Origin of the sequence: Psychromonas sp. MME2 (genome assembly GCF_040566515.1) — a bacterium.
Lineage (GTDB): Bacteria > Pseudomonadota > Gammaproteobacteria > Enterobacterales > Psychromonadaceae > Psychromonas.
Map to the genome: position 1 here is coordinate 115343 of NZ_JBEWXI010000011.1, position 46443 is coordinate 161785.

34 protein-coding genes and 4 pseudogenes (1 of these 38 running past the window's edge) are annotated in these 46443 nt (G+C 41.0%); 5 read left to right on the top strand and 33 right to left on the bottom strand.

What is annotated here, in order from left to right; genetic code table 11:
• The 6 genes and pseudogenes from serS to fadR all read right to left on the bottom strand — a co-directional run.
• Positions 1 to 162 carry the start of a serine--tRNA ligase gene (gene serS, locus AB1A03_RS10045; protein ID WP_354624529.1) on the bottom strand. 1125 nt of this gene lie to the left of the window's left edge, so only the first 162 of its 1287 coding nucleotides appear in the window; it begins with the start codon at positions 160 to 162; the stop codon falls past the left edge of the window.
• Between the two features lie 8 nt (positions 163 to 170).
• Positions 171 to 557, bottom strand: coding sequence for a fluoride efflux transporter CrcB (crcB, locus tag AB1A03_RS10050; RefSeq protein WP_354624530.1), 387 nt, complete (start codon positions 555 to 557; stop codon positions 171 to 173).
• Positions 550 to 1881 (bottom strand): replication-associated recombination protein A, encoded by a 1332-nt coding sequence (locus AB1A03_RS10055; RefSeq protein WP_354624531.1) that lies wholly within the window; start codon positions 1879 to 1881, stop codon positions 550 to 552. The genes crcB and AB1A03_RS10055 overlap by 8 nt, the downstream gene beginning before the upstream one ends.
• On the bottom strand, positions 1881 to 2498 hold the full coding sequence (gene lolA / locus AB1A03_RS10060; protein WP_354624532.1) for an outer membrane lipoprotein periplasmic chaperone LolA: 618 nt from the start codon (positions 2496 to 2498) through the stop codon (positions 1881 to 1883). Before lolA ends, AB1A03_RS10055 begins: the two co-directional genes overlap by 1 nt.
• A gap of 5 nt (positions 2499 to 2503) precedes the next feature.
• Positions 2504 to 4944: pseudogene (locus AB1A03_RS10065) on the bottom strand (DNA translocase FtsK).
• A 96-nt stretch (positions 4945 to 5040) separates the two neighbouring features.
• Positions 5041 to 5751, bottom strand: a complete 711-nt coding sequence (gene fadR / locus AB1A03_RS10070; protein ID WP_354624533.1) for a fatty acid metabolism transcriptional regulator FadR — start codon at positions 5749 to 5751, stop codon at positions 5041 to 5043.
• 362 nt (positions 5752 to 6113) lie between these two features.
• Here fadR and dsbB point away from each other — a divergent pair, with 362 nt between their 5' ends.
• Positions 6114 to 6626, top strand: coding sequence for a disulfide bond formation protein DsbB (gene dsbB, locus AB1A03_RS10075; RefSeq protein ID WP_354624534.1), 513 nt, complete (start codon positions 6114 to 6116; stop codon positions 6624 to 6626).
• An 86-nt stretch (positions 6627 to 6712) separates the two neighbouring features.
• On the opposite strand, the gene AB1A03_RS10080 is transcribed toward dsbB, so the two are convergent.
• The 10 genes from AB1A03_RS10080 to AB1A03_RS10125 all read right to left on the bottom strand — a co-directional run bounded on the left by AB1A03_RS10080 (position 6713) and on the right by AB1A03_RS10125 (position 26446).
• Positions 6713 to 7003, bottom strand: coding sequence for a hypothetical protein (locus AB1A03_RS10080; RefSeq protein ID WP_354624535.1), 291 nt, complete (start codon positions 7001 to 7003; stop codon positions 6713 to 6715).
• Positions 7004 to 7023: 20 nt separating this feature from the next.
• On the bottom strand, positions 7024 to 7575 hold the full coding sequence (locus AB1A03_RS10085; RefSeq protein ID WP_354624536.1) for a heme-binding beta-barrel domain-containing protein: 552 nt from the start codon (positions 7573 to 7575) through the stop codon (positions 7024 to 7026).
• Positions 7576 to 7646: 71 nt separating this feature from the next.
• A complete protein-coding gene (locus AB1A03_RS10090; RefSeq protein ID WP_354624537.1) occupies positions 7647 to 9581 on the bottom strand; it encodes a bifunctional diguanylate cyclase/phosphodiesterase in 1935 nt (644 codons plus the stop codon).
• Positions 9582 to 9588: 7 nt separating this feature from the next.
• The gene (locus tag AB1A03_RS10095) at positions 9589 to 10278 is read right to left on the bottom strand and encodes a transglutaminase-like cysteine peptidase (protein WP_354624538.1); all 690 of its coding nucleotides are present in this window, start codon (positions 10276 to 10278) and stop codon (positions 9589 to 9591) included.
• An 11-nt stretch (positions 10279 to 10289) separates the two neighbouring features.
• On the bottom strand, positions 10290 to 10895 hold the full coding sequence (locus tag AB1A03_RS10100; RefSeq protein WP_354624539.1) for an OmpA family protein: 606 nt from the start codon (positions 10893 to 10895) through the stop codon (positions 10290 to 10292).
• Positions 10892 to 12286, bottom strand: coding sequence for a TolC family outer membrane protein (locus AB1A03_RS10105; RefSeq protein WP_354624540.1), 1395 nt, complete (start codon positions 12284 to 12286; stop codon positions 10892 to 10894). Before AB1A03_RS10105 ends, AB1A03_RS10100 begins: the two co-directional genes overlap by 4 nt.
• Before the next feature lie 32 nt (positions 12287 to 12318).
• Positions 12319 to 13692: an HlyD family type I secretion periplasmic adaptor subunit gene (locus AB1A03_RS10110; RefSeq protein ID WP_354624541.1), complete on the bottom strand. Its 1374-nt coding sequence runs from the start codon at positions 13690 to 13692 to the stop codon at positions 12319 to 12321.
• Entirely contained in the window at positions 13679 to 15859 is a 2181-nt protein-coding gene (locus tag AB1A03_RS10115; RefSeq protein ID WP_354624542.1) for a type I secretion system permease/ATPase, read from the bottom strand. The genes AB1A03_RS10110 and AB1A03_RS10115 overlap by 14 nt, the downstream gene beginning before the upstream one ends.
• A gap of 298 nt (positions 15860 to 16157) precedes the next feature.
• Entirely contained in the window at positions 16158 to 21239 is a 5082-nt protein-coding gene (locus tag AB1A03_RS10120) for a beta strand repeat-containing protein (RefSeq protein ID WP_354624565.1), read from the bottom strand.
• Positions 21155 to 26446 (bottom strand): beta strand repeat-containing protein, encoded by a 5292-nt coding sequence (locus tag AB1A03_RS10125; RefSeq protein ID WP_354624543.1) that lies wholly within the window; start codon positions 26444 to 26446, stop codon positions 21155 to 21157. Before AB1A03_RS10125 ends, AB1A03_RS10120 begins: the two co-directional genes overlap by 85 nt.
• A gap of 602 nt (positions 26447 to 27048) precedes the next feature.
• Here AB1A03_RS10125 and msrA point away from each other — a divergent pair.
• Entirely contained in the window at positions 27049 to 27585 is a 537-nt protein-coding gene (gene msrA, locus AB1A03_RS10130; protein ID WP_354624544.1) for a peptide-methionine (S)-S-oxide reductase MsrA, read from the top strand.
• 210 nt (positions 27586 to 27795) lie between these two features.
• On the opposite strand, the gene AB1A03_RS10135 is transcribed toward msrA, so the two are convergent.
• From AB1A03_RS10135 to AB1A03_RS10190, 12 genes are all read right to left on the bottom strand, one after another.
• Positions 27796 to 28515: a DUF445 domain-containing protein gene (locus tag AB1A03_RS10135; RefSeq protein ID WP_354624545.1), complete on the bottom strand. Its 720-nt coding sequence runs from the start codon at positions 28513 to 28515 to the stop codon at positions 27796 to 27798.
• 72 nt (positions 28516 to 28587) lie between these two features.
• Positions 28588 to 29019: a transcription antitermination factor NusB gene (gene nusB / locus AB1A03_RS10140; protein WP_354624566.1), complete on the bottom strand. Its 432-nt coding sequence runs from the start codon at positions 29017 to 29019 to the stop codon at positions 28588 to 28590.
• Positions 29020 to 29024: 5 nt separating this feature from the next.
• Entirely contained in the window at positions 29025 to 29492 is a 468-nt protein-coding gene (ribH, locus tag AB1A03_RS10145) for a 6,7-dimethyl-8-ribityllumazine synthase (protein ID WP_354624546.1), read from the bottom strand.
• Positions 29493 to 29550: 58 nt separating this feature from the next.
• On the bottom strand, positions 29551 to 30657 hold the full coding sequence (ribBA, locus tag AB1A03_RS10150) for a bifunctional 3,4-dihydroxy-2-butanone-4-phosphate synthase/GTP cyclohydrolase II (RefSeq protein WP_354624547.1): 1107 nt from the start codon (positions 30655 to 30657) through the stop codon (positions 29551 to 29553).
• Positions 30658 to 30732: 75 nt separating this feature from the next.
• Entirely contained in the window at positions 30733 to 31395 is a 663-nt protein-coding gene (locus AB1A03_RS10155; RefSeq protein ID WP_354624548.1) for a riboflavin synthase, read from the bottom strand.
• 1 nt (position 31396) lies between these two features.
• On the bottom strand, positions 31397 to 32545 hold the full coding sequence (ribD, locus tag AB1A03_RS10160) for a bifunctional diaminohydroxyphosphoribosylaminopyrimidine deaminase/5-amino-6-(5-phosphoribosylamino)uracil reductase RibD (RefSeq protein ID WP_502945946.1): 1149 nt from the start codon (positions 32543 to 32545) through the stop codon (positions 31397 to 31399).
• A 248-nt stretch (positions 32546 to 32793) separates the two neighbouring features.
• Complete coding sequence (gene nrdR / locus AB1A03_RS10165) at positions 32794 to 33243, bottom strand: transcriptional regulator NrdR (RefSeq protein WP_354624550.1); 450 nt, start codon at positions 33241 to 33243, stop codon at positions 32794 to 32796.
• A 462-nt stretch (positions 33244 to 33705) separates the two neighbouring features.
• The gene (locus AB1A03_RS10170; RefSeq protein WP_354624551.1) at positions 33706 to 34014 is read right to left on the bottom strand and encodes an integration host factor subunit alpha; all 309 of its coding nucleotides are present in this window, start codon (positions 34012 to 34014) and stop codon (positions 33706 to 33708) included.
• 4 nt (positions 34015 to 34018) lie between these two features.
• Positions 34019 to 36406: a phenylalanine--tRNA ligase subunit beta gene (pheT, locus tag AB1A03_RS10175; RefSeq protein ID WP_354624552.1), complete on the bottom strand. Its 2388-nt coding sequence runs from the start codon at positions 36404 to 36406 to the stop codon at positions 34019 to 34021.
• Positions 36407 to 36417: 11 nt separating this feature from the next.
• The gene (gene pheS / locus AB1A03_RS10180; protein WP_354624553.1) at positions 36418 to 37398 is read right to left on the bottom strand and encodes a phenylalanine--tRNA ligase subunit alpha; all 981 of its coding nucleotides are present in this window, start codon (positions 37396 to 37398) and stop codon (positions 36418 to 36420) included.
• A 176-nt stretch (positions 37399 to 37574) separates the two neighbouring features.
• Entirely contained in the window at positions 37575 to 38186 is a 612-nt protein-coding gene (locus AB1A03_RS10185; protein ID WP_354624554.1) for a fumarylacetoacetate hydrolase family protein, read from the bottom strand.
• Between the two features lie 14 nt (positions 38187 to 38200).
• Positions 38201 to 39226: a GGDEF domain-containing protein gene (locus AB1A03_RS10190; RefSeq protein WP_354624555.1), complete on the bottom strand. Its 1026-nt coding sequence runs from the start codon at positions 39224 to 39226 to the stop codon at positions 38201 to 38203.
• 174 nt (positions 39227 to 39400) lie between these two features.
• Here AB1A03_RS10190 and AB1A03_RS10195 point away from each other — a divergent pair, with 174 nt between their 5' ends.
• The 3 genes and pseudogenes from AB1A03_RS10195 (at position 39401) to glpD (ending at position 43930) form a co-directional block, all read left to right on the top strand.
• Complete coding sequence (locus AB1A03_RS10195; protein WP_354624556.1) at positions 39401 to 40744, top strand: SLC13 family permease; 1344 nt, start codon at positions 39401 to 39403, stop codon at positions 40742 to 40744.
• Between the two features lie 48 nt (positions 40745 to 40792).
• Positions 40793 to 42319, top strand: a complete 1527-nt coding sequence (gene glpK / locus AB1A03_RS10200; RefSeq protein ID WP_354624557.1) for a glycerol kinase GlpK — start codon at positions 40793 to 40795, stop codon at positions 42317 to 42319.
• 71 nt (positions 42320 to 42390) lie between these two features.
• Positions 42391 to 43930 (top strand): annotated as a pseudogene (gene glpD / locus AB1A03_RS10205) (glycerol-3-phosphate dehydrogenase).
• On the opposite strand, the gene AB1A03_RS10210 reads toward glpD, so the two are convergent.
• The 5 genes and pseudogenes from AB1A03_RS10210 to AB1A03_RS10230 all read right to left on the bottom strand — a co-directional run.
• A complete protein-coding gene (locus AB1A03_RS10210; RefSeq protein WP_354624559.1) occupies positions 43911 to 44330 on the bottom strand; it encodes a methyltransferase family protein in 420 nt (139 codons plus the stop codon). The pseudogene glpD and the gene AB1A03_RS10210 overlap by 20 nt on opposite strands.
• Before the next feature lie 3 nt (positions 44331 to 44333).
• Positions 44334 to 45017 carry a DNA/RNA nuclease SfsA gene (sfsA, locus tag AB1A03_RS10215; RefSeq protein ID WP_354624560.1) on the bottom strand — a complete coding sequence of 228 codons (684 nt, stop codon included), beginning with the start codon at positions 45015 to 45017 and terminating at the stop codon, positions 44334 to 44336.
• 241 nt (positions 45018 to 45258) lie between these two features.
• A pseudogene (locus tag AB1A03_RS10220) lies at positions 45259 to 45572 on the bottom strand (helix-turn-helix domain-containing protein).
• Positions 45565 to 45753 (bottom strand): type II toxin-antitoxin system RelE/ParE family toxin, encoded by a 189-nt coding sequence (locus AB1A03_RS10225; protein ID WP_354624561.1) that lies wholly within the window; start codon positions 45751 to 45753, stop codon positions 45565 to 45567. The pseudogene AB1A03_RS10220 and the gene AB1A03_RS10225 overlap by 8 nt, the downstream one beginning before the upstream one ends.
• Positions 45754 to 45920: 167 nt before the next feature.
• Positions 45921 to 46443, bottom strand: a pseudogene (locus AB1A03_RS10230) (hypothetical protein); the annotation flags it as partial.

Below are 46443 nucleotides of genomic sequence, written 5' to 3' on the forward strand. Positions count from 1 at the left end.
TCGACTATTACGCTCCGCTTGTAATGTTTCTGTCTTAATTTGCAGCGTTTTTCTTTTTTCTTCGAGTTGATTAATTAAATCAACATCTAAATTAAAACCACGTGAAGCTAATCTTGTAGCGGTTTCATCTATTTCATTACGTAAAAATTTGGGATCTAACATGCTTTTTCCTAACTCTTTAAGACTAATAATGTACCAACATAAGTGGCTAATAAACAAACCACAACATTCAATAAGACATTTAAGCTGGCCTTGATCCACTCCCCTTGCTGTAAGAGCATCAAGTTATCCATCGAAAATGTTGAAAATGTGGTTAATGCACCTAAAAATCCAATACCGATCAACGGCCACCAAGGTGATGATGTAATTGTTTCTTGTTGAACAAGCTGAAAAATATACCCCATAATCAGCGAACCCAAAATATTAACCGTCAGTGTAGCAAATGGAAAACCTTTTCCAAAGAGGCTTACCATGCCAATTGAAATTAAATAACGTAATGTTGCGCCAAAGGCACCACCGCAAGCGACTAATGCTATATTTGCAACCATATTATTCATAACGTTTATCCATACTTTGTAAATTTAAGTGGCGTAGGTAATTTAATTTTTCAGATATCTGCTTCTCAAAGCCACGATCCGTTGGCTGATAAAAATGTATACCTTGCAATTCCACAGGGAGATAAACTTCCCCGGCAGCAAAAGCACCATCTTCATCGTGAGCATAACGATAGCTTGCACCATGATTGAGTTCAGCCATTAGCTTCGTAGGTGCGTTACGCAAATGCAGTGGCACATCATACTCTGGTAACTCTTTTACGGCTTGTTTAGCCTTAGCAAAAGCGGTATATACCGCATTACTTTTGGGGGCTGCGGCACAATAAACAATAGCCTGTGCGATAGCGCGCTCACCTTCATAGGGACCAACACGACTAAAGCAATCCCATGCATTAATTGCCATTTGCATTGCTCGTGGATCTGCATTACCAATATCTTCAGAGGCAATCGCTAAAAGACGCCGAGCAACATAAAGCGGATCACAGCCACCTGCTAACATTCGAGCGAACCAATACAGCGCGGCATCGGGATCTGAGCCGCGGACAGATTTATGAAAAGCTGAAATGAGATCATAAAAGAGATCCCCCTGCTTATCAAAACTAACCCCTTCTCGGCCTGCAATTTCCATCAGCAATTCGATGGTTATCACTAGCTCCCCGCTATTTTCATCAGCCATATCCGCCAACAATTCTAGATAGTTAAGCGCTTTACGTGCATCACCTTGTACTAATTGTGCTAATTTTTGTTGCACACCATCAATGAAACGAATATTTTTATTCCCTAAACCGTGTGGTGCGAGGCAAGCTTGCTCTATAACAGCAACAATCTCATCATCCGTTAGCTTTTTTAACAGATAAACTCGAGCCCGAGATAATAATGCATTATTAAGCTCAAAGGAGGGATTTTCAGTGGTAGCGCCAACAAACAAGATAGTGCCATTTTCAATATAGGGTAAAAATGCATCCTGCTGACTTTTATTAAAACGATGTACTTCATCGACAAACAGTAACGTTCTAATGCCTGCTGTTTGATTTTGTTGAGCAATTGCAATGGCCGCACGTATCTCTTTTATACCCGAGGTGACTGCCGATAGGCGTTGTACATCGGCACGACAATAATGTGCAATAAGCTCAGCTAGGGTTGTTTTACCGGTACCGGGAGGCCCCCATAAAATCATAGAGTGTGCAGCACCATTTTCGACTGCTTTACGCAATGGTTTATGTTCACTAATAATATGGGTCTGGCCAATATAGTCAGCAAAAACCTTTGGCCGCATGCGAGCTGCCAAAGGTTGAAAATCATTATCAATGGTAAAAAGATCTTTCATTAACGTTGGTCGTCTATCTCAACACCCGCTGGTATTTTAAATTCAAAAAAGTCTGGCGCAATTTTTGTTAATGGTTGTTTATAGGTCAAGGTAAATGTGCTGCGCTGCCCCTGTGCTTCAACAACGATAAATTTACTTATGCTATCATTTGCTGAGAATTCAAAAATAAAAGTATGACCTTGCGCTTTAGTATCCAGACTAGTAACGGTAAATATATCCCCTTCTTTAACAACTTTATAGTCTGCCCATTGCTGTTCATTGGCACCAGATAGTAAAATAAAGGGCGTACCTTCCATTGCATCTCGTAAATTTATTAATGTGACTTGTTCAATAAAGGGGCTATAAATCCACATCGTTTGCCCATTCGCGACGATTAATTCTTCCTCTGGCGTAGCCACGTGCCAACGAAATTTACCCGGACGCAATATCACTAATTCACCAGCACTTTTGTTTAGTACCTTGCCTTCGTCGCTGCTAACAAGTTGGGTAAAATCAGCCTCTAACTGAGTGAATCTCTCTAACTTTTGCTTAAGTAACATCGCATCAGTTAATTCTGTAGCAAGTACAAAATTGGGTAATATTAATAAACCACATAAAATAGCCATGACTTTTTTCATTTATCTTAATCCTTAACGGGTGGTGGGGCGAGTACATCTCGATTACTATTCGCACCAGAGGGTGCACTAATAACCCCCTGAGCTTGTAACTGGTCAACTAAACGTGCAGAACGGTTGTAACCGATTCTAAACTTGCGCTGAATACTGGAAATGGATACTTTTCGAGTTTCTGTTATAAATTCAACAACTTCATCAAATAATGGATCAATATCATCTTCCCCTTCTATCTCTTCTCCAGGCAATAAGCTATCTAAGGTCATATCACCAGCCAATATGTCAGCAATATAGTTTGGCTCTCCTCTTTTTTTCCAATCGGCGACAACTCGATGCACTTCGTGGTCATCAACAAAAGCACCATGGACACGTGTCGGTACCCCGACCCAGGGGGCATAAATAACATATCACCATGACCCAATAGTGTTTCAGCCCCCTGCTGACCTAGAATAGTACGTGAATCGATTTTACTGGAAACCTGAAATGCAATACGGGTAGGAATATTTGCTTTAATTAAGCCAGTAATAACATCCACTGAGGGGCGTTGAGTGGCTAAGATTAAGTGGATACCTGCCGCTCGTGCTTTCTGTGCAATACGAGTAATTAACTCTTCACATTTTTTACCGACAATCATCATCATATCAGCAAATTCATCGACAACGACCACAATACTCGGTAATTTATGTAACTCTGGAGCGCTGACATCCATACTATCACCGGGTTTCCAAAGAGGATCCGTTAACGGCGTGCCTGCTTCTAGTGCCTCTTTCACTTTGCTGTTGTAACCTGCTAATGTTCGCACGCCAATTTCAGAGAGCAATTTATAGCGGCGCTCCATTTCGCCGACACACCAACGCAGTGCATTTGCGGCATCTTTCATATCAGTAACCACTTCAGTCAAAAGGTGTGGTATACCTTCGTAGACACTTAACTCCAACATTTTTGGATCTATCAGAATCATGCGAACATCTTCTGGCGCAGATTTATAGAGTAAGCTAACCAACATGCAGTTCACACCCACAGACTTACCCGAACCGGTCGTACCTGCGACCAACAAGTGCGGCATTTTACCTAAATCTACGACAACGGGATCACCTGAAATGTCAGCACCAAGCACCATGCTCAAGGGGGATTTTGCCTGTTGAAACGCTTCACTGCCTAATACTTCAGATGCATAAACGATGGCTCGATGTTTATTCGGTAATTCCAATGCGATAACCGCTTTTCCCGGTATTTGATCAACAACACGAACACTCATCGCGGAAAGTGCACGGGCTAAATCTTTTTCTAAACTTGAAATAGCGCTCACTTTCATCCCTGGGGCTAAGGCCAACTCGAAACGAGTAATAACAGGGCCGGGTAATACATCAACCACATCAGCTTTAATTTTAAACTCTAATAATTTACTTTCTACTAAGCGAGCCGCCGTATCGAGTTCTTCCTGTGATATCGGATTGACTTCTTTATTTGGTCTGTCTAAAAGATCAATACTTGGAAAAGGGGCTAATCCATGTTCGATTTTGCGCTGTATCACTGGTTTTGCATGATCGGGTAGATGGCTAAAATCAATTTTTACAGGTTTTATCTCCTCTTTTTCTTCATACGGAAGCGTAAGCTCATTATCGAAAATATCATCATAATCCGTATCAATTTGTAATGGAACTTCCTCTTGTTGAGCGGCAATCTCTGTCGGAGAAAAAGAAAATTCTTCATTGTAAGTCGATTTATAGTGAATACTTTGATCGTTGATTTCGACAATAGGATCTGCCTGTGCCTTTTTTTGAGGTGATAATTTTTTTGTAATAGGAAGCTCTGCTGCTTGCTCTATTTTCCTTTGTTGTCTTGCTGTTCGCCAAGCTTGTAGCTTGGCAGGAAAATTGAATAACCCCACGAAAAAGCTAATGGTCAGCGCGCCGATAGAATCAATTAATCGTAGCCAGGAAAACCCGAGTAATAATGTACTTCCAGAAATAAAAAGCGTTAATAAAATTAAATTTACAGCGAGTAAGCTAAAAAAAACTAACATACTTTGTGCAATCACATCACCAATCAACCCACCTGAGGGGTAGTAATGAAAATCGTTAAAATTCAATGATGCTAATGCAGATAAACTAAATATAGTAAAAATAAAGCCAATTATACGCAGACCTAAATTTAAAAAATCGATATCTAAACTAAATTGTGGTTTCCACAACATTGCCCAGGCCAGAAAAGTGATGATTATCGGCACAAGATAAGCTAATAAGCCAAAGGTATAAAATAAAATATCAGCACTCCACGCACCGACTCGTCCACCTGCGTTTTCTATTTCTGCAACCCACTGCTGTTGAGACCAACTTGGATCGACAGGTGAAAATGTAAAAAGTGAAATTGCAATGAAAATAGCGACAAATACGGTAATAATGATGCCAACTTCAAATAATTTTTGCACACCTGAGAGGTGATTGATCATATTTTTTTTAAGCAAAAGTTTGATCCCTATAGAATAAAAAAATCTAGCCGATATCATACAGATAACTAGGTAATAGTGTACAGGTTTACAGCTATTTTAATCTAAAAAATCATCAGGAAGTTGATGCCGTAAGCGTAACCAAATTTTACCACTTGCAAATGCCGAGTCACGGACGATTTGCATAATTCGTTCAGACTCTCCTTTTTCTAAAACTTTTTTTATGTCAGCATAAAAAGCCAACGCTATAAATCTTGCTTCCGAATTAGAAAAGTAGAAAGTACCAACTTTCCGATATAAGTCTTGCAGGCCATTTAGAATTAAAACATAAATCATGTTGTTCGATGAAACAGCAACGTGATGATAAAAATCATAATCAAACTTAGTAAAGGTTTCACTGCTGGCATCAATTGATGGTGTGTTAGCTAAGAAAGCTAAGACACTTTGGTGATTATGCTTTGCGGCCATGCGTAAAATAATTGTGCTAATATTGGTTCTTACCGACATTAGTTGGTCAATAAAGTCACTACGCCTGTCAATATCAAGTCTGGTTAATGTGCTTAAAATGTTTAAACCAGATGTTTGCCAAAAATCGTTAACTCGCGTCGCCTTACCATGCTGTATGGTGATCCAACCATCTTTAGCTAAACGCTGCAACACTTCGCGCAATGTTGTTCGGGTAACACCTATTTTATCAGCAAGCAAACGCTCTGCAGGAAGTTTTGAGTGTATTGCAATTGTACCATTCCAAATAGATTCTATTAAATATTGCTCAGCAACATCCGCAGGTCCCTTGGCTTTCACTATCATGTTTATTTTCACCTATTTTCATTTTTATAAAAAAATACAGAGATTCTTTGATAAAGCGAGTAATACTATACCCATGCTACTTCAAGATGCAAAGATATCAAGAAAAGCGTACTGCTACTAATCCGCATAAGTCTCTAATCTATAATTGGTAGATAATGATGGGGTTTGCTATTATATTTACACTGTTTTTTGTAGATTCTAATTGACTGTATGTTACTGTTGCTGTTGAATATACCCATGATACTTCAAGATGCAAAGTCAGCAAGAAAAAGAGATGCGAGACATAAAATAGAAGTATAGTGATTCTACATAGATATTTTATAACAAAGCAGATTGGTGCTCTTTTACACTAGGAATAAACTGTGCAAACAACACTAACAAACCTATCTAAACAACGCTGGCCATGGTTACTTCTTGCCGCAAGTGCATTAACTTTAGAATTATGCGCACTTTTTTTTCAACACGTGATGAAATTAGAACCCTGTGTTATGTGTGTTTATGAACGTGTTGCTATGTTAGGTATTCTATTTTCAGGTTTATTAGGGGCAACTGCACCACAAAATACCATCGTTCGTAGCAGTGGTTTTTTAATATGGATTATTAGTGCCGTTAAAGGGCTATTATTAGCGCTCCAGCATACCGATTTTCAAATGAATCCATCGCCATTTGCCACCTGCGACTTCTTTCCTGATTTCCCAACTTGGGCTCCATTACATGAATGGTTTCCATGGTTATTTAACCCAACAGGTGACTGCTCTGAGATTGTTTGGCAATTTTTTGGTTATTCTATGCCGCAATGGTTAATCGTCTGTTTTACTATTTACTGCATCATATTTATCGTCGTTATATTAGGTACATTCTTTACAAAAAAATAGTATCAAGATTTCTCATTTTCTGCGCTAATAATAACCGAGGGGGCTACCGCCCCTTCTATCCCTGCATCTTACAGTACATTAAGAGTTTATTTTACACGTATTAAACTATGATATTGTTCGTCGATGTTTAGTTTAACCACTTGTGAAAGCTTCATCTTATCTATTTTCTCTATAATAACGTCACTGTAACCACGCTTATGCATCCAAGACATTGGCGATGAAAAAGCATCTTCATTAAGAATAAAGGTATCATTTAATAAAGCGCTATGATCAGCGGATTTTTTTTGGATACTAACAATCCAAATGCGCTCTTGAAAAATTTGTACTTTCTTACAAGTTTGCACAATTTTTTGCCAAGTATCCGATAAAAAGGCCATTCTCCCCCCTTTATATTTAATTATTGACGCTGCAAACTATTAGAATCAGTATGCTCTACAACTTTTCCATAAATATCAACAACCATAGTCTGTTGATAGCAAAGTTTATCTGGATAGAGTCTCATTTGTTGCACATAACTTATTAGTTTTGCTTTTTCATGCATAAAGGGAGATTGGATCAATTGTTGCTCTTTTTCAGTATCATCTGCTTTTACATCAAAAACAGTCGTGCCGCTTATATCTACTTTTCCAGCAGCTAATACACAAATGCCGCGCGGTATAACTAAGGAGTGCATAACGTCATTTGTTTGTTGGTTCCACATCCAATAGCCGCTTTCATGATGTATAACTTTATCATCACCATGACGTTGCACCTTTTGTATATAATGCACCGCACTTAATACTTCTTGCTCCGCATTAGTGACTTCGGAGGCTTCACTAAATGTCATGGTTTCATAATAATTGTTATTTTCTATACCATCAGGTTCGGGCGCAACATCTTTGCCCGCGTTACCAAACCATGTACCAATCAAGCCAGTTAAAGGGCCGTAATTAACGCATTTCTCATTCATATTAACGATCACTTTCTGATTTTATTTTACATTAACATATCAATTTATTGTTAAGCTACCCCATCCTTCAACTAAAGATTAGTAATGGCAACGGGCGGATCAATAAAGCCTTGATAAGCTTCTGTGTGCAATGAACGCATTGATTGTAAATGCTGTTCATTTTGAATGCCTGTCATGACCACTTTAATATTTAGGCCATGGGCAATGCTAATTAAAGCCTGACAAAGTGATAAATTATATTGTCTATCAACTTCTTCGTTGCTGCCATAGGATGACAAAGAGAGATCCAATTTAATATAATAGGGTTGAATTTCTCTTAGATAGTCTAATGAATCTAGCTGTCTACCACAATTATCGACACCAAAACGAGCACCTGCATTATTGATAATATTACAGAGTTCAAGACAAATCTCTAAATCATTAGTGACCCCCGATTCAGGGAGGTCAAAGTGAAGCATCTGAGTATTCTCAACTGACTGCAAGTATTCTGTTAACCATGCATGAAACTCTAAATCCACTAAACTTTCTCTACACAAATTGACCGCTATTGGTTCGCTCACCATAGTAAGTAACTGTTTATCGGCAATATTCTGTAATAAGCAACAATCTAAACTTGTCCCCAACGAAGAACGTTCGACATAGGGCATAAACTGCCCTGCTGGTACTATTTTGTTGTCTATTTGTAAGCGCGAATAGACTTCACGATGCATAACATTACCGCTATCAATGAGGTTAATAGGCTGCCACTGAAGAATAAATTGATTATTACTAATTGCATCACTTAAACGGGTACGCCAATCTTCTCGACTTAATCCCTGTTGCGTGTTGACTGAATACCAACTACTTACTTGCTCTGCTTGTAGTGCTTGCTGTAGTGCGTTGTCCGCTTGCGATAACAACTCCATGCGTGTTACTTCATCGACTCTTTCAGCAATCCCGATAGCAAAGTTACTATTACTTTGACATCCAGCTTTCGTCATCTCTTGATTAATCAAACGAATAAGTGATTGTAAATAGGTGGTTAACTGTTCTTTGTCTGCTTTCATCACTACAAATGCAAATTCAGTATTGGATATACGTGCAATAATTGCATTGTTAGATAAAACGGACTTGAATTGATTAGCTAATACCTTAATGGTCTCATCTCTTACTTTAAAACCATATTTACTATGTATATCTTCTAACCAATCAAGTTTGGCTAACATTAAACCACCAAATCCAGGTTCATCTAGCCAGCTATTAAGTTGCCCCGTTAAATATAAACGGTTCGGCAGTGTCGATACAGGATCGATTAATTTATCATGTTTTAGAGTCTTAACCTGATCGTCAAGGGAGCTAAAAACAAGTTGAAGTTGCCCTGACATAGAGTTAATTGCTGCCACGACGTCACTCAATTCACGTGTTTTAGGCAACGGCATATCCTGACTAAAATTACGTTTAGCAATATCAGCCGCATGTGTCGCCACTTCATGTAACGGTCGTAATATAGATTTAAGACGTAGGCGCATTAAGAAAATGGAGAGTAAAAAAAGTGCTGAAAGTACCATTGCCGTATCATTCATAATTCGCCATAACTCTCGATAGCCAATGGCAGGATTAGATTCTATTTTTAGCTTAGCTAATTGTAACCAACCGGAGGTAATAACAACTTCAGATACTTGCGGTTCAAAAAGTTGTAAATCAATAAACCACTGTGGCACCTCACGACTGACAATGGGATTTTCCCATACTTGCTCTTTTTGATCGCTTAACCAAATTAAATTTACCTTCTGATAAAAGCCCCCTTCAAAAATCACATTGATTAACGTATCAACAGTTGCGGTATCACCAACTTCTAAGTGAGGTTTTAACATTAAACTTAAGGATGTCGTTGTATTATTTAAATCCGACTCCATTTGGTTAGTCATAAAAGCTCTGGTTTCTGTAAATTGAAAATATACTAAACTGCACATTACCAATAAAAACAGTCCAAATAACAAGGAATTTATCTGGTTAAAAAGGGTCATTGATCAATTACTCCAAGTTTAGTTTTGGTTTTCTCATCGTTGAGATTCGCATACGTTGATTCAGATTTGACCAACGCTTTAAACGTTCCGATTTTCCAGCAAGCACGCCTTGCCCTTTTTCTTTATTCATCCAAAGTTGCTTACCATTAAAACTATAAACAGGTATTAAGTCCTGTCTTTGGTTTGCAGGTTTAATTTGTCCAATAAGGTTATCTAAAATCAATGGTATGGCATTAGGTGTTTCATAATACGCAACCACCATATGATACTGGTTAAGTTTAACCGCTTTTACCATAGTAATACGCATTTTTTCATCGGGGATACCTAACTCGAGCAAGGTAAAATACTTTGCAATGGCAAAATCTTCACAATCGCCCCCATTAACACCTAAAAATTCAACGGGAGTGGCCCAATAGTTTTTTAGTCCCCACAGCTTAATATCATCAACAAAATGGAGTAGATTAAAAAAATTATTAATCTTTTCTAGCTTATCCAATGAGGATAAAGGTAACGCTGTTTCCATTACATTAAACCAAGCTTGGCCACGTAAATAAGCGCGTTCACCATAATTTTGATGCAGTGCATTTAAGATTTTTTGTTGCTCTAAATGGTTTAATAAACCAGCACAGGCAATGCTTGAAACTATTAGTAAAAAACTAATTAGATACAAACTAATTTGGCTGTGAATATAGCGCATAAGATAACTAACTATTCGCTAGGTTCATCAACGCTATAAATCGTCCACTTCAAATCATTAACGGAATATTCCCCACTAATTTCAGCAACGATACGTCGATTTTTAGCATGAATATATTCATCGTCTCCCTCTAGCATCAGTCGTTCAAAACCATAACCTATCGCTGTAATTCTTGTTACATCGATAGCAAATTCATTAACCAGTATGTTTTTAATCGCTTCAGCTCGACGTTGTGACAACAGTTGATTATGTGAACGTGTTCCCCTAATGCTGGTATGCCCTTCGATAACAAGCGTTGTAGCTGGATAACGCCCCATGAATGTCGCTAAAGATTCTATTTCGCTAAAATACTCTGGTTTAACCTGATAGGAGTCAATATCAAAGTTAACTAATAATTCAAAACGCGCTGTTTCGATATGCAGGGCACTACAACCGTCATTATCTACTAATGCGCCAGCAGGTGAGTCAGGGCATTTATCTCGTGCAATAATAACGCCGTCCGCTTCACTATCCGATAAATCAAACACTTGAGGGGTTGGCTCTGGGGTCATATCGATAACTTGTACAGAACAAGCTGCCGTAAACGTTAGCAAAAATAATGGTATTAAAAATCTCATTGTTCCACTCCTCCAGCAAATTGCGTTTCACCCTGCCATGATGCGGGACGCGTAACGCGAAATGATTTAACAAGTTTCCCCATAGCATGTAAAATTCTATATTGTGCTGTAATTTCACTCATTTCCGCATCAAGGTAATCTCGGCGAGATTGGTATAGTTCATTCTCTGTATCTAATAAATCCAGCAAACTTCTCTGCCCAACTTTAAACTGCTCTTTGTAATCAGACTGCGTATCCTTTGAGGCAATGACATGCATTTTTATATATTTTTTCTGTAAATTTAGTTGTTCAAACGCATTCCAAGAAAGAATAAAACCTTCCGTGACTTGTCGATGAACATTACGATTGAGCTCTTCTGCTTCATTGGTTTTATAGGCGGTTTCTTTTGCGTAGGCTTTGTCTTTGCCTCCTGCAAAAATATTATAGGAAAAACGTACCATCGCTTGAACGTTATTATTCTCACTACCAACATTGTCATTGAGTCCCCAACCATCTTCACCATTAACATTGTCACTATGCGTTGCGCTAAGCTCTAAGGTTATACGTGGAAAATAGTTAGCTTTCGATGATTCATGTTGTGCCCTAGCTGAGCTAATATCATTAGCAGCAGCCTTAATAACTGGGTTATTGCTTAAAGCACTTTGCAATCCAACTTCTTGGTCTGCAGGTAGTAGTGAGGCATCAGGATAAGGAATAACTAAATTCTCAGGGCGTTGATTAATAACACGGTAAAAAGTAACTTTGCTATCAATGTAATTATTTTTTGCCGCAATCAGGTTGGAGTGAGCCTTAGCTAAACGGCCATTAATTTGTGATAAATCTGCGCTACTACTAAAACCAGAATCAGTGCGTTGTTTAATTTGCTCATATATTTCTTCATGTGATTGTAAATTTTTTTCTGATAAAACGACTAGTTTCTCTGCCTTAATTAAATCAACATAAACTTTGCTAATTTGTAATGCGAGATCCTCAGCAAGTGCGTATAGGCGCCATTGTTCTGCACTGGTTGCATAGCTTGTACGTTTCACTTCGTTCTCAGTGAGAAAACCATTAAAAATATTTTGAGAAAGGCTAATACCAATTTCGCTGCGCATTAAATCTTCATGATCATCGCCATCATCACTCCGGCGTGTGCTTGGGCTATCTGTATACTCATAACCATAGCCACCATTTAAATCAATACTTGGTAAATACCCCGACTGGGATTGTTCAACTTGTTTCTCCTTCGCTTTAAAACGCGTATAAGCTGCTCGGATCTCCGGATTGCTATCAAATGCATAGGCAACGGCTTGCTCTAAGGATTGAGCGTTAGCGATAGTCGGTAGCAACAGCGAAGCAACCAATAAGCCGGATATGTTTTTTTTAAAATAGACAAAATGATTACGTTTCATGTTAACTCCATTTAATGTACTAGCTATTACGACTAGTATTCCCTAAGAGCCATCTCTTGTGCTCTTAATATTGGGTTTAATATATATTCTAAAACTGTTCTTTTACTAATAATGACATCAACACTGGTCATCATCCCAGGTATAATCGGCATCTCGTTATTATCTTTACCATATACACTCGATTCCGTCGTTCTTACCCTGATGATGTAATAGCTATTGCCCTCTTCATCTTGTGTCGTATCCGCACTAATATGCTCAACAATACCGTCTAATCCACCATAACGAGTAAAATCATAGGCCGTTATTTTTACACGGGCAGGTAACCCAACATGAATAAATCCAATATCTTTAGGTGATATTTTAGCCTCGACTAATAACTTGTCCTGCGTCGGTACAATCTCTAATAACTTTTGACCCGGTTGTACCACACCACCTAATGTAGTGATATAAATTGTTTTTATTGTGCCCACAACGGGGGATATTATCAGAGCCTTGTTTACTTTATCTTGAACTCCCACCTGTGCTTCGGTAATTCTTGAAAATTTAGTTTGTAATTCGTTAAGCTGTTTGCGCACATCAGTGCGATATGCGAGTACGGCTTCACGGCGTTTTAACACGGCTTCTTCGAGAGCCGATTCAAGCTTTGGTTTTAATAGACGTAGAGCCGATAATTCACCAGCAATATCATTTACATTTCGTTCAAGTTTAAGCAATTCTATTTCTGGCACGATATTTTTTTCTGCCAGAGGACGCGTTAATTTCAACTCTCGGTTAGCGATATTTAAACTTGTTTTTAATGTCGATATTTTAGAGTCTAACTCTTTAATTTCCTGCTGACGTTGAGTAATTTGTTGTGCCTGTATCGCCACTTGGTTACTCAGGTTACTGAGGCGGGTAGTATACTCATGTTGTTGACGGGAAACCAATTTACTTGAAGTTGCTATCAGATCGTCAGGAAAGACTAAGTTATCCGTGGTAATTTTAATTTGTAGCTTCCACTCTTTTACATCAGCAACTAATATGCTGCTCAATTCTGAGCGTAAACGAATAATATCCGCTCTTAATGCATCAACCTCTTTATTTTGTTGCGCCATATCCGAGCGAAAACGAGTATCGTCGATACGCGCTAAACTCTGCCCCTTACTAACTGACATCCCTTCTTTAACGTATAGCTCTTGTAAGATACCACCATCAAGACTTTGTATAACCTGAATTTGAGATGATGGGATAATTTTCCCCTGCCCTCTTGTTATACGATCCAATTTTGCAAAATATGCCCAAACAAAAAAACAACAAAAAAGTGCTGCCAACGACCAAATGGTTAAGCGATGAATACTGGGTGCTTGAATTAATATTGCGCCGTATACATCATCGGCCATCTCTAAGTCTTGTTTAGATATTTTCATTGTCTGCTCCTGTACCTAGCAAACCTTTTTTTAATTCTTGTATAATTATATCTTTAGCTCTATCGGCGATAATTTTTCCATTATGTAAAACAATAATTCTATCAACTAACTGCAATAGGTGCATTTTATGGGTAATGAGAAGTAACGTCCTATTTTCAGCGGTTTGTTGCATTGATTTGATAAAAAGCTTTTCTGCACGCGCATCCAAACTGGCGGTAGGTTCATCAAGTAATAAAATTTGTGGATCATGTAAAATAGCACGTGCAAGTGCGACAGCTTGCCGTTGTCCACGTGATAAAGATTTACCGCCTTCTCCGACTTGTAGATCTAATCCCTCTGATTCCAAATCAGTAAATAAATTCACCCCAGATAATTGCACGGCACGAATCAATTGATACTCAGTAATTTGCCGAGTACCAAATAAAATATTATCTTTAATTGAGCCATGGAAAAGTACAATATCTTGCGGAAGATAACCAAAATTTCGACGCAAATCACTCGCATGAATCTGACCTTGGTGTAAGCCATCATAGCGAATACTACCCTGCGTTGGTTGATATAAACCGAGTAGCACTTTCGCTAAACTCGATTTACCTGAGCCATTACGACCTATGATCGCTATTTTTTCATGTGGTTTAATGGTTATTGATAGCGGGTACAGTGCGGGTTTTGTCACGTCAGGATAATTAAAGCTAACATGATCAAGGGTAATATGCCCCTCTAATTTACTACGGCTGATGAGGTGCCCTTTATTTTCAAATTCGCCCTCTTGTTTCATAATGCCATCAAGTTGTCGTAATGAACTCATTGTCTGGTTATAACGCATCATCAAAGAAGCAATCTTAGCCATTGGGCCAATCGCTCTGCTAGAAAGCATTACCGCTGCAATAATTCCGCCCATGGAAATTAAACCATCGGAAACACGATAAACCCCTAAAACTATCACGCCCACGGTTGCAAACTGGACAATAAAACTTGACACATTAGCAACAGAATTAGTTAACATTTTACTTTTTAATTGCCAATTTGATGTGTGTCCCAACATTTGTTGCCAGGCATTTTGGACAATTCCTTCAGCACCATTGGCTTTAATCGACTCAAGTGTCGAGAGAGTTTCAATTAAATGACCATGTCGCAATCCTGAAAACTTATTGGTTTCTTCAATCGCTACACGTAATTTAGGTTGCACCATGAAGCTATAGGCGAGAATTAACAGCGTAGCGATAACTGCAAAAATAACTAAGTCTCCAGCAACGATGTATATGATAAACATAAATAATAGAGAAAAAGGTAAATCAACCAGAGCGGTAATTGTTGCTGAAGATAAAAATTCACGAACACTGTCAAACTCACCAAGCTGCTTCGCCATTCCCCCGACACTCGGTGCTCGCTTTTCTAATGGAATGCCAACCGCTTTAGCGAACAGTTGCGATGAGATTTTCACGTCCATTTTTTTGCCAGCAATATCAATTAAATAACTACGTAATTGCTTTAATATTAAATCAAATATATAGGCTACACCACCTCCTATAGCTAGTACCCAGAGGGTCTCAAAGGCTAAATTTGGTACAACTTTGTCGTAAATATTCATGACAAATAATGGGGAGATTAAAGCAAATATATTAACTAAAATGGAAGCAATAATAACATCACGGTAAATAGGTAATGATTGTCGTATATTTTGCCACAGCCAATGCTGCTCAGTATCATTGATATGTACGTCAAAATCGCGATCACCGTGGTACTTTTGTTTAACTAAAAATAAATATCCAACATAAACTGACTCAAGCTCTTCGATGCTTAATTGCGCCTCTCCTCCACTTTCAGATAAAGTGACAATTGCTTTGTTATTTTTTATATCAAGCGATTGCAAAATGCAGGCTTTTTGATCTTTAAGTAACAATATGCAAGGTAGAAACATCGCCGCAATGTCATTTAATCCTTTACGGCTTAATTTGCTGCTTAATCCCGCACGTGCAGCTGCCTGTGGAAAAAGTTCCGCTGATAATTTACTACTATTAAGAGGTAAACCAGCAGATAAAGCTTCTGCAGAACAAGGGTTACCAAAAAATTCGCTAAGAATAACTAGAGAATCAAGCAGTGGATCCGCGCCACCGCCTTGATTTCTATCGATATTCCATTGTGCCTTTGAAGTTGTCGATTCCATTCAATAACATACTCATAAATTAAAAATAAACATATAGCCATGCTACTCAAGATGCAAAGTTAGCAAGAAAAAGCATATTGCAGTAACATCGGTCTAGATACAAAAAGTTTGTTATAGAGCAAAAGCAAGCCGAACAGATACTTTTGCACATTTATACCAATCGGAATAAATAGCTGATCTATTTTACTGGTTAAAATAACTTACTTTTTTGTTGTAAGTTTCGCAAAGGGAACAACCATTTGCGTCAACTTACGCCTCAAATTAAGCCATTTTTCCTGCGCAAAATTTAGATCACTAATTAACGAGCATCATCGGCTATTTCAATCAGAACCACACTCTCATCAGTACTACTTGTATCGCTAATGATTAAGGGGCCAGAAGTTTCATCATTAAACAAGTTATTAATCACTAATCTGTCAGGTTCACCTTGCAATTCAACAGTATTGGGAGTTTCGCTATCAACTTCAGCCATGACAAGAGAATCATCGGCCTGTGAAAAATCTAATAGTTCATCTAAACGCCCCCCCTGTTCAACATGCAGAATATCACTAATTTCAAGCTGCAGTGCATCATCCATATCGAATTCAGTTTTATTTGCAAACACTTCATTACCTGAATCATTTATCACTGATGTGGGCGTTTCACTGATATATGTAGATACTAGGTTAAAATCATCCTCAATACGTGCATCAAAATCAGTTTCATCATAATCGGCGTAAATCTCAAGCATATCTTGAACATGCACCATGGCAGCATCTTCGGAAATAGCTGAGTGTCCAGTTTCTTCAATAATTGCAATAAGATCCTGCTCTGAGATAGTTGATAAATCAAAATCATTATCTGAAAAGGCATCACGCATCGCCTGTGTAATAACAATGCCATTATAGGCATCACCATCAGAGTCTAAGGACTGCAATAGTACCGCCATGTTTTCGACATATTCATCATTAACATCCGTTCTCGCTACATTAGCTAAATCTTGCAAGAAAATTTGCTCATCATTGATACTATCTGTATCCACAGAGCCAAGCACAACTTCACCTAGCTTGAAGGTGACCGTATCACCTGAAACATAATTGAAAGAGCCATTATCCCCTGTTAACCCTGTTATACCTGAAGATGTAGAGTAGTTAAGTCCGGAGACTATACCATCGATGAATACGCCTTCTTTAACATCGGCACTACTCACATTATAGGTTTTGTTATCCCCACCAAAATAGATGTTTTCAACATTTTTTACACTCAATGAAACATCGGAATTAGTGTTTTGAATTTGCAAAGTACTGCCGACTTTTGTGTATGTGAAATCGTTAGAGTACCCCAGTGCAAAAACAATCGTATCTTTGCCTGCGCCCATGTCAACAGTCCCAGCATTGAGCGTTGATAACTCCTGCATTGATTGGTTAAAGGTCAATAAGTCATCCCCTTTCCCCATTCTGATAACCGCTGAATTTGTAATATCATCACCAACAAAAAGTTTATCATCACCATTGGCGGTATTAATATCGTGCCGAATCTGGCCTTGCACAGAGATAATATCATCATCATCTTCAGTCACAAGATCACTCACGGTATCAGCAGCAATAGCAGTAATAACAGATAGTGCTGAAGAACTATTATTGACAGTAATATTGATAGGTGAAGATATTGAATTGGTATCTCCATTAGAACTTTCTGTCGCAGTCGATACTACATTTAATGTATAGCTTGTCGGAGCTTCGACATTAATAGTCTTCAATTCAATATTATCTAAAGACCAGTTTGATATATCTATGCTTGTAGTAAAAGAGTCCGCCGTAAAGAGATGAATGCCATCCGTCAATGTAAAGCCCACTGGAATGTCGTTTATTACAACAGAGAGGGTTTCAGAACCATCAACATCGTTTAAGGCTGTAGCTATTTGTAGACTGACTGAAGTACCTTCATCAACGATAATGTCATCGGTAACGTTAACCGCTTTTTCGAAGGTTATCGAATTAATTAAATAATCATCATCTTTAAAAGGAGCAGTGAAAATGATCTCATCAAAAGACGAACCATTATTGGGTTTAAAAGTTAAAGCGGGATCAATACGATCAGTTCCACCTTTGTGCACCCCCAATCCAACAACTGCCCCATCTTTCCTAAACTCATAGGCTGCAGATTCGTTGGAGTTTTTCCAAGAAAAAGCAACATCAACTGAAGAGACATCTTGCTCAAATTTAACTACAAGGGATTCCGATTGACCTTTCTCGTTATTATTATTACTTTTATAACCTAACTCTGCATCCGCACCACTAGCCGCTCCACTCACACCGAAACCATCGTGATTTGTATTTTTCTCAACACTAATAGTTGTTGCCTTACCTGCTGCATTAAATGCGCTGACGATAAAGCCACTATTTGTATCGCTAACATTGGCAACTGAAATTTCTTGGCTTACTTTTATTTCATTTGTAATATTAAGTGATGGAGCATTGGCAAAAGGATCATTATCTATTATTGTCGTATTAACACTAGCGGTGCCTATGACTACATTTTCAAATCCACCTCCCGTCACATTTTCGATGCGAATATTAAAGGACTCTGCGCCTTCTGCTGCAACATCATCAATAGTATTAACGATAAGTTGTGCTGTTAATTGGTTCGGTAAAAAGGTAACCGTTTGAGTCACAGGGTTCATATCACCTGAAGCCGTGGTAACATGGTCAATCACGACATCAACGGTCATCTCTTCACGAGGAGCATGGCTCAATGTTAGTGTATAAGTAGCTTGACCACCTTCATCGACAGAGGTATCACCATCTATAGAAAGCGTGGTATCTGTTATTGTGTCAGTAATCAACGTTTTTACAACGGTACTATCGGCATTAAAAATGAGGCGTTCAAAGTTTCCGCCACTGGCCGAGGTAACAGCATTAATTAAATCACTGCTATCGAGGTAGACATCTTCATTCGCAGCAACAACATATTTTAACGTACCACTAACATCACCATCTGCAATGATAATGTTGCCCAAATTAGTTTTTACAATTGTTTCACCTTGACTAGCATTAGTCAGTGTAGCGGTATAAGTAATAGTATCACCAGCTTCACTAATGTGGGTTTTATCAACACTTAAACTGACTGAAGTATTATCAATAGTGTCAACAATTTTGGTCTGCACTATCATAGGATCAATTCTCAATCCTTCAAAGTTTCCTCCAGTTACATTTTCAATAACATTTTTTACAAAACTTGAATTTTCAAGATAAACATCTTCAGTATCAACAACATCGTAGACTAAAACCCCTGAACTCTCCCCATCGGCGATGGTAATGGTGCCTAAGGTCGTTTCAATGGTGGTTATGCCTTGGCTGGCATGGCTTAAGGTCGCCGTGTAGGTGAGCGTATCACCCGCTTCACTTATTTGAGTTTTATCAACTCTCATACTGACACGAGTGTAATCTATATTGTCTTGGATTGCTGTCTCAACGGGGCTATTATCTGACTCTAATTGCTCAAAGTTGCCGCCAGTGGCGGAAGTGATCGCATTGCTGATAGCATCATTATCTAGATAAACATCATCAATACCCGTCACAAGATACTCTAAGGTGCCACTGCTTTGCCCATCGCCAATGGTAATGGTGCCCAAGGTTGTTTCAATGGTGGTTATGCCTTGGCTGGCATCGCTTAAGGTCGCCGTGTAGGTGAGCGTCGCACCCGTTTCGCTAATTTGCTCTTTATCGACGCTGAGGATGACCGTGGTGCTATCAATAGTATCGACAATCGCCGTCTCAACGGGGCTATAATCTGGCTCTAATTGCTCAAAGTTGCCACCGGAGACGGAAGTGATCGCATTGCTCATGCTGCTATTATCTAAGTAAACATCGTCACTGGCGCCAACCACATACTCTAAGGTGCCACTGCTTTGTCCATCGCCAATGGTAATGGTGCCCAAGGTTGTTTCAATGGTGGTTATGCCTTGGCTGGCATCGCTTAAGGTCGCCGTGTAGGTGAGCGTATCACCCGCTTCGCTAATTTGTTTTTTATCAACAGTTAAGTTAACTGACGTGGAGTCTAGTATACTTATTACATTGATCGTCGAGGTGGTGGTCGCCGTCGCACCATCATCATCGGTGGTTACCAAGGTAATGGTTGCCTCACCAAAGAAATTCTCTGCGGGCGTAAAGGTGATCGTGCCATCGGTTTCATTCACCGTCACACTGCCCTGTGCTGCGGGGACAGTGGCAACGGTTGAGACGATAGTGCCATCAATATCCGCCGCTTGATAAGGAACGGTAATGCTACCCGAGTCTTCATCTATGCTGCCGTTGTCTGCACTCAACGTTGGCGCATCATTAATATCATTGACGGTGATCGTCGAGGTGGTGGTCGCCGTCGCGCCATCATCATCGGTGGTTACCAAGGTAATGGTTGCCTCACCAAAGAAGTTCGGCGCTGGGGTAAAGGTGATCGTGCCATCGGTTTCATTCACCGTCACACTGCCCTGTGCTGCGGGGACAGTGGCAACGGTTGAGACGATAGTGCCATCAATATCCGCCGCTTGATAAGGAACGGTAATGCTGCCCGAATCTTCATCCATGCTGCCATTGTCCACACTTATCGTGGGGGCATCATTAATATCATTGACGGTAATGGTCGAGGTGGTGGTTGCCGTCGCGCCATCATCATCGGTGGTTACCAAGGTAATGGTTGCCTCACCAAAGAAGTTCGGCGCTGGGGTAAAGGTGATCGTGCCATCGGTTTCATTCACCGTCACACTGCCCTGTGCTGCGGGGACAGTGGCAACGGTTGAGACGATAGTGCCATCAATATCCGCCGCTTGATAAGGAACGGTAATGCTGCCCGAATCTTCATCCATGCTGCCATTGTCCACACTTATCGTGGGGGCATCATTAATATCATTGACGGTGATCGTCGAGGTGGTGGTCGCCGTCGCACCATCATTATCAGTGGTTACCAAGGTAATGGTTGCCTCACCAAAGAAATTCTCAGCAGGCGTAAAGGTGATCGTGCCATCGGTTTCATTCACCGTCACACTGCCCTGCTCAGCAGGTACTGTAGCTACCGTTGAGACGATAGTGCCATCAATATCCGCCGCTTGATAGGGAACAGTAATACTGCCCGAGTCTTCATCCATGCTGCCGTTGTCTGCACTCAACGTTGGCGCATCATTAATATCATTCACGGAGATCGTCGAGGTGGTGGTCGCCGTCGCGCCATCATCATCGGTGGTTACCAAGGTAATGGTTGCCTCACCAAAGAAATTCTCAGCAGGCGTAAAGGTGATCGTGCCATCGGTTTCATTCACCGTCACACTGCCCTGTGCTGCGGGGACAGTGGCAACGGTTGAGACGATAGTGCCATCAACATCAGCGGCCTGATAAGGAACGGTAATGCTGCCGAGTCTTCATCCATGCTGCCGTTGTCTGCACTCAACGTTGGCGCATCATTAATATCATTCACGGAGATCGTCGAGGTGGTGGTCGCCGTCGCGCCATCATTATCAGTGGTTACCAAGGTAATGGTTGCCTCACCAAAGAAGTTCGGCGCTGGGGTAAAGGTGATCGTGCCATCGGTTTCATTCACCGTCACACTGCCCTGCGCTGCGGGGACAGTGGCAACGGTTGAGACGATAGTGCCATCAATATCCGCCGCTTGATAGGGAACAGTAATACTGCCCGAGTCTTCATCCATGCTGCCGTTGTCTGCACTCAACGTTGGCGCATCATTAATATCATTCACGGAGATCGTCGAGGTGGTGGTCGCCGTCGCGCCATCATTATCAGTGGTTACCAAGGTAATGGTTGCCTCACCAAAGAAGTTCGGCGCTGGGGTAAAGGTGATCGTGCCATCGGTTTCATTCACCGTCACACTGCCCTGTGCTGCGGGGACAGTGGCAACGGTTGAGACGATAGTGCCATCAATATCCGCGGCCTGATAGGGAACGGTAATGCTACCCGAGTCTTCATCCATGCTGCCGTTGTCTGCACTCAACGTTGGCGCATCATTAATATCATTGACGGTGATCGTCGAGGTGGTGGTCGCCGTCGCACCATCATCATCGGTGGTTACCAAGGTAATGGTTGCCTCACCAAAGAAGTTCGGCGCTGGGGTAAAGGTGATCGTGCCATCGGTTTCATTCACCGTCACACTGCCCTGTGCTGCGGGGACAGTGGCAACGGTTGAGACGATAGTGCCATCAACATCAGCGGCCTGATAAGGAACGGTAATGCTGCCCGAATCTTCATCCATGCTGCCATTGTCCACACTTATCGTGGGGGCATCATTAATATCATTGACGGTAATGGTCGAGGTGGTGGTTGCCGTCGCGCCATCATCATCGGTGGTTACCAAGGTAATGGTTGCCTCACCAAAGAAGTTCGGCGCTGGGGTAAAGGTGATCGTGCCATCGGTTTCATTCACCGTCACACTGCCCTGCGCTGCGGGGACAGTGGCAACGGTTGAGACGATAGTGCCATCAATATCCGCCGCTTGATAGGGAACAGTAATACTGCCCGAGTCTTCATCCATGCTGCCGTTGTCTGCACTCAACGTTGGCGCATCATTAATATCATTCACGGAGATCGTCGAGGTGGTGGTCGCCGTCGCGCCATCATTATCAGTGGTTACCAAGGTAATGGTTGCCTCACCAAAGAAGTTCGGCGCTGGGGTAAAGGTGATCGTGCCATCGGTTTCATTCACCGTCACACTGCCCTGTGCTGCGGGGACAGTGGCAACGGTTGAGACGATAGTGCCATCAATATCCGCGGCCTGATAGGGAACGGTAATGCTACCCGAGTCTTCATCCATGCTGCCGTTGTCTGCACTCAACGTTGGCGCATCATTAATATCATTGACGGTGATCGTCGAGGTGGTGGTCGCCGTCGCACCATCATCATCGGTGGTTACCAAGGTAATGGTTGCCTCACCAAAGAAATTCTCAGCAGGCGTAAAGGTGATCGTGCCATCGGTTTCATTCACCGTCACACTGCCCTGCTCAGCAGGTACTGTAGCTACCGTTGAGACGATAGTGCCATCAATATCCGCCGCTTGATAGGGAACAGTAATACTGCCCCAATCTTCATCCATGCTGCCGTTGTCTGCACTTATCGTGGGGGCATCATTAATATCATTGACGGTGATCGTCGAGGTGGTGGTCGCCGTCGCGCCATCATTATCAGTGGTTACCAAGGTAATGGTTGCCTCACCAAAGAAGTTCGGCGCTGGGGTAAAGGTGATCGTGCCATCGGTTTCATTCACCGTCACACTGCCCTGTGCTGCGGGGACAGTGGCAACGGTTGAGACGATAGTGCCATCAATATCCGCGGCCTGATAGGGAACGGTAATGCTGCCCGAGTCTTCATCCATGCTGCCGTTGTCTGCACTCAACGTTGGCGCATCATTAATATCATTGACGGTGATCGTCGAGGTGGTGGTCGCCGTCGCACCATCATCATCGGTGGTTACCAAGGTAATGGTTGCCTCACCAAAGAAGTTCGGCGCTGGGGTAAAGGTGATCGTGCCATCGGTTTCATTCACCGTCACACTGCCCTGTGCTGCGGGGACAGTGGCAACGGTTGAGACGATAGTGCCATCAATATCCGCGGCCTGATAGGGAACAGTAATGCTGCCCGAATCTTCATCCATGCTGCCGTTGTCAACACTTATCGTGGGGGCATCATTAATATCATTAACGGTGATCGTCGAGGTGGTGGTCGCCGTCGCGCCATCATTATCAGTGGTTACCAAGGTAATGGTTGCCTCACCAAAGAAGTTCGGCGCTGGGGTAAAGGTGATCGTGCCATCGGTTTCATTCACAGTCACACTGCCCTGTGCTGCGGGGACAGTGGCAACGGTTGAGACGATAGTGCCATCAATATCCGCGGCCTGATAGGGAACGGTAATGCTACCCGAGTCTTCATCCATGCTGCCGTTGTCTGCACTCAACGTTGGCGCATCATTAATATCATTGACGGTGATCGTCGAGGTGGTGGTCGCCGTCGCACCATCATCATCGGTGGTTACCAAGGTAATGGTTGCCTCACCAAAGAAGTTCGGCGCTGGGGTAAAGGTGATCGTGCCATCGGTTTCATTCACCGTCACACTGCCCTGTGCTGCGGGGACAGTGGCAACGGTTGAGACGATAGTGCCATCAACATCAGCGGCCTGATAAGGAACGGTAATGCTGCCCGAATCTTCATCCATGCTGCCATTGTCCACACTTATCGTGGGGGCATCATTAATATCATTGACGGTAATGGTCGAGGTGGTGGTTGCCGTCGCGCCATCATCATCGGTGGTTACCAAGGTAATGGTTGCCTCACCAAAGAAGTTCGGCGCTGGGGTAAAGGTGATCGTGCCATCGGTTTCATTCACCGTCACACTGCCCTGCGCTGCGGGGACAGTGGCAACGGTTGAGACGATAGTGCCATCAATATCCGCCGCTTGATAGGGAACAGTAATACTGCCCGAGTCTTCATCCATGCTGCCGTTGTCTGCACTCAACGTTGGCGCATCATTAATATCATTCACGGAGATCGTCGAGGTGGTGGTCGCCGTCGCGCCATCATTATCAGTGGTTACCAAGGTAATGGTTGCCTCACCAAAGAAGTTCGGCGCTGGGGTAAAGGTGATCGTGCCATCGGTTTCATTCACCGTCACACTGCCCTGTGCTGCGGGGACAGTGGCAACGGTTGAGACGATAGTGCCATCAATATCCGCGGCCTGATAGGGAACGGTAATGCTACCCGAGTCTTCATCCATGCTGCCGTTGTCTGCACTCAACGTTGGCGCATCATTAATATCATTGACGGTGATCGTCGAGGTGGTGGTCGCCGTCGCACCATCATCATCGGTGGTTACCAAGGTAATGGTTGCCTCACCAAAGAAATTCTCAGCAGGCGTAAAGGTGATCGTGCCATCGGTTTCATTCACCGTCACACTGCCCTGCTCAGCAGGTACTGTAGCTACCGTTGAGACGATAGTGCCATCAATATCCGCCGCTTGATAGGGAACAGTAATACTGCCCGAATCTTCATCCATGCTGCCGTTGTCTGCACTTATCGTGGGGGCATCATTAATATCATTGACGGTGATCGTCGAGGTGGTGGTCGCCGTCGCGCCATCATTATCAGTGGTTACCAAGGTAATGGTTGCCTCACCAAAGAAGTTCGGCGCTGGGGTAAAGGTGATCGTGCCATCGGTTTCATTCACCGTCACACTGCCCTGTGCTGCGGGGACAGTGGCAACGGTTGAGACGATAGTGCCATCAATATCCGCGGCCTGATAGGGAACGGTAATGCTGCCCGAGTCTTCATCCATGCTGCCGTTGTCTGCACTCAACGTTGGCGCATCATTAATATCATTGACGGTGATCGTCGAGGTGGTGGTCGCCGTCGCACCATCATCATCGGTGGTTACCAAGGTAATGGTTGCCTCACCAAAGAAGTTCGGCGCTGGGGTAAAGGTGATCGTGCCATCGGTTTCATTCACCGTCACACTGCCCTGTGCTGCGGGGACAGTGGCAACGGTTGAGACGATAGTGCCATCAATATCCGCGGCCTGATAGGGAACAGTAATACTGCCCGAGTCTTCATCCATGCTGCCGTTGTCTGCACTCAACGTTGGCGCATCATTAATATCATTGACGGTAATGGTCGAGGTGGTGGTTGCCGTCGCGCCATCATCATCGGTGGTTACCAAGGTAATGGTTGCCTCACCAAAGAAATTCTCTGCAGGCGTAAAGGTGATCGTGCCATCGGTTTCATTCACCGTCACACTGCCATGCTCAGCAGGTACTGTAGCTACCGTTGAGACGATAGTGCCATCAATATCCGCGGCCTGATAGGGAACGGTAATGCTGCCCGAGTCTTCATCCATGCTGCCGTTGTCTGCACTCAACGTTGGCGCATCATTAATATCATTGACGGTGATCGTCGAGGTGGTGGTCGCCGTCGCACCATCATCATCGGTGGTTACCAAGGTAATGGTTGCCTCACCAAAGAAATTCTCTGCGGGCGTAAAGGTGATCGTGCCATCGGTTTCATTCACCGTCACACTGCCCTGCTCAGCAGGTACTGTAGCTACCGTTGAGACGATAGTGCCATCAATATCCGCCGCTTGATAAGGAACGGTAATGCTGCCGCCATCTTCATCAATAACACCATTATCAATAGTAAGCGTCGGTGCTTGATTTATTAAGCCACCAAGAAATAATTCACTTTCTTCAGGTAAGACGAGTGTTGTCGATGAGGTATTAAATCCTTGAGTCTCAAAATTAGTGGTGGCAATGGTTTCAGCTCCCTCTCGAGAAAAATCAACCGGTCCAGAGCTTCCTCCATCGGATGTAGGAGCGCCCGCTGCGGTTTCAATATCCTCAATGGGGCCATCGGTGCCTTCAATTGCAGCTTGAATAGCATTTATTTCAGCTAAATCGTCTTCATTAAGTTGTACTACCGATTCTTCTGTCAACGCATCTTCGTTAACCAGTTCACTCACTTGTTGTAAGTCATCAGTCGTTTTTTCAATGATTATTTCGCTTCTATTTTCATTATCCACAATGGGCGCATCAACCGCTGCAGGGTTATTTTTGCTACTATTCATAATCTATTCTCCATAATTATTACGATTTCTATTGTGGTTTAAATGGTTTGAAGCAAATTAACAAAAAATCCAAGTTCTTTTTATTAACAAATAACTTACAAAATTACTTATAAAAACTGATACTTACATATTACTAAAAGTCAGTGTTCAAAATATATTATATAATTAAATTAATACTATCTATGTGTGAAATATCGCAAAATAAATTTTTACAGGAAACACACATTTAACATTATAACAACAAAAACATATTTTCATTACACCAATCCTACAATGTTAACAAATTTAATTATCTTACTTTTTTACTAAAAAATTTATGCAGGCGTTCATTTAATAGTATAGCCTTTTGTGTATAACATTTTACTCATATAGCCAGTTACCTCAAGTTGCTTTATCAGGAGCCAGACGAATAACAGAGCAAGGAAAGTCGCTCCAATCTGCTTACTTATAAAATTTCTATGTAGAATACAATTTTATGCCTCGCATCTTGGCATGCTAATCCTTGCTTAGTTTGCATTTTGATGTAGCGTGGGTATAAAAGCTCTCTTATGCTATCCTTCCCCCCGTTGGCAAAACTAACTAACATTTTTAAGGATTTTCAGATGGCAATATCGACAGCAACGTTCGCGGGCGGTTGTTTTTGGTGTATAGAAGCAGCTTTCAACTCTTTAAATGGCGTGACTAAGGCCATTTCCGGTTATACAGGAGGAATAACAGCGCATCCCAATTACAAAGAAGTCTGTAGCGGTAAAACTAAACATGCGGAAGCGGTACAAATCAGTTTCGATGACAAAATAATTAGCTACCAAGAATTATTAACTATTTTTTTCGCTTTGCATGATCCTACACAACTTAATAGACAAGGCGATGACATTGGCACACAATATCGTTCTACTGTTTTTTATGAAAGTGAAGAGCAAAAAAAATTAGCCCTTGAAGTTATCAATGATTTAATTCAATCACAGGTATTTACGGATACGATTAAAACTGAGGTTGAAGAGTTAGGCGTATTTTACCCTGCAGAAGTGTATCATCAAGGCTATTTTATGAATAATCCAGAGCAAGCTTATTGTGCCGTAGTTGTTTCACCAAAACTCAATAAATTTAAAGAAAAATATAAAGCTAAATTAAAAAAATAATACCAATCGGATTAAGTATGTGATCTAAATTTTGCGCAGGAAAAATGGCTTAATTTGAGGCGTAAGTTGACGCAAATGGTTGTTCCCTTTGCGAAACTTACAACAAAAAAGTAAGTTATTTTAACCAGTAAAATAGATCAGCTATTTATTCCGATTGGTATAAAACAGTACAAGCCTCTGTCAACTTTTATTGCAGAGGCTCAAAGCGCTTTAAGCGACAATCAATGCACTCGCCAATCCGATTAAACCACCAAATACGCCACCCCATACAACTAACCATCCAAGGTGTTTTTTAATCATTTCTTGAATGATTTGTTTAACTAAGTGTGGTGTTAGTTCATTTAATCGTTGTTCGATAATTTGCTCAATTTTAGCTAAAATATCATTCATCATATCGGGTTGTTCAATCTCTTTTTTTAACAACGCAATAAATTTTTCATCTTCGGTTAATTCAATAATTGATTTCTTCATGTTTTTAATGAAGGGCTCTCTTAAGGGAGTTAATGCCTCTACTCCACCAAACATTCCTAACATTGCACCAAAGGATGAGTTCATAATCACAGTCACTAAACCATCATAGGTTGGGTTAAGGTCAACCTTATCAATTACCGGTGTTAGGTTAAAATGTGTCGGAGAAAGTGCACCTGCATTTAAAAATCGATCCACATTTTCACGAGTAAAAAACTGTTCCATCATCAATCCATGAATGCCTTTTTTAAACTCTTCAAAGTGTGCAGGTACGACACCAGAACCATACAAAAAAGGCACTTTTTCAAATAACATAAAGACAGCTAACCAATTGGTTAAAGCACCAGAAAGTGCAAACAAGCCAACCATTGTTAATATTGTGGCTAACTCACTTTGTCCTAAAAGTAATCCCAAAACTAAAATGACTGCTGCAATAAAATTAGTTATAAAACTTTTATTCATATTTATTCCTCAAAAAAATCCAGTCACTAATTAATAGTCACTGGATTCTATTTTACTCATGGCACATCTTAATTATTCGGCGGCAATATCTGCACGTAGATTTAAGCTTCGTAACGCTTTATCTAAAACACCATTAACAAATTTATAGGATTCATCCGTTGCGAAATCTTTTGCTAATTCGATAGCTTCATTGAGTACAACTTTATGCGGAACATCCGTACGGTAGGTTAACTCAAACATAGCGATACGTAAAACAGCCAAGTCAACCATATCAACATCACTAATTTTACGTGATAAATAAGGTGATAATTTTTCATCTAAATTATCTACTCGATTAATAACACCCGTTAGCAACTCTTTAAAATAAGAGACATCTGTTTTAGATAAATCTTGATCAACCATAAATTGCTCAATAATTTGTCCTGCATTCAGCTTAGTTATTTGCCATTGATAAACCGCTTGCACTGCAAATTGTCGAGCGCGACGGCGCTCAGCCGGTTTCATTTTCATTATCCAAGTTCCGCCATAACGTTAACCATCTCAAGTGCACTTAGTGCAGCTTCACTACCTTTATTGCCCATTTTTGTTCCAGCGCGTTCAATTGCTTGATAGATTGAGTCTGTCGTTAACACGCCAAACGCAACGGGTACATCAAATTCAAGTGACACCTGAGCCAAACCTTTATTGCACTCATTAGCAACAAATTCAAAGTGTGGTGTGCCACCGCGTATCACCGTTCCTAAAGCAATAATAGCATCATATTTTTTAGATGCGGCAACACGTTTTGTTGCCAATGGTAATTCAACCGCACCAGGTACACGTACAACAGAAATATTATCATCTTCAACTTGACCAGTACGTTTAAGGGTATCAAGCGCCCCAGCTAATAACTGCTCATTAATAAAGCTGTTGAAACGAGAGATTACGATTGCTATTTTCGCGTGTGGTGCCGCTAATCCACCTTCAATTATTTTCATTTTCTACCCTTATTAGTACAATTTTGTGCATTCTAGCACATTTTATGATTAATGCTTATTACTCAGTGATGTAATCAACCACCTCGAGCCCAAAACCTGCCAGTGCGTGATATTTTTTCTCAGAGCTTAATAATGCCATTTTTTGCACGCCCAAATCGCGCAATATTTGCGAACCGACACCAACGCGTCGACTCGCCCCCTGAGGTTTATTGGCAACCCGTTCGCCCGCATCCTGTTGTGCAATATGTTTAACTTGCTCGATCAATGATTCAGCTGTCTCTTGGTGCCCAAGCATAACTAATACCCCACCATCTTGTGCAAGACGTTGTAATGCATTATGCAATGGCCAAGTGCGCGTAGCGAAGCGGTCGGAGAAAAAATTATCGCTAAATGTATTTTGTAGATGTACCCGCACGTTAGTGATATGTCCTGATTTAATTGCACCATTCACCAACGCAAAATGTACTTGTTTATCGATAGTATCTTGATAAGCCACTAAATCAAACTCACCAAATTCCGTCGGTAACTTACATTCACTTACGCGCTCAATGGTTGTTTCATTATTATTACGGTACTCAATTAGATCCGCGACTGTGCCTAATTTCAAACCATGTTGTTGCGCAAACTTTTCTAAATCTGGGCGGCGCGCCATGGTGCCATCTTCATTAAGTATTTCTACAATAACACCAGCAGGCTCTCGCCCGGCTAAACGCGCCAAATCACAGCCGGCTTCAGTGTGCCCAGCACGAGTAAGCACGCCTCCGGGTTGTGCTTTCAATGGGAAAATATGACCGGGCATAACAATATCAGTCGGTTTAGCATCTTTAGCAACGGCAGCCTGAACAGTAATAGCACGATCTGCTGCAGAAATCCCCGTCGTCACACCTTGAGCAGCTTCAATTGAAACCGTAAAGTTGGTTTGATATGCCGCTGTATTATCCGCCACCATTAAAGGTAAATTAAGTTGCTTACAGCGAGCCTCTGTTAACGTTAAGCAAACTAATCCTCGACCATATGTAGCCATGAAATTAATGGCTTCGGGTGTCACTAGGTCTGCAGCCATGATAAGATCGCCTTCATTCTCACGATCTTCATCATCCATCAAAATAACCATTTTACCCAAACGAATATCTTCTATAATTTCAGCAGTTGTATTTAATTTCATTTTCTATCCTTGTGGTGCTTTTTATAGCAGCCCCATATTCTTTAAAAAGATAGGAAGCCCTAATTTATGTTGGCTTTACCCTAAGAAACCACTTTTAGCGAGTAGTTCCATCGTTGATTTTTTTTCTACTTGCTCTGCGGCAGCTTCATCACCCAATATCAATCGTTCTAAATATCGTGCAATCACATCAACTTCTAAATTCACTTTGGTTCCAACGGCGTAATTTATCATATTCGTTTGCGCAATAGTATGTGGGATAATCGTTAATTTAAAGGCAGCACCATTAACCTCATTAGTCGTTAAACTAATGCCATCAACACTAATAGACCCTTTTTGCGCGATATACTTGGCTAAATTATCGGGGGCTTGTATCCAATAATCTATCGCATTGCCCGTCGCAGAGATGGAAATGACTTCGCCTACTCCATCGACATGCCCACTAACAATATGCCCACCAAAACGCGCATTCATTTGCATCGCTTTTTCTAGATTTACCATAAAGCCTGTTTGAATTTGTGAAAATCCACTGCGCTTAATGGTTTCGTAGGAGACATCGGCATCAAAACCACTTCCTGATAACTTAGTTACCGTCAAACAGACGCCATTATTAGCAATACTATCGCCAAGTTTGACATCACTCATATCTAAACACCCCGCATCAACACTAATCGTCATATCTTGTGCATTGTGTTTAATTGCCGTAATTTTTCCTACCGCTTCTATAATACCTGTGAACATATTAATCTCGATAACTTATGGTGCGAATATCATTGCCAATAATCACCGATTCTTTAAGTGATAATTGTACAACCGCGTCCATTTCTAAATAATTGGGTAAGTTTACTAAGTTTCTACCTTTATCGCCCAACAATTTTGTCGCTTGATAGAGTATAAATTCATCAACTAACTGATTATTGAAAAAAGCCCCCGCTAACGTTGCGCCAGCCTCAACCCATAAATCATTAATTTCATAGTCATTAAGTTGCTTCAACAGCACTGCCAAATCGATTCGCCCGTGACTATCATCCACGCCAATAAGCTGCTCAACATCGGCATTAAGCACTTTATCATTAAGATCAGATCGCGCGGTGAGCGAAACCAATAAGACCTTGCCTGGAATAGTAAATAGTTTTTCTGACAATGTTAATTTATTATGAGAATCTAATATAATTCGTATCGGTTGATGCAAAGAAGATGCAGGAATGTCACTATCAAATCGAGGACTTTGCTGCAATTCTTGATAACGAACATTCAAACTTGGATCATCAGCAAGTACCGTTCCGCTGCCAGTTAAAATAGCACTTTGCATGGCACGATAATACTGCACATCAATACGTGCTTGAGCGCCCGTTATCCATTTACTGACGCCATTTTGTAACGCGGTTTTACCATCTAAACTAGCTGCAAGTTTTACGGTAACGCGTGGCCGCTGAAATTTCATGCGCTTAATAAAACCTTGGTTTAAATTCTCAGCTTCGGCTTCCAACAACCCCACTTCAACGGTGATGCCCGCATCCCTGAGGATAGCAATACCACGCCCCGCAACCTTCGGATTAGGATCAACCATCGCGATCACAACACGCTTCACACCAGCCTCAAGCAGAGCTAATGCACAGGGAGGCGTCCGCCCATAATGTGAACAGGGTTCAAGCGTCACATAGCAGGTTGCATCCGTGGCGCTATTTGTTGCCATCCGTAAGGCATTCACCTCAGCATGGGAAGCTCCTGCTTGTAAATGAAAACCTTCACCAACAATGGCATTATTTTTAACAATAACGCACCCAACATTTGGATTAGGGGAAGTTGTAAAGCGCCCTTTCCTTGCTAACTCAATAGCGCGCGCCATATATTGCGTATCTAATTCAGAAAATTGAGCGTTGTTCATTATTATTCCATCTATTTATACCCATGCGACTAAAATGCAAAGTCAGCAGGAAAAAGAGTGCCAATATATTAGCCATAAAATTGAAGTATCGTTGTTCTACATAGCGGCTTTATAACAAAGCAGATTGGAACATTTTTCCTTACCTAACGGCACTAGCTAGAAAATCAAACAGTCACAATTAGCTCATGTTACGCCTTGCTCTGATATCCGAGTGAGCAGCTAACAAAGAGCCTTGAGATAACATAGAGATATTACTTTTCTAATTTAGCAATCTCTTCACCAAACTCTTTAATATCTTCAAAGGATCTATACACGGAAGCAAAACGAATATAAGCAATTTTATCTAAACCTTTTAATAACTCCATGACCAATTCTCCAACCATTTTTGAAGAAACTTCACGCTCTCCCGTGGCACGCAATTTAGACTTCAATTTATTAACCGTTGCTTCAATGGCCTCAATACTGACTGGCCTTTTTTCTAAAGCTCGGTGAATACCCACGAGTAACTTTTCATCATTAAAGGGTTCTCTACGTCCATCAGATTTAATTAATCGCGGCATGATGAGTTCAGCCATTTCAAAAGTAGTAAAACGCTCACTACACTCATTACAAGAACGACGGCGACGAACTTGAAACCCTTCTGCTACAAGACGAGAATCAATAACTTTTGTATCTTGTGCACTACAAAATGGACAGTACATAATGGTTTACTCTCAGTGGGAAATTCTAGGTTGAAAATTATAATACCAATTGGAATAAATAGCTGATCTATTTTACTGGTTAAAATAACTTACTTTTTTGTTGTAAGTTTCGCATAGGGAACACCATTTGCGTCAACTTACGCCTCAAATAAAGCCATTTTTCCGGCGCAAAATTTATACCAATTCCGATAAATAGCTGATCTATTTTACTGGTTAAAACAACTTACTGCTGCGTTGTAATTTTCGCAAAGGGAATAACCATTTACGTCAAATTACGCCTTGAATTAAGCTGTTTTTCCTGCGCAAAATCTAGGTCACATACTTACCGGAATTGGTATTAGATCACATACTTAATCCGATTGGTATAACATTTATTGACAATGATACTTGCTACTTTAACAAAAACAGTTTTTTAAATAAAAAAAAACCGCAAATGCGGTTTTTTTATTTTTGCTCATATAACTAAAGTTTATCTTCGCTATCGGGCAACTTTTCTTCAACTAGTTCCTTTAATTTTTGCCCCGCTCGAAAGGTAACAACCCGGCGTGCGGCAATTGGAATATCTTCACCAGTTTTAGGGTTACGACCCGGACGTTCACTTTTATCCTTTAGCTCAAAGCCACCAAAACCAGAAATTTTGACAGCTTCTCCACTTTCCAGTGTTGCTTTAATCTCCTCAAAAAAAGATTCGACAAACTCTTTTGCCTCTTTTTTACTTAGGCCTATTTTTTCAGATAAATGGGTTGATATATCAGCTTTAGTCAGTGCCATAAAATTATTCTCTCAACGATGCATTAAACTCCATAGAAACCGCTTCTATAATGCTATTTACACTATTTGCAATCTCTTGCTCTTCTAAGGTTCTCGTCGTATTTTGTAGGATCAAACCTATCGCTAAGCTCTTCTTACCTTCTGCTACGCCTGCACCTTGGTATACATCGAATAAGTTTATGCCAACTAGTTCAGTAATGCCAATTTTTTCTATAAATTTTAGTACGTTACCTGCATTTACTTGCTCATCGACAACAAAAGCAAGGTCTCGGTGGTTAGCTGGGAACTTAGAGATATCCGCTGATTGTGGTAATTTACGTGTAATGATCTGCTCAAGTTGAATCTCAAATACTATCGCAGTACCATTTAATGCAAATGGTTTGGTTAAACTTGGGTGCAATGTACCGATATAACCAATGTTTTTACCATTACGGTAAATACCCGCTGACTGACCAGGATGTAATGCACTGTGGGTTTCTGCTTTAAACTCAAAACTGTGAGCATCAACACAAAGGTCTAGTATTGCCTCTAGATCCGCTTTAAGGTCAAAAAAATCCGCATTACGTGTGGCAATATCCCAATGTTGATCATTCACATTACCGATAATGACACCCGCTAACATTGGCTGTTGAGAAATACCATTTTCAACACTTTCATCTTTGATAAAACGCAGACCCGTTTCAAATAAGCGAACACGTGCTTGTTGGCGTTTTTGGTTATTAGAAACACTTTCTAATAACCCCGTCCATAGGCTCACGCGCATTGCTGACATATCCTTAGAAATCGGGTGCGGCAAAATCAGTGCGTCAGCTTGTGGATGTAATTTAAGTTGTTTATCAGGATCAACAAAACTATAGGTAATCGCTTCTTGATACTCACGATTGACTAATACATCACGTATTTTGGTTAATTTAAGAGTCGCTTCATTATGCGCAGGCATGCTTAACGCTGCCTCAGGGGCAATATTTGGAATATTGTTATAGCCATATACACGAGCGACTTCTTCAATAAGATCTTCTTCAATCGCCATATCAAAACGGTATGTTGGTGCAATCGCAGTCCAACCTTCCGCGCTAACAGTAACATCACAGCCCAAGCGAGTTAAAATCTCAGTCACTCGCTCACCATCAATAGCAATACCAATTAAGCTATCTAATTTACTACGACGTAAGTAAATTTCAGACTGTTTTGGTAAATTCTCAACACTAACCGCTTCGCTTATTGGGCCAACAACACCGCCACAGATTTCAACTAATAGCTGCGTTGCTCGCTCCATCGCTTTAGCTTGTAAAACAGGATCAACACCACGTTCGTAACGATGCGATGCATCGGTATGTAAACCGTATGAACGAGCACGGCCTGCAATCGCTAAAGGAGCAAAAAAAGCACTTTCTAAAAATATATTGCTAGTACCTTCACTAACACCAGAGTCAGTGCCACCAAAAATACCAGCCATCGCTAATGCTTTTTGTTGATCCGCAATCACTAAGGTATCTGCATTTAACTTAACTTCTTTACCATCAAGTAATGTCAACGGTTCATCTTGTTTAGCAAGACGAACTTCAATACCACCCTCTAACTTATCAAGGTCAAAGGCATGCATTGGATGACCAAATTCAAGTAACACATACTGCGTAATATCCACAACGGCATCAACACTGCGCACACCACAACGACGTAATTTTTCTACCATCCATAAAGGCGTTGCTGCATTTTGCTTAATACCACGAATAACACGCCCTAAATAACGAGGACAAGCAGTTGGATCTTGCAAATTAATAGCAACTTGGTCATCAATCGTAACAGCAACATTTTGCCACGTTGGCTCAGTAACAGTGCTATTGTTTAATACACCAACTTCACGAGCAAGCCCAGAAATACCTAAGCAATCGGCTCTATTTGCAGTTAAATCAACATCGATAATAACGTCATCTAACTGTAAGTATTCACGAACGCAACTGCCAATCGGCGCATCAACAGGCAGTTCAATAATTCCATCGGCTGTTTCAGCCATGCCTAGCTCTGATTCACTGCACAACATACCAAGCGAGGTTTGTCCGCGTAATTTCGCTTTTTTAATTTTAAAATCACCCGGCAATACAGCGCCAACCACGGCAACGGCAACTTTTAAGCCTAAACGGCAGTTTTTTGCGCCACAGACGATGTCGAGTAACTCATCTTCGCCAATATTTATTTTTGTAACTTGTAATTTATCTGCATCGGGATGTTGGCCACACTCAACTACCTCACCCACAACAACTTTACTAAAATCACCGGCAACGGCTTCTACATCATCCACTTCAAGACCAGCCATGGTGACTTGGTGTAACAACTCTTCACGACTAATTTCAGGGTTTACCCATTCTCTTAACCAAGCTTCACTAAATTTCATTATTCTAACCCTTACTTAAATTGCTTGAGGAAACGGAGATCATTTTCAAAGAATGAACGTAAATCATTTACGCCGTAACGAAGCATGGTTAAACGCTCTACCCCCATACCGAATGCAAAACCAGAATACTTATCTGGATCAACCCCCATTGAACGTAAAACAGTAGGGTGAACCATGCCGCAACCTAGTACTTCTAACCAACCATTCTCACCTAACACATCCACTTCAGCCGAGGGTTCGGTGAAAGGAAAATAGGATGGACGGAAACGCACTTGAAGATCTTGTTCAAAGAAGTTATGCAAAAAGTCATGCAAAATCCCTTTCAATTGGCTAAAACTTACATTTTCAGCAATCATTAACCCTTCAACTTGATGGAACATTGGTGTGTGGGTTTGATCGTAGTCGTTACGATATACACGCCCCGGCGAGATAATTCGAACAGGCGGCTTACTATTTTCCATGGTACGGATTTGCACACCAGAGGTTTGTGTACGAAGCACCAAATCAGGGGAGAAATAAAATGTGTCGTGATCAGCACGAGCAGGATGATGCGGAGGAATATTTAACGCATCAAAATTATGATAAGCATCTTCTACTTCAGGTCCATTTTTTACTTCAAAACCTAATTCAGCAAAGAATTCAGTAATACGATCAATCGTGCGGGTAACAGGATGAACGCCACCTAATGGCGCGCCACGCCCAGGTAGAGTAACATCGATCGTTTCTTGAGCCAATTTTGCATTCAATACGGCTTCATCTAATGCTTGTTTGCGTGCGACTAAGACACCTTGAATTGCTTGCTTCGCTTTATTAATTAGCTGACCCGCGGCTGGTTTTTCTTCTGGAGGAAGTTTACCCAAGCCTTTCATTTGCTCAGTCATTAAACCTTTTTTGCCTAAGTACTGTAAACGAATCTGTTCCAACTCATTGCCATCAACGGCATTTTCTATCTGTTGTTGCGCATTGGCAACTATTTCATCGAGGTGCTGCATTGGTTATATCTCTACCTAAAGCAAGTGATTAAAAATAATGGGCGTAATTTTACGCATATCAGGAAGATATGGCTAGTGTTGCAGCGAAATGAGTCGCTAAAATGCAAGAAAAACAATAATTAACTTACGAACAGATAAAAACCACGCAAAATTAACTGTAATTATTGTCGATACGGCTAATTAACTGTCCACTTTTTCTCAATTAATAATTTATCATCATAGAACACTTTACCAATAAAATGGTCATTGCGAGCAATTTCACCTACGCCCTTTGGCGTCCCGGTCATCAATACATCACCATCACTAAAACTCATGAACGAAGCAACCTCATTGACAATTTGCTGCGGTTTATAAATCATCAAATCAAAATTTGCCTGCTGTACTAACTTCTCATTAATAAATAACTGTAAAGATAGCTTTTCAAGATCACCATCAAAATGGACAAACTCGCTAAATACAGCCGATTTATCAAAGGATTTTGCGCGTTCCCAGGGCAATCCCTTGGCTTTTAACTTTGTTTGCAGCGCGCGTTTAGTGAGGTCTAAACCAATCCCTACCGCGCTAATTTTATTATTGCTAATCATAAAAGATAATTCAGCTTCATAGTGTATCGTCTCCACTTTATCGGTAAAAATTTCATCACATATCGCTGAGTTAGGTTTAACAAAAATAACCGCCTGCTCAGGTATCTCGTTATTTAGTTCTTTAATATGGTCAACATAGTTTCGACCGATACAGACCACTTTAGAAGGAGTAAGCAACGCTCCATCGGCGATAATATTTTTCATACGTACCATCCTATCTATTGCATCATAGGCAAAACGCGGTTTCGCCCTAATCGTTTAGCTTCATATAAGTATTCATCTGCTCGCGCAATCAATGAGCTCACGGAATCTCTTTCTTGGCACTCAACCACGCCAAATGACAAGGTAATGTTATTTATCCATTTGCCAGTGCGCTTATCTTTTAAAGCCACTTTTTCCATTAATTTACGCAGCGTTTCTGCAAAGTGGCGCGCCACTCTTAAATTACTTTTAGGTAATAATATAATAAATTCTTCACCACCAAAACGATACACTTTAGCCCCTTCGCGCATGCTGCTACTTAATTTCTTTGCGACGGCTTTCAATACCTGATCACCAAGTAAATGCCCCCATTGATCATTTAGCAATTTAAAATTATCAATATCAGCAATAATCAAACATAAACCATTCGCTTCATTGTTGATAAAGTTAGTCACTTCCACATCAAATGAATGACGATTTAATAATCCAGTCAAAGCGTCATATAAGGCTTGCTGTTGGCTTTTTTGCAACTCTTCTTTTAATGTAGATATTTCCGCTTTTGCGGCTTGTAAACTCTCGCTAAAAAATTGCGTTGAACGACTCATCTCTTCTGAATCACCTTCAATTTTTTTAAGCAGACTAATTACTTCATCAACGGACCATTTTTTATCTTCCGTCATACTAACTTGTGAAAATGTTTTATCGAATGAATCTCTAAATTTGACCGTATCACTGTGGGTGTCTGTTATCGATTGATCCAACTGCAATAACATTTTTTCTACATTTTGCCTTAATTGCCAAGTACTTGACTCAGATTCATCGGCAACAAATTGACGATATAAAACTTCCGTTTGTATTTCCGAGCAATGCGCTTGCTGGGTCAATATCGCATCTAATTCGACATTTAACTGCGGTATATCCTTAGCAACATAGTTATACCACAATGCATAGTTTATTGGCGTTGTCGGCACCTTATACTTCATCATTAATGGCACAGCTTTCTTTAAATTTTTTACTGATTCGACAATCAAATCATCACTCATATAGTCATCCTTAAGTAAATTGAGGATAAATATAGCAAATAGAATAAATTGATGCTCATATTTTAAGTACCAACAGGGCCATCACAGATTATAAATGTCTTTATGCCGCCCTTTTTACAGAAATTAAGACTAAAATAGTAACTATCAAGGACTCACAAGATGAGGATATCAATTATGGTCATAAAGTTAGCAGCTGCGGTTATCTCTGCACTATTATTTTATTGGCTTCTTCTATTGGTCCTTGATGTGCAACAGGCTAAAGCGTTAGCCTTGATCAGCTTGTTGGTCATTTTATGGAGTAATAGTGCATTACCATTGGGCGTCGTCTCTCTGCTGCCTGTGATACTTTTTCCAATGTTTAATTTGATGTCAACTAATGCGGTTAGCAGCAATTACAGTAAATCGATTATCTTTCTGTTTTTAGGCGGCTTTTTATTGGCCATTGCGGTAGAAAAAACAGAATTACATAAAGTTATTGCGAATAAAATTTTACAATTTTTTCCACACACTGTGCGCGGGATGATTTATGCGCTGGCGTTAACCGCAGGCTCTTTAAGCGCCTTTTTATCCAATACTACCAGCAGTCTTTTATTGATTCCTTTGGTGCTCTTTCTATCGGATGATAACGCCTTAAAAAAACGGTTTGCCTTAGCTATTTGTTATGGTGCGAGCATCGGTGGCATCATCACCCCGATTGGTACGCCACCCAATTTAATTTTATATGGACTATTAAATAACTTAAAATTAGCAACCATTCCCTTTGCACAGTGGGTGATGTTGGCACTGCCTCTCGCCGTTGTTATGTTTTTCTTACTGGGATGGATACTGTCATGGGGAACAAAAAATAAAAAACTTGATAAACAACCGACCCAGCTTGCTGTCTCTTTAACGGTTGAACAAAAAAAAGTGACATTTATCTTAACCGCTTTAGTCATTTTATTACTCTTCAACTCACCAATCGAACCTTACTATGAAGGGTTAGGGCTAAATGAAACGGGAATATTATTAGGCTTTGGGTTACTACTTTTTTTTCCACCATTTACTATTATCACGTGGAAAAATATGAAAAAAATCCCCTTTGATATTATCCTCTTATTTGGTGCGGGGTTCTCCATAGCCGCACTATTTACGAGCTCAGGGTTAGCCGATAAACTGGCTATTTTTCTACAAAATTTCAGCCAATTACCAACGATATTACTGATTATTATCATTGCTAGCATGGTGACATTTGCAACAGAAATAACCAGTAACACGGCGCTTATTTCCATGATATTGCCAGTCATTAATGCATTAGCAGTGCAAAATGGCTTAGATACGCGATTGCTGATGATGGTTGCCACTATTTGTGCCAGTTACGCCTTTATGCTACCCATTGCGACACCGCCCAATGCCATTGCAATGAGCTGCGAATCGGTCAATATCAGCAGCATGGCTAAATACGGCCTATTACTCAATTTACTTGGTATTATTTTAACCACTCTCTTTGCCTCTTTTTATTGGGCCTATTTTATTAACTGAGAGTAATAAGATAATTAACAAAATTAGTCGCTTTATGTAGGGGCTTATGTGAACAAGCAAAAATACATTATTGCCATTGACCAAGGTACGACAAGTTCCCGAGTTTTAATTTTGGATCATGATGCTAATATCATCGAAATTGGTCAGCGCGAAGTAACACAAATCTACCCTCATGCTGGCTGGGTTGAGCATGATCCCTTAGAGATATATACATCCGTTTCCGCACTATTGGTGGAAACACTCGACAAGGCGGCCATCACCAGTGAGCAAATTGCAGCGATAGGCATTACGAATCAACGTGAAACAACCGTTGTCTGGAATAAAGAAACGGGTAAGCCCGTTTATAACGCAATTGTTTGGCAGTGTCGCCGTTCAGCAGCCATCTGCGAAACATTAAAAGCGCAAACGGAACTCAATGAATACATCCATGAAAATACAGGCTTAGTAGTTGATCCCTACTTTTCAGCGAGCAAAATTAAATGGATTTTAGATAACATCGCTAATGCACGAGATGATGCAAAGGCAGGGAAATTACTTTTTGGTACCATAGATACTTGGCTAGTATGGAAATTAACAACAGACCATGTCCACGTTACCGACTACAGCAATGCTTCTCGCACCATGTTGTTTAATATCAACACCCTACAATGGGATGATAAATTATTAGACGCATTTTCCATTCCTCGTAGCATGCTTGCCAAGGTGAAGCGGTCATCTGAAATTTATGGACATGTCAAAATATCCGAGCAAAGCAGGGCAACGGTTCCCATCGCCGCGATCGCAGGCGATCAACAGGCTGCACTTTTTGGACAAATGTGCGTACACCCAGGGCAAGCCAAAAACACCTATGGCACGGGCTGCTTTCTTTTAATGAACACAGGCAAGCAAAAGGTAACCTCAAAAAACGGTCTGTTAACTACTCTCGCCTGCAATGCACAGGGTGATCTCTGTTATGCCTTAGAAGGCGCTGTTTTTATGGCGGGAGCAACGGTGCAATGGTTACGAGATGAACTCCATTTACTGGACGACGCCAAGGATTGTGAATATTTTGCCACCAAAGTAAGCTCCACTAAAGGGGTGTATCTTGTACCTGCGTTTACAGGGCTTGGCGCGCCTTACTGGGATCCCTATGCTCGTGGCACCATCGTTGGACTCACTCGAGGGGTAAACGCTGCACATATCATTCGTGCGACACTCGAAAGCATCGCCTACCAAACACGAGATGTCTTAGATGCGATGCAAGCCGATGCCGCTATTCAATTAGCGGAATTACGGGTCGATGGCGGTGCTATCGCCAATAATTTTTTAATGCAATTTCAATCGGATTTATTAGATACCAACGTACATCGCCCGACAGTAACAGAAGTCACCGCATTAGGCGCCGCTTACCTTGCTGGTTTAGCCGTTGGCTATTGGCAGGGGCTTGATGAGTTAGCAAATAAAGCGACTATTGAGCGAACCTTCGAGCCCGATCATGATCTGCAAAAACGTCAAAATCGCTATCGCGGTTGGCAGCGCGCCATTAAATGTGCGCAAACATGGGCAACATTACACAGTGAAGAGCAAGATGACTAATCGCCAATAACAACGCAACCAGACCAATCAAAAAGCGGCAACAGGCTATACAATCGTTAAGTGAGTGTAATATGGAAAAGCAACGCCAGCTAGGTGCAGATGAGATACTAGACTTAATTGTCGTGGGCGGCGGAATCAATGGCGCAGGCATAGCCGCCGATGCTGCTGGGCGCGGCTTAAGTGTCGGTTTATATGAGGCCGCTGATTTTGCCTCAGCAACCTCTTCAGCGAGTTCAAAATTGGTTCACGGAGGACTACGCTATTTAGAACTTTACGAATTTCGTTTAGTGGCAAAAGCATTAGCAGAACGTGAAATCATCATGAAAAAAGCAGCGCATATTACCATCCCAATGCGTTTTATTTTACCCCATCAACCATTTCTACGTCCCACATGGATGATTCGACTCGGACTTTGCTTATATGATAACTTAAGTAAACGCAGCACATTAACGGCAAGCAAACAGGTTGATTTAACAGCATCAGGCTTATTGAAAAAAAACATAAAAACCGGGTTTGAGTACTCAGACTGCTGGGTAGATGATGCTAGATTAGTCATTCTTAATGTCATTAGTGCGCAACAGAATGGTGCCGAGGTTTGTAATTACTGCCGCGTTGAAAAAGCACAGCGTCTAGGAGGCGTATGGCAAGTAACGTTATATAACACCATCACCAATATCTATTTTCAACGCTACTCGCGCGCATTAGTTAACGCGACGGGGCCATGGGTAAAACAATTTTTTGATAATGCCTTAACAGATAAATCGCCACGCAATATACGATTGATAAAAGGATCGCATATCGTTACCAAACGACTACATGATCAACCACAAGCTTACATTTTACAAAACCAAGATAAACGGGTTGTATTTATTATTCCCTACCTCGATGACTTTTCTATTATTGGCACCACCGATATTGAATTTTCTGGAGATCCCCGGCATGTGACAATTTCAGAAGATGAAATAACCTATTTGCTGGGCGTGGTTAACCAATATTTTATCAGGCAAATCACTAAAAACGATATCATCTACTCCTATAGCGGTGTTCGCCCACTCTGTGATGACCAATCTAATGCAGCACAAAGCGTCACTCGTGATTACACCCTAGAAATATCTGCAGGCGATAATCAACCACCGCTACTTGCTGTTTTTGGTGGAAAATTAACCACGTATCGAAAATTAGCAGAGGCCGCGATGCATAAACTCGCCCCCTACTTTACAACGAACAGAACACCTTGGACGGCACAAGCCCCCTTACCCGGGGGAGATTTCAATTGCACACGCAACCAATACGCAACACATTTAAGTCGCCAATATCCATTTTTAGAAAAGCAACTGCTGCAACGCTACGTCAATCAATTTGGTACATTAACATTAAATTTATTAGCCGATGTGCATACAAAATCAGATCGGCACATATTTTGGGAGTGGTCTATATCGCCTTGAAGTTGATTATTTACTACAAAACGAGTTTGCCAAAACCAGTGAGGATATACTCTGGCGCAGAACTAAGTTAGGTTTATATCTGGACACCCCACAACAGGATCAGCTACGAGCCTACATCGTCGAGCAACGGAACAACAGCATAACACTCACCAAAGGAAAGGGATAAACGCCTTAGAGGTGCTTTGATACTCTTGATAATGAGGGAATTTAACCAGCAGCGCCTGCTCTTCAAAACGCGCTTTTAAGGTGAGTGTCAACACCAATAAAAACCAAGCCAATAATTTCCACAAACTAAACTGGCAAAAAAGTATGCCTAATCCTGCGAAAAATAGAGAGCAATACATAGGGTGGCGAATGTAGTAATAAATACCAAAAGTAATTAACTCCCCACCCGCCTTCGGGGTTGGACGAACGTTAAAATTACCAGGGCGATTGGCCAATAGCGCAGAGAGTGCCACAATACCAGCAAGCAAAATAAGTGCTGCACCGAGCGCAGAGAAAGAGAGGTTTGCCATCGGCCATGCTAAAAAGAGTAATAATACAAACTGGGCAACCACATAAATCATAATTTAACTAACCTTCTGATAGTAAATCGGCACATGATAACAGATTACCTCAACCCCACTCTGCCTTGCCTGTTCAAATAATAGCGCATATTTTGCATCAATATGGTTAGCTGCGCTAACGGCGCGAATACCAGTATGCAATATCGCAAAAAGTAAAACGGCACGGCAACCAGCCGCTTTCATCTGCATCAATTCGCGCAAATGCTTTTGCCCCCTGATTGAAACAGCATCGGGGAAAAAACCTTGCCCTGAGCCAAATGACTCATCAAGCAGCGTACAACTTTTCACTTCAACATAACAATCGCGCCGCCCTGCTGCTGTCAGCAAAAAATCGATGCGACTGTTCTCACTACCATATTTCACCTCGGCCTTGATATTTTCGTAATCAAGTAGTTCGGGAATTTTTTGTGCCGCAAGTGCATCGGCAACAAACTGGTTTGCCCGTTGCGAATGAATACAGATCCAATGTCCTGCTTTGCTGTGGGTTAGCTCCCACGTATATTTATATTTACGCTTAGGATTATCCGATGCGCTAAAATAAACTGTATCCCCAGCGTCTGCGCAATGGGTCATCGCCCCGGTATTGGGGCAATAAATCGTGATCGTTTCACCGCTCTCAAGCAACACATCCGCCAAAAAACGTTTATAGCGTTTTAATAACGTCGCTTTCTGTAAATGAGTAAACATGGGGTTATCCATTAAATGTACTACAAAATTTGGCAACCAATCATCAAGAGATCAAGTGCAATAAATTTAGCTGTAGTTTCTAGTTTATCTAATGCCAAAGGTGACCAAACTACTTTCAAGATTTAATACTCTTTAAAACTCGCGCGTGAGCATCTGATTTACTATAAGGAGCAGCAATGACCGATTGGGCTTGTCCAACACCCGAATAAGGTGTCGGCTGCGCGACACCTACACTTGTTTGTTATAGCTCTGCTATGTGCGTGATAGTTTCTGGATGACGTTGCACTAATTTCAAAAGAGTAATGGCTTGCCCATTTGGAAACTGCGCCCTTGCTCCCAGTTTTCTAAAGTCCGAGAAGATGTATGAAGCAAACGAGCAAACACACCACGTGACATATTAAATTTCTCTCGAATATGTACTATTTCACTAGGTGAGATAGCAAGCTCACTTAGATCATTAACCTGATGTGTTTTAAGGGTAATCTTCCCCTCAGAATGCTCTTTTGCCTCAACAAGAGCTGAGCTTAATTCTGTAAATAAATCACGATTATTCATTACGCCAGACCTCCATAAAAGCCTTTAACTGTTTCTTTTGATCTGCGGTTAAATCTGACATTTCACTTTTCCCATAAATGGTGAGTAAATAAAAACGTCGCTTTTCATCAAGGAAGTAATAAATAACACGTGAACCACCACGCTTTCCTTTCCCCTTACTTGCAACTCGAATCTTCCGCAAACTAAAATCGGGGACATCCAAATGTTTTATTGATTTACATCAATCAAAAGATTTGGATGTCCTCAATTGGTGTTATGAGCCCTTTAGGTAATTTAGTTCATCTTTATATGATATTGTAGGTTCATATAATTGGTGGTATCCCTTACCTACAGCCCCTCTAAATTGAATTAAATTCGGTTTATTACTACCAATGGATAGGATGTGATCGATTGCAATTCCCGGGTATGGATGATATACACAATATCTTTAATTCCTAATTGATATGCTTTTTTAGCACACAACTCACAAGGGCTAGCTGTAGTAAATAGTTTACCCCCTTCAATACCTGCAGTACCATATTTGGCTAACTGCAGAAAAGCATTTTCCTCAGCATGTAACAATCTGGTGTGCACTTGATTACCAGAGTCATCTAAAGAATTCTTAATGTCTTTAAAACAGTATGATAGATTTTTACCCTGAGTTCCCTCTTGACCTGATATTTTTATATATTCACCTTTAGCAGCATTTCTAAACTCTTTATTATGCCTTTCATAAACACTATAAGTAATTTCATCGAAGTCATTAGCTAATCCATTTAGCGACCTCAAATTACATGGTACTTGCCCTTTTGCTACATCATTCCAACCAACAGACTTTATAGAATAATTTTCATCAGTAACAACTGCACCAACTTGGCGAGAAACACAACCT

Bases quoted from the DNA above. Each gene is read 5' to 3' on its own strand.
- crcB (WP_354624530.1), bottom strand. From the start codon at position 557: ATGAATAATATGGTTGCAAATATAGCATTAGTCGCTTGCGGTGGTGCC.
- AB1A03_RS10055 (WP_354624531.1), bottom strand. From the start codon at position 1,881: ATGAAAGATCTTTTTACCATTGATAATGATTTTCAACCTTTGGCAGCT.
- lolA (WP_354624532.1), bottom strand. From the start codon at position 2,498: ATGAAAAAAGTCATGGCTATTTTATGTGGTTTATTAATATTACCCAAT.
- fadR (WP_354624533.1), bottom strand. From the start codon at position 5,751: ATGATAGTGAAAGCCAAGGGACCTGCGGATGTTGCTGAGCAATATTTA.
- AB1A03_RS10080 (WP_354624535.1), bottom strand. From the start codon at position 7,003: ATGGCCTTTTTATCGGATACTTGGCAAAAAATTGTGCAAACTTGTAAG.
- AB1A03_RS10085 (WP_354624536.1), bottom strand. From the start codon at position 7,575: ATGAATGAGAAATGCGTTAATTACGGCCCTTTAACTGGCTTGATTGGT.
- AB1A03_RS10090 (WP_354624537.1), bottom strand. From the start codon at position 9,581: ATGACCCTTTTTAACCAGATAAATTCCTTGTTATTTGGACTGTTTTTA.
- AB1A03_RS10095 (WP_354624538.1), bottom strand. From the start codon at position 10,278: ATGCGCTATATTCACAGCCAAATTAGTTTGTATCTAATTAGTTTTTTA.
- AB1A03_RS10100 (WP_354624539.1), bottom strand. From the start codon at position 10,895: ATGAGATTTTTAATACCATTATTTTTGCTAACGTTTACGGCAGCTTGT.
- AB1A03_RS10105 (WP_354624540.1), bottom strand. From the start codon at position 12,286: ATGAAACGTAATCATTTTGTCTATTTTAAAAAAAACATATCCGGCTTA.
- AB1A03_RS10110 (WP_354624541.1), bottom strand. From the start codon at position 13,692: ATGAAAATATCTAAACAAGACTTAGAGATGGCCGATGATGTATACGGC.
- AB1A03_RS10115 (WP_354624542.1), bottom strand. From the start codon at position 15,859: ATGGAATCGACAACTTCAAAGGCACAATGGAATATCGATAGAAATCAA.
- AB1A03_RS10125 (WP_354624543.1), bottom strand. From the start codon at position 26,446: ATGAATAGTAGCAAAAATAACCCTGCAGCGGTTGATGCGCCCATTGTG.
- msrA (WP_354624544.1), top strand. From the start codon at position 27,049: ATGGCAATATCGACAGCAACGTTCGCGGGCGGTTGTTTTTGGTGTATA.
- AB1A03_RS10135 (WP_354624545.1), bottom strand. From the start codon at position 28,515: ATGAATAAAAGTTTTATAACTAATTTTATTGCAGCAGTCATTTTAGTT.
- nusB (WP_354624566.1), bottom strand. From the start codon at position 29,019: ATGAAACCGGCTGAGCGCCGTCGCGCTCGACAATTTGCAGTGCAAGCG.
- ribH (WP_354624546.1), bottom strand. From the start codon at position 29,492: ATGAAAATAATTGAAGGTGGATTAGCGGCACCACACGCGAAAATAGCA.
- ribBA (WP_354624547.1), bottom strand. From the start codon at position 30,657: ATGAAATTAAATACAACTGCTGAAATTATAGAAGATATTCGTTTGGGT.
- AB1A03_RS10155 (WP_354624548.1), bottom strand. From the start codon at position 31,395: ATGTTCACAGGTATTATAGAAGCGGTAGGAAAAATTACGGCAATTAAA.
- nrdR (WP_354624550.1), bottom strand. From the start codon at position 33,243: ATGTACTGTCCATTTTGTAGTGCACAAGATACAAAAGTTATTGATTCT.
- AB1A03_RS10170 (WP_354624551.1), bottom strand. From the start codon at position 34,014: ATGGCACTGACTAAAGCTGATATATCAACCCATTTATCTGAAAAAATA.
- pheT (WP_354624552.1), bottom strand. From the start codon at position 36,406: ATGAAATTTAGTGAAGCTTGGTTAAGAGAATGGGTAAACCCTGAAATT.
- pheS (WP_354624553.1), bottom strand. From the start codon at position 37,398: ATGCAGCACCTCGATGAAATAGTTGCCAATGCGCAACAACAGATAGAA.
- AB1A03_RS10185 (WP_354624554.1), bottom strand. From the start codon at position 38,186: ATGAAAAATATTATCGCCGATGGAGCGTTGCTTACTCCTTCTAAAGTG.
- AB1A03_RS10190 (WP_354624555.1), bottom strand. From the start codon at position 39,226: ATGAGTGATGATTTGATTGTCGAATCAGTAAAAAATTTAAAGAAAGCT.
- AB1A03_RS10195 (WP_354624556.1), top strand. From the start codon at position 39,401: ATGGTCATAAAGTTAGCAGCTGCGGTTATCTCTGCACTATTATTTTAT.
- AB1A03_RS10210 (WP_354624559.1), bottom strand. From the start codon at position 44,330: ATGATTTATGTGGTTGCCCAGTTTGTATTATTACTCTTTTTAGCATGG.
- sfsA (WP_354624560.1), bottom strand. From the start codon at position 45,017: ATGTTTACTCATTTACAGAAAGCGACGTTATTAAAACGCTATAAACGT.